54 protein-coding genes, 1 tRNA gene and 2 pseudogenes (2 of these 57 only partly in view) are annotated in these 56621 nt (G+C 72.4%); 34 read left to right on the forward strand and 23 right to left on the reverse strand.

Features of this window, described 5'->3' with window-relative positions; genetic code table 11:
* From F1615_RS07820 to F1615_RS07835, 4 genes are all read left to right on the forward strand, one after another.
* Positions 1–712, forward strand: partial view of a sensor histidine kinase gene (locus tag F1615_RS07820; RefSeq protein ID WP_244328667.1) — the 3' portion only. It extends 626 nt beyond the left edge of the window; only the last 712 of its 1338 coding nucleotides appear in the window; its start codon lies beyond the left edge, outside the window; the stop codon is at positions 710–712.
* Positions 709–1374 (forward strand): response regulator, encoded by a 666-nt coding sequence (locus tag F1615_RS07825; RefSeq protein WP_149548127.1) that lies wholly within the window; start codon positions 709–711, stop codon positions 1372–1374. The genes F1615_RS07820 and F1615_RS07825 overlap by 4 nt, the downstream gene beginning before the upstream one ends.
* Before the next feature lie 40 nt (positions 1375–1414).
* Complete coding sequence (locus F1615_RS07830) at positions 1415–2638, forward strand: cytochrome P450 (protein WP_149548128.1); 1224 nt, start codon at positions 1415–1417, stop codon at positions 2636–2638.
* An 87-nt stretch (positions 2639–2725) separates the two neighbouring features.
* Positions 2726–3319, forward strand: a complete 594-nt coding sequence (locus F1615_RS07835) for a Uma2 family endonuclease (RefSeq protein WP_149548129.1) — start codon at positions 2726–2728, stop codon at positions 3317–3319.
* 13 nt (positions 3320–3332) lie between these two features.
* Here F1615_RS07835 and F1615_RS07840 read toward each other — a convergent pair whose 3' ends face one another.
* Both F1615_RS07840 and F1615_RS07845 read right to left on the reverse strand, forming a co-directional pair.
* Positions 3333–4937 carry an ABC transporter permease gene (locus tag F1615_RS07840; RefSeq protein WP_149548130.1) on the reverse strand — a complete coding sequence of 535 codons (1605 nt, stop codon included), beginning with the start codon at positions 4935–4937 and terminating at the stop codon, positions 3333–3335.
* Positions 4934–5845, reverse strand: coding sequence for an ABC transporter ATP-binding protein (locus tag F1615_RS07845; RefSeq protein WP_149548131.1), 912 nt, complete (start codon positions 5843–5845; stop codon positions 4934–4936). Before F1615_RS07845 ends, F1615_RS07840 begins: the two co-directional genes overlap by 4 nt.
* A gap of 104 nt (positions 5846–5949) precedes the next feature.
* Here F1615_RS07845 and F1615_RS07850 point away from each other — a divergent pair, with 104 nt between their 5' ends.
* The gene (locus F1615_RS07850; RefSeq protein ID WP_149548132.1) at positions 5950–6447 is read left to right on the forward strand and encodes a GbsR/MarR family transcriptional regulator; all 498 of its coding nucleotides are present in this window, start codon (positions 5950–5952) and stop codon (positions 6445–6447) included.
* A 31-nt stretch (positions 6448–6478) separates the two neighbouring features.
* On the opposite strand, the gene F1615_RS07855 is transcribed toward F1615_RS07850, so the two are convergent.
* Complete coding sequence (locus tag F1615_RS07855; RefSeq protein WP_149548133.1) at positions 6479–7339, reverse strand: diacylglycerol kinase family protein; 861 nt, start codon at positions 7337–7339, stop codon at positions 6479–6481.
* Between the two features lie 185 nt (positions 7340–7524).
* On the opposite strand from F1615_RS07855, the gene F1615_RS07860 reads away from it, so the two are divergent.
* From F1615_RS07860 to F1615_RS07870, 3 genes are all read left to right on the forward strand, one after another.
* Positions 7525–8808, forward strand: a complete 1284-nt coding sequence (locus F1615_RS07860) for an adenylosuccinate synthase (RefSeq protein WP_149548134.1) — start codon at positions 7525–7527, stop codon at positions 8806–8808.
* 204 nt (positions 8809–9012) lie between these two features.
* The gene (locus tag F1615_RS07865) at positions 9013–9471 is read left to right on the forward strand and encodes an effector-associated constant component EACC1 (protein WP_149548135.1); all 459 of its coding nucleotides are present in this window, start codon (positions 9013–9015) and stop codon (positions 9469–9471) included.
* 4 nt (positions 9472–9475) lie between these two features.
* On the forward strand, positions 9476–14005 hold the full coding sequence (locus tag F1615_RS07870) for a caspase, EACC1-associated type (RefSeq protein WP_149548136.1): 4530 nt from the start codon (positions 9476–9478) through the stop codon (positions 14003–14005).
* Between the two features lie 10 nt (positions 14006–14015).
* Here the strand turns inward: F1615_RS07870 and F1615_RS07875 are convergent, their stop codons facing one another.
* From F1615_RS07875 to F1615_RS07885, 3 genes are all read right to left on the reverse strand, one after another.
* Positions 14016–14666, reverse strand: a complete 651-nt coding sequence (locus F1615_RS07875) for a hypothetical protein (protein WP_149548137.1) — start codon at positions 14664–14666, stop codon at positions 14016–14018.
* A gap of 45 nt (positions 14667–14711) precedes the next feature.
* Positions 14712–15485: a GntR family transcriptional regulator gene (locus tag F1615_RS07880; protein ID WP_149548138.1), complete on the reverse strand. Its 774-nt coding sequence runs from the start codon at positions 15483–15485 to the stop codon at positions 14712–14714.
* A 171-nt stretch (positions 15486–15656) separates the two neighbouring features.
* Entirely contained in the window at positions 15657–17012 is a 1356-nt protein-coding gene (locus F1615_RS07885) for an aspartate aminotransferase family protein (protein WP_149548139.1), read from the reverse strand.
* Positions 17013–17187: 175 nt separating this feature from the next.
* On the opposite strand from F1615_RS07885, the gene F1615_RS07890 reads away from it, so the two are divergent.
* The 4 genes from F1615_RS07890 to F1615_RS07905 all read left to right on the forward strand — a co-directional run bounded on the left by F1615_RS07890 (position 17188) and on the right by F1615_RS07905 (position 22368).
* Positions 17188–17793: a type 1 glutamine amidotransferase family protein gene (locus F1615_RS07890; protein ID WP_149548140.1), complete on the forward strand. Its 606-nt coding sequence runs from the start codon at positions 17188–17190 to the stop codon at positions 17791–17793.
* On the forward strand, positions 17790–18260 hold the full coding sequence (locus F1615_RS07895; protein ID WP_149548141.1) for a MarR family winged helix-turn-helix transcriptional regulator: 471 nt from the start codon (positions 17790–17792) through the stop codon (positions 18258–18260). The genes F1615_RS07890 and F1615_RS07895 overlap by 4 nt, the downstream gene beginning before the upstream one ends.
* Before the next feature lie 78 nt (positions 18261–18338).
* Positions 18339–20669: a serine/threonine-protein kinase gene (locus tag F1615_RS07900; protein ID WP_149548142.1), complete on the forward strand. Its 2331-nt coding sequence runs from the start codon at positions 18339–18341 to the stop codon at positions 20667–20669.
* A gap of 151 nt (positions 20670–20820) precedes the next feature.
* Positions 20821–22368, forward strand: a complete 1548-nt coding sequence (locus F1615_RS07905) for a substrate-binding domain-containing protein (protein WP_149548143.1) — start codon at positions 20821–20823, stop codon at positions 22366–22368.
* A gap of 9 nt (positions 22369–22377) precedes the next feature.
* Here F1615_RS07905 and F1615_RS07910 read toward each other — a convergent pair whose 3' ends face one another.
* Positions 22378–23121, reverse strand: a complete 744-nt coding sequence (locus tag F1615_RS07910; RefSeq protein WP_149548144.1) for an SLATT domain-containing protein — start codon at positions 23119–23121, stop codon at positions 22378–22380.
* Between the two features lie 304 nt (positions 23122–23425).
* Here F1615_RS07910 and F1615_RS07915 point away from each other — a divergent pair, with 304 nt between their 5' ends.
* The 3 genes from F1615_RS07915 to F1615_RS07925 all read left to right on the forward strand — a co-directional run bounded on the left by F1615_RS07915 (position 23426) and on the right by F1615_RS07925 (position 25087).
* Positions 23426–23767 (forward strand): YbaB/EbfC family nucleoid-associated protein, encoded by a 342-nt coding sequence (locus tag F1615_RS07915; protein ID WP_078903235.1) that lies wholly within the window; start codon positions 23426–23428, stop codon positions 23765–23767.
* 68 nt (positions 23768–23835) lie between these two features.
* Positions 23836–24435, forward strand: a complete 600-nt coding sequence (recR, locus tag F1615_RS07920) for a recombination mediator RecR (RefSeq protein WP_030863096.1) — start codon at positions 23836–23838, stop codon at positions 24433–24435.
* Entirely contained in the window at positions 24428–25087 is a 660-nt protein-coding gene (locus F1615_RS07925; RefSeq protein WP_149548145.1) for a DUF5063 domain-containing protein, read from the forward strand. The genes recR and F1615_RS07925 overlap by 8 nt, the downstream gene beginning before the upstream one ends.
* A gap of 6 nt (positions 25088–25093) precedes the next feature.
* Here the strand turns inward: F1615_RS07925 and F1615_RS07930 are convergent, their stop codons facing one another.
* Complete coding sequence (locus F1615_RS07930; protein ID WP_149548146.1) at positions 25094–25366, reverse strand: hypothetical protein; 273 nt, start codon at positions 25364–25366, stop codon at positions 25094–25096.
* A gap of 80 nt (positions 25367–25446) precedes the next feature.
* Entirely contained in the window at positions 25447–25920 is a 474-nt protein-coding gene (locus F1615_RS07935; protein WP_149548147.1) for a hypothetical protein, read from the reverse strand.
* A gap of 352 nt (positions 25921–26272) precedes the next feature.
* Here F1615_RS07935 and F1615_RS07940 point away from each other — a divergent pair, with 352 nt between their 5' ends.
* The 6 genes from F1615_RS07940 to F1615_RS07965 all read left to right on the forward strand — a co-directional run bounded on the left by F1615_RS07940 (position 26273) and on the right by F1615_RS07965 (position 32274).
* A complete protein-coding gene (locus tag F1615_RS07940; RefSeq protein WP_149548148.1) occupies positions 26273–27091 on the forward strand; it encodes a DUF5753 domain-containing protein in 819 nt (272 codons plus the stop codon).
* Positions 27088–27333, forward strand: a complete 246-nt coding sequence (locus F1615_RS07945; protein ID WP_149548149.1) for a DUF397 domain-containing protein — start codon at positions 27088–27090, stop codon at positions 27331–27333. The genes F1615_RS07940 and F1615_RS07945 overlap by 4 nt, the downstream gene beginning before the upstream one ends.
* A 296-nt stretch (positions 27334–27629) precedes the next feature.
* The gene (locus F1615_RS07950; RefSeq protein WP_149548150.1) at positions 27630–28907 is read left to right on the forward strand and encodes an aspartate kinase; all 1278 of its coding nucleotides are present in this window, start codon (positions 27630–27632) and stop codon (positions 28905–28907) included.
* Positions 28907–29980, forward strand: a complete 1074-nt coding sequence (locus F1615_RS07955) for an aspartate-semialdehyde dehydrogenase (RefSeq protein WP_149548151.1) — start codon at positions 28907–28909, stop codon at positions 29978–29980. Before F1615_RS07950 ends, F1615_RS07955 begins: the two co-directional genes overlap by 1 nt.
* Before the next feature lie 507 nt (positions 29981–30487).
* A complete protein-coding gene (locus F1615_RS07960; RefSeq protein WP_149548243.1) occupies positions 30488–31063 on the forward strand; it encodes a SigE family RNA polymerase sigma factor in 576 nt (191 codons plus the stop codon).
* Positions 31060–32274, forward strand: a complete 1215-nt coding sequence (locus tag F1615_RS07965) for a hypothetical protein (RefSeq protein WP_149548152.1) — start codon at positions 31060–31062, stop codon at positions 32272–32274. The genes F1615_RS07960 and F1615_RS07965 overlap by 4 nt, the downstream gene beginning before the upstream one ends.
* On the opposite strand, the gene F1615_RS07970 is transcribed toward F1615_RS07965, so the two are convergent.
* Positions 32241–33065 carry an SURF1 family protein gene (locus tag F1615_RS07970; protein ID WP_149548153.1) on the reverse strand — a complete coding sequence of 275 codons (825 nt, stop codon included), beginning with the start codon at positions 33063–33065 and terminating at the stop codon, positions 32241–32243. The genes F1615_RS07965 and F1615_RS07970 overlap by 34 nt on opposite strands.
* A 213-nt stretch (positions 33066–33278) precedes the next feature.
* Here F1615_RS07970 and F1615_RS07975 point away from each other — a divergent pair, with 213 nt between their 5' ends.
* On the forward strand, positions 33279–35126 hold the full coding sequence (locus F1615_RS07975; RefSeq protein WP_149548154.1) for a S9 family peptidase: 1848 nt from the start codon (positions 33279–33281) through the stop codon (positions 35124–35126).
* Positions 35127–35300: 174 nt separating this feature from the next.
* Here the strand turns inward: F1615_RS07975 and F1615_RS07980 are convergent, their stop codons facing one another.
* Complete coding sequence (locus tag F1615_RS07980) at positions 35301–37190, reverse strand: NAD-binding protein (RefSeq protein ID WP_149548244.1); 1890 nt, start codon at positions 37188–37190, stop codon at positions 35301–35303.
* Positions 37191–37380: 190 nt separating this feature from the next.
* Between F1615_RS07980 and F1615_RS07985 the strand changes: the two genes are divergently transcribed.
* Complete coding sequence (locus tag F1615_RS07985; protein ID WP_244328668.1) at positions 37381–38448, forward strand: permease; 1068 nt, start codon at positions 37381–37383, stop codon at positions 38446–38448.
* A complete protein-coding gene (locus F1615_RS07990; protein WP_149548155.1) occupies positions 38445–39164 on the forward strand; it encodes a TIGR03943 family putative permease subunit in 720 nt (239 codons plus the stop codon). Before F1615_RS07985 ends, F1615_RS07990 begins: the two co-directional genes overlap by 4 nt.
* 19 nt (positions 39165–39183) lie before the next feature.
* On the opposite strand, the gene F1615_RS07995 is transcribed toward F1615_RS07990, so the two are convergent.
* Positions 39184–39480: a zinc-ribbon domain-containing protein gene (locus F1615_RS07995; RefSeq protein ID WP_149548156.1), complete on the reverse strand. Its 297-nt coding sequence runs from the start codon at positions 39478–39480 to the stop codon at positions 39184–39186.
* 135 nt (positions 39481–39615) lie between these two features.
* Between F1615_RS07995 and F1615_RS08000 the strand changes: the two genes are divergently transcribed.
* Together F1615_RS08000 and F1615_RS08005 are read left to right on the forward strand one after the other, a co-directional pair.
* Complete coding sequence (locus tag F1615_RS08000; RefSeq protein WP_149548157.1) at positions 39616–40728, forward strand: hypothetical protein; 1113 nt, start codon at positions 39616–39618, stop codon at positions 40726–40728.
* 436 nt (positions 40729–41164) lie between these two features.
* On the forward strand, positions 41165–42376 hold the full coding sequence (locus F1615_RS08005) for a cation:proton antiporter (RefSeq protein WP_149548158.1): 1212 nt from the start codon (positions 41165–41167) through the stop codon (positions 42374–42376).
* Positions 42377–42389: 13 nt separating this feature from the next.
* Here the strand turns inward: F1615_RS08005 and F1615_RS08010 are convergent.
* Positions 42390–42536 (reverse strand): annotated as a pseudogene (locus F1615_RS08010) (potassium transporter TrkA); the annotation flags it as partial.
* Between the two features lie 126 nt (positions 42537–42662).
* Here F1615_RS08010 and F1615_RS08015 point away from each other — a divergent pair.
* The 5 genes from F1615_RS08015 (at position 42663) to F1615_RS08035 (ending at position 46960) form a co-directional block, all read left to right on the forward strand.
* A complete protein-coding gene (locus F1615_RS08015) occupies positions 42663–43577 on the forward strand; it encodes a LysR family transcriptional regulator (RefSeq protein ID WP_149548159.1) in 915 nt (304 codons plus the stop codon).
* A 69-nt stretch (positions 43578–43646) separates the two neighbouring features.
* Positions 43647–44048, forward strand: a complete 402-nt coding sequence (locus F1615_RS08020; protein ID WP_149548160.1) for a VOC family protein — start codon at positions 43647–43649, stop codon at positions 44046–44048.
* A 27-nt stretch (positions 44049–44075) separates the two neighbouring features.
* A complete protein-coding gene (locus tag F1615_RS08025) occupies positions 44076–44711 on the forward strand; it encodes a CatB-related O-acetyltransferase (RefSeq protein ID WP_149548161.1) in 636 nt (211 codons plus the stop codon).
* A gap of 226 nt (positions 44712–44937) precedes the next feature.
* Positions 44938–46278, forward strand: a complete 1341-nt coding sequence (locus F1615_RS08030; RefSeq protein WP_425385629.1) for a TrkH family potassium uptake protein — start codon at positions 44938–44940, stop codon at positions 46276–46278.
* Positions 46271–46960, forward strand: coding sequence for a potassium channel family protein (locus tag F1615_RS08035; protein ID WP_149548162.1), 690 nt, complete (start codon positions 46271–46273; stop codon positions 46958–46960). The genes F1615_RS08030 and F1615_RS08035 overlap by 8 nt, the downstream gene beginning before the upstream one ends.
* A gap of 58 nt (positions 46961–47018) precedes the next feature.
* On the opposite strand, the gene F1615_RS08040 is transcribed toward F1615_RS08035, so the two are convergent.
* The 5 genes from F1615_RS08040 to F1615_RS08060 form a co-directional block, all read right to left on the reverse strand.
* Entirely contained in the window at positions 47019–47912 is an 894-nt protein-coding gene (locus F1615_RS08040; protein ID WP_149548163.1) for a F510_1955 family glycosylhydrolase, read from the reverse strand.
* A 124-nt stretch (positions 47913–48036) separates the two neighbouring features.
* Positions 48037–48672 carry a DUF305 domain-containing protein gene (locus F1615_RS08045; RefSeq protein WP_149548164.1) on the reverse strand — a complete coding sequence of 212 codons (636 nt, stop codon included), beginning with the start codon at positions 48670–48672 and terminating at the stop codon, positions 48037–48039.
* A 118-nt stretch (positions 48673–48790) separates the two neighbouring features.
* Positions 48791–49198 (reverse strand): DUF6153 family protein, encoded by a 408-nt coding sequence (locus F1615_RS08050; RefSeq protein WP_341873418.1) that lies wholly within the window; start codon positions 49196–49198, stop codon positions 48791–48793.
* A 96-nt stretch (positions 49199–49294) separates the two neighbouring features.
* Complete coding sequence (locus F1615_RS08055; RefSeq protein ID WP_149548165.1) at positions 49295–49720, reverse strand: PIN domain-containing protein; 426 nt, start codon at positions 49718–49720, stop codon at positions 49295–49297.
* Positions 49717–49995 (reverse strand): CopG family transcriptional regulator, encoded by a 279-nt coding sequence (locus F1615_RS08060; RefSeq protein ID WP_149548166.1) that lies wholly within the window; start codon positions 49993–49995, stop codon positions 49717–49719. Before F1615_RS08060 ends, F1615_RS08055 begins: the two co-directional genes overlap by 4 nt.
* Positions 49996–50067: 72 nt before the next feature.
* On the opposite strand from F1615_RS08060, the pseudogene F1615_RS36150 reads away from it, so the two are divergent.
* Positions 50068–50281: pseudogene (locus F1615_RS36150) on the forward strand (hypothetical protein); the annotation flags it as partial.
* Between the two features lie 157 nt (positions 50282–50438).
* Here the strand turns inward: F1615_RS36150 and F1615_RS08070 are convergent.
* The 3 genes from F1615_RS08070 to F1615_RS08080 all read right to left on the reverse strand — a co-directional run bounded on the left by F1615_RS08070 (position 50439) and on the right by F1615_RS08080 (position 52328).
* A tRNA-Pro gene (locus F1615_RS08070) sits at positions 50439–50512 on the reverse strand.
* Between the two features lie 48 nt (positions 50513–50560).
* Positions 50561–51331, reverse strand: coding sequence for a Pr6Pr family membrane protein (locus tag F1615_RS08075; protein ID WP_149548167.1), 771 nt, complete (start codon positions 51329–51331; stop codon positions 50561–50563).
* 55 nt (positions 51332–51386) lie between these two features.
* Entirely contained in the window at positions 51387–52328 is a 942-nt protein-coding gene (locus tag F1615_RS08080) for a metallophosphoesterase (protein WP_149548168.1), read from the reverse strand.
* A gap of 144 nt (positions 52329–52472) precedes the next feature.
* Between F1615_RS08080 and F1615_RS08085 the strand changes: the two genes are divergently transcribed.
* Positions 52473–52937 (forward strand): GatB/YqeY domain-containing protein, encoded by a 465-nt coding sequence (locus F1615_RS08085; RefSeq protein WP_037933678.1) that lies wholly within the window; start codon positions 52473–52475, stop codon positions 52935–52937.
* Positions 52938–53015: 78 nt separating this feature from the next.
* Here F1615_RS08085 and F1615_RS08090 read toward each other — a convergent pair whose 3' ends face one another.
* Positions 53016–55301 (reverse strand): transglycosylase domain-containing protein, encoded by a 2286-nt coding sequence (locus F1615_RS08090; RefSeq protein ID WP_149548169.1) that lies wholly within the window; start codon positions 55299–55301, stop codon positions 53016–53018.
* A gap of 429 nt (positions 55302–55730) precedes the next feature.
* Here F1615_RS08090 and wblA point away from each other — a divergent pair, with 429 nt between their 5' ends.
* Complete coding sequence (gene wblA, locus F1615_RS08100; protein ID WP_208818272.1) at positions 55731–56069, forward strand: transcriptional regulator WblA; 339 nt, start codon at positions 55731–55733, stop codon at positions 56067–56069.
* Positions 56070–56113: 44 nt separating this feature from the next.
* On the opposite strand, the gene F1615_RS08105 is transcribed toward wblA, so the two are convergent.
* Positions 56114–56621, reverse strand: the end of a protein-coding gene (locus F1615_RS08105) for an ArsA family ATPase (RefSeq protein WP_149548170.1). The gene runs 905 nt beyond the window's last position; only the last 508 of its 1413 coding nucleotides appear in the window; its start codon lies beyond the right edge, outside the window — the gene reads right to left on this strand; the stop codon is at positions 56114–56116.

Consider the following 56621-nt stretch of genomic DNA (forward strand, 5'->3'; position numbering starts at 1 on the left):
CCGGCACACCGCCCAGCAGGAGGTGACCGCCCAGCAGACGGTGACGGCGCGCGAACGGTCCCGGCGGACGCTGCTGGAGGAGCGCACCACCATCGCCCGCGAGCTGCACGACGTGGTCGCCCACCACATGTCCGTGGTCGCCATCCAGGCCGAGGCCGCGCCGTACCGGGTGGAGAACCCGCCGCCGGAGCTGGAGCGCGCCTTCGCCACCATCCGGGAGAACGCGGTGGCCGCCCTCACCGAGCTGCGCCGCATCCTCGGCGTGGTCCGCGCGGAGGACTACGAGGCCCCGGACGCCCCGCAGCCCACCCTCGGCGACCTGGACGCCCTGCTCGTCAACGTGCAGGGCGCCGGTCTGGAGGTGGAGAAGGTGGTGACCGGCGCGGTGCGGGAGCTGCCGCAGGGCGTGGAGCTGTCGGCGTACCGGATCGTGCAGGAGGCGCTGAGCAACAGCCTGCGGCACGCGCCCGGCGCGAGCGCCCGCGTCGAGATCGGGTACGTCCTGGGCGGCCTCGGCGTGCGCGTCGTCAACGGTCCGGCGCCCGAGCCCAGCCTGGTGAAGCCCTCGCCCGGAGCCGGTCACGGCATCACGGGCATGCGGGAACGGGTCTCCATGCTGGACGGCGAGATGACGGCCGGCCCCACCGACGACGGCGGTTACGAGGTCGCCGTGTTCCTGCCGGTCGCCACGGTGATCGAGGGTGACGCATGACCATTCGCGTCCTGATCGCGGACGACCAGATGATGGTGCGCGAGGGCTTCTCGGTCCTGCTGGGCGCGATGCCGGACATCGAGGTGGCCGGTGAGGCCGTCAACGGCCGGGAGGCGGTCGAGCGGGTCCGCGAGCTCGCCCCCGACGTCGTCCTCATGGACATCCGCATGCCCGAGCTGAACGGCATCGAGGCGACGCGGGAGATCGTCGCCGCCGACGGCGCGGCGAAGGTGCTGGTGCTGACCACGTTCGACCTCGACGAGTACGTGTACCAGGCGCTGCGCGCGGGTGCCTCCGGCTTCCTGCTGAAGGACGCCTCGGCCCGTCAGCTCGCGGACGGGGTGCGGGTCGTCGCGGCCGGGGAGGCGCTGCTCGCGCCGACGGTCACCAGGCGCCTGATCACCGAGTTCTCCAAGCTGTCCGAGGCGCCGCGGCTGATGCCGTCCGCGCAGGCGGCGTACGGCGACCTGACCGAGCGGGAGACGGAGGTGCTGGTGCTGATCGCGCAGGGCCTGTCGAACGCGGAGATCGCCGGGCGGCTGGTGGTCGCCGAGTCGACGATCAAGACGCACGTCAGCCGGATCCTGGTGAAACTGGGCCTGCGGGACCGCACCCAGGCGGCGGTGTTCGCGTACGAGGCGCGGCTGGTGACGCCCGGCTGACCCCCTGGTCAGGGGCCGGTTTCCGGGCTACCGTCCGTCCATGGCAGCCCTTGACGACCTCGCCTTCGACCCGTGGGACCCCGCGTTCGTCGCCGACCCCTACCCGGCCTACGCCGAGCTGCGGGAGCGGGGCCGGGTGCGGTACTTCGAGCCGACGGACCAGTGGCTGGTCGCGCACCACGCGGACGTCTCGGCGCTGCTGCGCGACCGGCGCCTGGGCCGGACGTATCTGCACCGCTTCACCCACGAGGAGTTCGGCCGCACGCCGCCCCCGCCGGAGCACGAGCCGTTCCACACCCTCAACGACCACGGCATGCTCGACCTCGAACCGCCGGACCACACCCGCATCCGCCGCCTGGTGTCGAAGGCGTTCACCCCGCGCACGGTGGAGCGCCTCGGGCCGTACGTGCGCGACCTCGCGGCGGACCTGGTGTCCGCGCTGGTCGAGGCGGGCGGCGGTGACCTGCTCAAGGACGTCGCCGAGCCGCTGCCGGTGGCGGTGATCGCCGAGATGCTGGGCATCCCGGAGGCGGACCGGGCGCCGCTGCGCCCCTGGTCGGCGGACATCTGCGGGATGTACGAGCTGAACCCGTCCGAGGAGGCGGCGGCGAGGGCGGTCCGGGCGTCGGCCGAGTTCTCGGACTACCTGCGCGACCTGATCGCCGAGCGCCGCGAGAACCCGGGCGACGACCTGATCTCGGGCCTGATCGCCGCCCACGACGAGGACGACGACCGGCTCACCGAGCAGGAGATGATCTCCACCTGCGTGCTGCTGCTGAACGCGGGCCACGAGGCGACGGTGAACTCCACGGTCAACGGCTGGTGGGCCCTGTTCCGCAACCCCGGCCAGCTGGCCGCCCTGCGCGCGGACCACACGCTGGTGCCCTCCGCCGTGGAGGAGCTGATGCGCTACGACACCCCGCTCCAGCTCTTCGAGCGCTGGGTGCTCGACGAGATCGAGATCGACGGCCAGGCGATCCCGAGGGGCGCGGAGATCGCGATGCTCTTCGGCTCCGCCAACCACGACCCGGCGGTCTTCGCCGACCCCTCCCGTCTGGACCTGACCCGCCGGGACAACCCCCACATCTCCTTCAGCGCCGGCATCCACTACTGCATCGGCGCGCCGCTGGCCCGCATCGAGCTGGCGGCCTCGATGCGGGCGCTGCTGGAGAAGGCGCCGACGCTGCGGCTCGCGGCGGAGCCGCAGCGGAAGCCGAACTTCGTGATCAGGGGCCTGGAAGGACTGGCCGTGGAGCTGGGGTGATCACCCGTTCGGCTGATCACCGGCCGATGTCCGGTGAGGGACGTGGATGGCTCGTCAAGCTGGTGTCCGCCTGCGGAGGGGGGCACCATGACGGTTATGGCAGAACGCGCGTCATCCCGGTTGTCGGTGGACATGTTCGAGCGGATCGCCGAGTTCGCCGAGCGTGAGGACGAGACCGTCAGTTTCGAGTTCATCAACGGACGGATCGGGCTCAGGAAAGTGACGAACGGCAATCACGGCGCGATCATCATGTGGCTGCTCCGTCAGTGCATGCAGGCCAGGCCCGAACTCGATCTCAGCCCTGTGCAAGGGCTGAAGGTGGAGTCCTACCGCAAGGGCAGGGCCCGGCCGGACGCGGTGCTCGCCCCCGTCGCCCACTTCGCGGGGCAGGGGGACTGGGCGGACACCAACGGCGTGCTGATGGCGGTGGAGGTCACCTCCTTCGACTCGGACACGCACAACCGCGACCGTGTGGAGAAACCTCAGGCCTACGCCGAAGCCGGAATCCCCGTCTACCTGCTGATCGACCGCGACCGTCGCTCGGTCCTCGTGCACAGCGACCCGGACCCAGAGGTCGGCTACCGGAACGTCCAGAAGCGTCAGCTGGGCAAGAGGGTCGTGCTTCCGGAGCCCGTCGGCATCGAGCTGGACACCGAGGAGCTCAAGCAGTACGTGGACTGACGGCCACCACCCGTCACGCGGTCATGTCCCTGCGCCGCAGCCCGGCCAGCCCCGCCGCCACCAGAGCCGCCGCGAGCGCCGTGAGCAGCAGCACCGGGGGCCACGCCATCTCCCCGCCCGGCAGCTTCGGCAGATGGCCGAAGGGCGACAGGTCCAGCACCGCCCGCGGTACGTCCAGCGCCGGGCCGACCCAGCCGATCAGCAGCACCGCACCGGCCACGCCCCACGCGCCCGTCGCCGCCCCGGGCGCCAGCCCGTACAGCAGCACCGCGACCCCGCCGATCACCCACACCGCCGGTACCTGCACCAGGCACGCCGCCAGCAGGGAACCCGCACCCTCGCCGTGGCCGAGGGCGAGCCCCGCCCCCGCGAGCAGCATCAGCAGCACCGTCCCGCCGAACGCCACCACCAGGTGCCCGGCGGCCCAGCGCAGCCGTCCGACCGCCCCCGCGAGGACCGGTTCGGCCCGCCCCGAGGTCTCCTCGCCGTGCAGCCGCAGCACCGACGCCACGACGTACAGGGCGGCCACCAGGCCGAGGATCCCGGTCATCGCCGCGAGGAACGCGTCGGTCAGCCCGGACTGCCCGCCCATCCGGCGGAAGACCTCCCGGGCGCCCTCGTTGTCGCCGACCAGATCGGCCGCCCCCTCGGCCATCCCGCCGTACACCAGCCCGGCGAGCAGGAACCCGACGCTCCAGCCGAGCACGCCGCCCCGCTGCAACCGCCAGGCCAGCGCCCCCGCGCCGCCCAGCCGCCCGGCGGCCGGTCCCGGACGGCTCGGCAGGAAGCTCATGCCGAGGTCCCGGCGGCCGGCGAGCGCGTACGCCACCGCCCCCTGGACCAGCGCCGCCCCCGCGAGCAGCCCCAGCACCCACCACCGTTCACCGGTGAACGCCCGCAGGTTCGTCAGCCAGCCCAGTGGTGACGCCCAGGTCAGCGGCGACGAGCCGTCGTCCGTCGCGGAGTCGCCCGCCGCCCGCAGGACGAACGCCGCCCCGAGCGCCGCCGCCGTCAGCCCCCGCGCGAGGCGCGCGCTCTCCGTCAGCTGGGCCACGATCGCCGCCGTCGTCGCGAACACCATGCCCACGCCCGCGATCCCGAGCCCGAACGCCAGGGCGCCCGCCGCGCCCTGCCCGGCCAGTCCGGCCGTCACCAGCAGCGCCAGCACCCCGTTCGCGACGGCCGCCGCGAGCAGCGCCGCCGTCAGCGAGGCCCTGCGCCCGACCATCCCGGACGCCACCAGCTCCTGACGCCCGCTCTCCTCCTCGTCCCGGGTGTGCCGTACGACGACCAGCAGTCCGACCACGGCGGCCAGCGCGCCCGCGTACACCCCGGTCCGCCAGGCGGTCAGCGCGCCGAGGGAGTCTCCGAAGACGGGGCCGACCATCGCGCGCAGCGAGGAGTTGGCCGCCATCCGGCCGACCAGGTCGGCGCGTTCGGCCGGTGTGCCGTACAGGCCCTTGAGCGTGTTCGGCATGGACAGCACCATGAGCGCGTTCACCCCGACCCAGACCGGGATCATCACCCGGTCCCGGCGCAGGGCGAAACGCACCAGGGTGCCCGTGCCCGCGAGCTGCCGTGAGCTCGCGGGCCGTACGGCGAAGGCCGGGGCGCTCATCGGACGGTCACCCCGCCCTCGGCGGCCTCGTCCTGGTAGTGCCGCAGGAACAGCTCCTCCAGCGTCGGCGGGGTGGACGTCAGCGACCGCACGCCCGACTCGCTCAGCGAGCGCAGCACCGCGTCGAGCTTGTCGGTGTCGACCTGGAGCCGCACCCGGTGCCCTTGTATGTCCAGGTCGTGCACGCCGGGCAGCCCGGCGAGCCCGCCCGGCGGCCCGGCGAGTTCGGCGCTCACGCTCGTGCGGGTCAGATGGCGCAGCTCGGCGAGCGAACCGCTCTCCACGGTCCGCCCCTTGCGGATGATGCTGACCCGGTCGCACAGCTCCTCCACCTCGCTGAGGATGTGCGAGGACAGCAGCACGGTCCGTCCGCGTTCCCGCTCCTCGGCGACACAGCGCTGGAAGACCTCCTCCATCAGCGGGTCGAGACCGGACGTCGGCTCGTCCAGGATCAGCAGGTCGACGTCCGAGGCGAACGCGGCGACCAGGGCGACCTTCTGCCGGTTGCCCTTGGAGTACGTACGGCCCTTCTTCGTCGGGTCCAGCTCGAACCGCTCGACCAGCTCGGCGCGGCGGCGCGGGTCCAGACCCCCGCGCAGCCTCCCGTACAGGTCGATGACCTCGCCCCCGGAGAGGCTGCGCCACAGTGTCACGTCACCGGGGACGTAGGCGATGCGGCGGTGGATCTCCACGGCGTCCGTCCACGGGTCCCGGCCCAGCACCTGGGCGGCTCCGGAGTCGGCGCGCAGCAGGCCGAGCAGGACGCGGATGGTGGTCGACTTGCCGGAGCCGTTGGGTCCGAGGAAGCCGTGGACCTCGCCGGTGCCGACACTCAGGTCGAGTCCGTCCAGGGCGTGCGTCCGGCCGAAGGACTTGTGCAGCCCGGACACGGTGATGGCCTTCGTCATGGTTCGCAACGTACGCGAGCTTCAGAAAGTTGTGAAGTTAAGGAAGTGTATAAATCGCGGGCTAGACTGATCCATGGCGCCTGAGCAGGGGAGATGATCGGACCATGGCGGAACCGCGCGGGACGGCCCGGGACCCGGAGGCGGTCTCCCGGTTCGTGGAGCACTTCGCGGCACAGCTGGTGGAGGCCGGCCTGCCGCGCATGCCCGCCCGCGTGTTCGCGGCCCTGCTCGCGTCCGACACCGGCCTCCTGACCTCCGCCGAGCTGGGCGGACAGCTCAGGATCTCCCCGGCCGCGGTCTCCGGCGCGGTGCGCTATCTGGCGCAGCAGCACATGGTGTCCCGGGAGCGCGAGCCCGGATCGCGCCGGGAGCGGTACCGGGTCCACGGCGACCAGTGGTACGAGGCCCTCACCAACCGCGAGGCCGTCATCCGCCGCTGGGAGGACGCGCTCCGGGAGGGCGTCACCAGCCTGGGGGAACAGACGCCGGCGGGCCGCCGGCTGGCGGAGACGCTGGCCTTCCTCGAGTTCGTGGAGAAGGAGGTCGAGGCGATGATGGAGCGCTGGCGGGCCCACCGGGAGGAGCGGTTCGGGCGGGGGTGACGGGCGCGGGCCCGCGGACCCGGCGCACCCGCTACTCCGCCGGCAGGACCAGCCCCCACGCCGCGTCCCGCACCACCCACGTCCGCGTCCGCACCGGCCCCGACACCACCGCGTCCGCCCGGTAGCGGAAGTGCGCGCCCGACACGGTCACCGTGCGGCCCTCGGCCGACAGCGGGGTCGCCTCGGCGCCCACCGACACCGGTCGCACCTCGACCCGGGCCGACCCGGAGGCTGAGGGGACGACCGAGACGCCCTCCACCGGCTGCCGCAGGTCCACGAGCGTCTCCCCGTCGACCTCCACCCGCAGCCGCGCCGGCCCCGCCGCGGGTGCGGAGACGGCCCCCGGCGGCCTGGCCGGCACCAGGGTCCGCACGAGGCCGCGCAACCAGGGACGGCCCGCGCCGGACGCCTCCCGCATCCGGGTGAGGCCCCCGACCGGCGGGATCCGCAGCGCGCCGAGCACCACCCCGTCGCTGTCGTCCACCAGGAGGTCCATCCGCTGCTCGGCCCCGTCCAGCACCGCCCGGGCCGCCGCCACCGTTCCCGTGGGCACCCCCAGCGACCGGGCGAGGGAGACCGCGCCGCCCACCGGCACCAGCGACAGCGCGCATCCGGCCAGCTCCCGCCGCCGGTGCAGCAGCGACACCGTCCGCACCAGGGCCCGGTCGTCGCCGACCACCACCGGCCGCCGCGCCCCGCGCCGTGCCAGCGCCCGGGCGAACTCCTCCGGGCCGTCCGGCAGACACACCTTCGTGCCCGCCGCACCCGCGCTCAGCACGTCTTTCGCGATCCGGACGGACTCGCCGTCCGCCCGTCGGGCGACCGGATCGATGACCACCAGGAGCTGATCGGACGTCGCGGAAAAGGTCCTGGAAGTCGCCACCTCGGCCATGCCTCGCTTCCTCGGGTAGCATCTTTGTGCAAGAGCCCCTTGCGCTATTGCGCCAGGGGCTTCGTCTATTCCGGGGCATCCGGTCCGACGGTTGGCGGCCAACGGTGGTCGCGGTGCACGCGGCGGTGATCCTCCGTGTGCGCCCCTGACCTTGGACATGCCCCGCCCGGAAGGGGTGTACGCGCGTGCCCGCACTTGTGCTGCTCGGTGCTCAGTGGGGTGACGAAGGCAAGGGAAAGGCGACGGACCTGCTCGGTGGTTCCGTCGACTATGTGGTGCGCTACCAGGGCGGCAACAACGCCGGCCACACGGTAGTCGTGGGTGACCAGAAGTACGCCCTCCACCTGCTCCCTTCCGGAATCCTGTCTCCCGGCTGCACGCCGGTCATCGGTAACGGCGTCGTCGTCGACCCGTCGGTCCTGCTCTCCGAGCTGAGCGGTCTGAACGAGCGCGGCGTCGACACGTCCAAGCTCCTGATCAGCGGAAACGCGCACATCATCACGCCGTACAACGTGACGGTGGACAAGGTGACCGAGCGCTTCCTCGGCAAGCGCAAGATCGGGACCACGGGCCGGGGTATCGGCCCGACCTACGCCGACAAGATCAACCGCGTCGGCATCCGGGTCCAGGACCTGTACGACGAGTCGATCCTGACCCAGAAGGTGGAGGCGGCCCTCGACGTCAAGAACCAGATGCTCACCAAGCTCTACAACCGGCGCGCGATCGCCGTGGAGCAGGTGGTCGAGGAGCTGCTGGTCTACGCGGACAAGCTCGCCCCGTACGTCGCCGACACGGTGCTGGTGCTGAACCAGGCGCTGGAGCAGGACAAGGTGGTCCTCTTCGAGGGCGGCCAGGGCACGCTCCTCGACATCGACCACGGCACGTACCCCTTCGTCACCTCGTCCAACCCGACCGCGGGCGGCGCCTGCACGGGCGCGGGCGTGGGCCCGACGAAGATCAGCCGTGTCATCGGCATCCTCAAGGCGTACACGACCCGCGTCGGCGCCGGCCCGTTCCCGACCGAGCTCTTCGACGAGGACGGCGAGGCCCTGCGCCGTATCGGCGGCGAGCGCGGCGTCACCACCGGCCGCGACCGCCGCTGCGGCTGGTTCGACGCGGTGATCGCCCGCTACGCCACCCGCGTCAACGGCCTCACCGACTTCTTCCTCACCAAGCTCGACGTCCTCACCGGCTGGGAGCAGATCCCGGTCTGCGTGGCGTACGAGATCGACGGCAAGCGCGTCGAGGAGCTGCCGTACTCGCAGACCGACTTCCACCACGCGAAGCCGGTCTACGAGATGCTGCCGGGCTGGAGCGAGGACATCAGCAAGGCGAAGTCCTTCTCCGACCTGCCGAAGAACGCCCAGGCCTACGTCAAGGCCCTGGAGGAGATGTCCGGCGCCCCGATCTCCGCGATCGGCGTGGGTCCGGGCCGCGACGAGACGATCGAGATCAACTCGTTCCTCTGAGTTCTCCTTCCCCGGGATCCGGAGGTCCGGACGTCGGAAGCGGGACGGCCGGCCGGTGCACCGCACCGGCCGGCCGTCCCGCTTCCGCAGGCCCGGGGCACTCCTGAACATGTCCGCAAGTTCTCTACTCCCGGCGGACGTCGGCTTGTTAGCGTCGGGTGGCCGAGTGGCGATCGGGTGCGGCCGTTTTTCAGGAGGAGCAAGGTGCGAGTCACTCTGTCCGTGGACGTGGGGGCCGGGGAACGGGCCGTGGGTGCCGGCGACGGGCTGTACGAGTGGCTGCGGCAGGATCCGCGGCTGCGCGGGCTGGTCCGGCGCGAGACGCCGGTGAGTCCTCCGGCGGGGGCGATGGGCGCGTGGAGCGAGCTGGTGACGCTGTTGCTCGCGCCGGGCGGTCCGACGGCGGCCGTGGGGGCGGCCGTCGTGGTGTGGCTGCAGAACCGGCGCGGCAACCAGACCGTCACCGTCAACCTGCCGGACGGCACCCAGGTCGTCGTCGCGTCGGAGAAGGTGCGAGGACTGGACTCCGCGGGCAGCTCCGAGGTGGCCGAGCGGATCGCCCGTGCCCTCCAGCAGCCCGACGGGACGGGCGGAGCCGCCGGCACGAACGGTGGCGGCACCGGCGCCGGCGGGGCGGACGCCGCCGGCGGGGCGAGCCGCTGACGCCGTGGCGCCACGGCCTCCCGGACTGACCGGCGCCGGCGCTCACGCCGTCGTCGTCGGCGTCGGCACCCACCCCGGCGACCTGCTGCACGACCTGCCCTCCGCGGTCCGTTCCGCCCGCGCCCTGGCCGAGGCCCTGCGTACCGAGTGCGGGATGGGCGACCGGGTGCGGCTGCTGACGGACCCTGCTTCCCCGAGCGAGGTGCTGCAGGCGCTGACCGAGGCCGCCGACCGGGCCGCCCCGAACGAGGAGCGGTACGACGCCGGTGTCGTGCTGTTCGTCCACGTCGGCCACGGGCTGCGCGGCCCGGGCGGGCGGCTGTATCTGGCGACGGCGGCCACCAAGTCGCTCACGGACACCGCGCACAGCGTGCCGTACTCCGAGGTCGAGCGGTATCTCGGCGACGCCGCCGCGGACCCGGTGGTGATCCTCGACTGCTGCTTCGCCGGCAACGCGCGGGAACCGGGGCGTCCGCCCGCGTCCGACCCGTTCGCCGGCGCCCGTCCCGACGGCAGTTACCTGCTGGGGTCCGCGCTGCCCGGCACGGTGGCCTACGCCCCCGAGGACGCGGAGTACACCCTCTTCTCCGGCCTGCTGCTGGAGCTGCTGCGCGAGGGTGACGCGGGCGGGCCGCGGTGGCTGACCACGGGCAGCGTGTACCGGCTCCTGGACCAGCGGCTCCAGGGCGTCGCCGCCCGCCCCCACGGTGGCGGCACCGCGCGCATGGCGGAACTCGTCCTCACCGCGAACCGCCGCTACGCCCCCGCCACGGGGGAGGACGAACCCGCGCCCGCCGACCCGGACGCGGTGTGCCCGTACCCGGGGATCCTGCCGTTCCTGCCCGAGCAGCACCACCTGTTCTTCGGCCGTGACGAGGTGACCCGGCGGCTGCTGGACCGGGTGCGCGGAACCCGGCCCGGTGAGCCGCTGCTGGTCATCGGCACCTCCGGGGTGGGCAAGTCCTCGCTGCTGCGGGCCGGGCTGACCGCCGCGGCGGAGGAGGCGGGGCCGGGGCCGGTGCGGATCGTGCCCGCGCCGGGCACGCGGCCGCTCGACGCGGTGGCCGAGGCCTGGTCGGCCGCCGTGGGACGGCCGCCGGCGGACGTATTACGGGACCTCGAGCGGGGTAGCTTCGGCCCGCCGGGGACCCGTCCGGCTCCCGGCGTCCTGGTCGTCGACCAGCTGGAGGAGTGCGTCACCCACGCCACCGGCGCGGACGAGCGCCGCCGCCTCGCCGCGGTGCTCGCCGCCACCGACGGCCCCCGGATCGTGCTGGCGCTGCGCGCCGACTACCTCGACGACGTCCTCAAGGACCCCCACCTGGCCCCGTTCGCGGAGCGGGGCCACTTCACCGTGCCCGCGATGGGCGACGGCGAGATCGAGGCGGCGATCACCGAACCGGCCCGGTACGCGGGGCTGACCTGGGAGGAGGGCGTCCCGCGGATCCTGCGGCGGGAGGTCAACGAGGAGCGGGGGGCGGGGGCGGGCGACGCGGCGGCGCTGCCGTACCTCGCCCACGTGCTGCGGGAGATCTGGCTGCGCCGGCGCGGTGCGACCCTCACCTACGCCGCGTACCAGCAGGCGGGTGGCATCCGGGAGGCCGTCGCCCGCACCGCCGACGAGATCCACGACGGGCTCGACGCGGCGGGCCGGACCCGGCTGCGGGCCCTGATGCTGTCGATGGTGCACGTCGCCGATGGCGAGGGCAGGCTGGTCCGGCGCCGGGTGCCCCGCGAGGAGCTGACCGGCGCGGGCGATCTGCTGCGGCGGCTGTCCGACGCCCGGCTGGTCGTCGTGGACGAGCACGGCGGGGCCCGCCTGGGGCACGACTCGCTGCTGCACGCCTGGAAGCCGCTGACCGCGTGGATCGACGAGGCGCGGGACGATCTGCTGAGGCTGCGCCGGCTCACCGCCGCGGCGGAGGGCTGGGACGAGACGGGGCGCCGGGCGAGCGGGCTGTACGCGGGTGACGCCCTGGAACGGGCACGGGAGCTGACGGACCGGGCGGCGGGCCCCGCGCCGGTCCCGGTCCCCGTGGTGGTCCGGGACTTCGTGGCCGCCGGTGAGCGGGCGCGACGGCGCCGGCGGGCCGTCACGCGTGCCTGGACCGCGGGTCTGTCGGCGCTGGCGCTGGTGGCGACGACCCTCGCCGGATGGGCGCTGTACGAGAACGGGCAGGCGGCGAGCCGGGAGGAACGGCTGATCGCCCGTGAGATCGCCGCCCGCGCCGCCGCCGTACGCGCACACGACCCGCAGACGGCGCTGCGGCTCAGCCTGGCCGCGTACCGCACGGCGGAAACCCCGGAGACGCGCGCCGCCCTGTACGAGTCCGCCATGACCTTCGCCCCGGTCCATCTCACTCCGGAGGAAACGCACCGCGAGCCCGTCCTCAATGTCGCCTGGCGGGCCGACGGCGAGGTCCTGGCCGCGAGCCACCGCGGCGGCCGGGTGCAGTTGTGGGACACCACCGAACCGGCTGTTCCCGTCAAGGCGGACCGCATCGCGGCGGGAGGCACGGTGGCCGTGGCCGCGCATCCCGAACGGCCCCTGCTGGCCGCTCAGTCGGCGGAGCGGCTGACGGTGTGGGACATCGCGGACCCGCGCGAACCCAAGCGGCTGGCCGACGTGCCGGTCACCGGCGGAACGACGTACTCCGTGGCGTTCAGCGAGGACGGCAGGACCCTCGCCGCGGGCAGCGCGGAGGGCCGCTTGCGGCTGTGGGACATGAGCGACCCGGACCGCCCCGCGCTGCGCGCCGAGCGGACGGTGGTCGACGCGGACCTGGTCTCCGTGGCGTTCACCCGCGACGGACACCACCTGATCACCGGGAACGGCCACGGTGAGGGCTCGAGTGCCGCGCCCGCGCAGGTGCGGCTGTGGGACGTCGCGGACCCGGCGCGTCCCGTGCTGCGGGACACGGAGAGGGCGAAGACCCTCATCACGGTCGGCACGCACCCACGGCGCGATCTGGTGGTGGCGGTCGGCGGCGGTTCGACCGTCGCCTGGTGGCGGCTGTCGGACGACGGACGGGAACTGCGGCGGGTCCCGATGGACGACTTGGCGGACTCCTGGGGCACGGCGGACGATGTCCGCTCGCTGAGCTTCAGCAGAGACGGCCGTTTCATGGCGGGAGCCGTCCAGGGAAGCGGCGTCATCAGGATGCGGACGGACGCGAAGACGTCGGTCCTGGCGAACGACCCGCCGATGTTCCCCCGCCACCCGGCCGGGGAATCCGTCCAGTCGGTCGCCTACCGCCCCGACGGCGACTGGCTGGCGGCGGGGGAGACGGACGGCGAGGTGCGGCTGTGGACCCGGAGCGCCTGGGCGCCCTCATTCCCGGGCTCCGTGCCCCGGGGGCATCCGGCCGGGGCGTCGGCGTTCAGCGCGGACGGCACCCTGGTGCTGACGGAGACCGAGAACGCCGACGGCGACTCGATCACCCAGGTGTGGGACATCGGCGATCCCCTCAGGCCCAGGCTCCGGTACACCCTCCCCGAGGAATGGGAGGCCCGGTACTTCCTGACCAGTGGCGAGCGTCCCGTCCTGCTGGCACACCGGTGGACGGGCGGACAGGACCATGTCTTCCAGCTCTGGGAGTTCGGCGAGACCGGGCCGCCGAAGAGGGGCGGCAGTGTGCCGCTCACCGCCCAAGCCCCCCGTGCCGTCGTCAGCCCCGACGGCCGTCTGCTGGCCGTCGGCTCCCAGCAGGAGCCCGAGGTCGCCCTGTGGGACGTGACGGACCCGGCGGAACCGTCGCGCAGGGGCGCCGTCGCGGCCGAGATGGGTGGTGGCCTGGGCTCGTCCGGGGACCTCTGGTTCGCGGGGCCGCACTCGCTGGTGACCGTCGAGAAGGGTGAGGACCTGAGGTTCTGGAACGTCTCCGACCCGGATGACCCCCGCAAGGGCGGGAAGATCGAGGGAGCGGCGCTCGAGGAGGGCGCGGGGTACGTCACCGACTCGCAGTTGCTCATCACGGAGGACACGACGGACGAGATCCGGCTCTGGGACCTCTCCCGGCCCGCGGCCCCTCGGGAGGCCGGGCGGCTTCCCGCCGCTCCCGGCGGCTACTTCCCCACCGGGAAGGACGAACTGGCGACCGCGCTCAGCAACGGCACCCTCGACTTCTGGGACGTCTCCGACCCCGACGACCCCCTGCGGAAGGACGGCGGTGTCCGTCTCGACCGAGCCGTCACCTCACTGAACCTGACCTCGGACGGGCGCCATGCCGTGACCAGCCCCCCGTACCGCCTCTGGAACCTGGGACCGGAGGGCCGCTGGACGACCCCGGAGTTCGTGACCCTGGAGGAAGCCAAGGACGTCCTCGTACCGCCCACCGGCGCGCGGTGGATGGCCGTCGTGCGGGAGGGCGACGATGTCTACAACTCCCTGCGCGACCGCACCACCTTCGTCCTCGACCTCGACACCGGCCGTCTCCACGACCAGATGTGCGGAAAGTTCCCGCTGAGCGTCCCCGAGGACCAGTGGGAGGCCCTGTTCCCGCACCTGGAGCACCGGCGCTCCTGCGACGGGTGATCCACCGGTCTCAGCTGAACACGATCATCGAGCCCTGTGCCAGGCTCCGGGTCGCCGCCGCGTGCAGGCCCAGCCAGACGTGGCGTTCGCGGGCGAAGGGGCTGGGGTCGTACGGGGCCGGGACGGCCGGCTCCTCCAGTTCCGTCGGCCCGCGCGGGGGCTCGGGAGGCGCCGGAGGGTTCGCCGGGTCGATGCCGATGGACGGGGCGACGAGTTCCAGTTCGCGCAGCAGGGCGTGGGAGGAACCCAGCGGGCCGCCGCCGGCGAGGAGTTCGTCGCTGGAGAGGGGGTGCGGGAAGTCGACGGGGACGTACGCGCCCGCGTGGTCGTAGTGCCACACGAGGTGGGACTGCTGCGCCGTCGTCTCGAACATCTCCAGCAACTGCTCGTAGTCGCCGCCCAGTTCGTCCACCGGAGTGACCGGCAGCCCGCACACCTGGAGCAGGTACACCCGGCGCAGGAAGTGCAGCGCGTCGTAGTCGAACCCCGCGACCGGGGCCACCTCGCCGGTCAGTCCCGGCATGTACTGGTACACCGGCACCGGTGGCAGCCCCGACTCGGCCAGCACCGCGTTGTACTGCGCGAGTTCCTCGGCGAACGGATTGTCGGGCGTGTGGCACAACACGTCGACGAGCGGTACCAGCCACAGGTCACAGGCCAAAGGAGGGCTCCTCGCATCGCGCGGTCGTCGGGGTGGTCACCCTGGTCAGGGAAGGGTATCGGCGCCCGGTGCGGGCGGCTCCTCCCGTGCGGACCGTTGTGCAGGTCCCTTACCCATCCCACCGGCCGTCAGCCCTTCGACGAGGGACAACGAGTGCGCGTTGTACGCCTCGACGATCGCGCGGGCGCAAGCGGTGTCACGGCGCGCCAGCGCATCGACCAGACCGGTGTGTTCGGACCACAGCCGCCCGCGCAGATCGGGCAGCCGCCGCAGATGCTGCACCGCGTACACCCACCCCTGGACGCGGAGCCGGTGCAGGAAGTCGGTGAGGTAGGGATTGCCGAACACGGACACGAGTTCGCGCCAGAAGCGCAGGTCGTAGCCGATGAGCACGGTGACGTCGCCGGCGAGGGCCGCGCGCTGGGCCTCCTCGCCGCGCCTGCGCACCCCGGCGAGGGCGACGGCGACCCGGGGCTCCTCCGGCCGGAGCTGGGCCAGGTGCCCCTCGTCCAGCGCGTGGAACATCCCGTCGATCACCAGGCTGCGGGCCTCGATCATGCCGCGGAAGTCGTCGCCGGTGTACTCGTGCACGCGGAAACCCCGGTGCTGGTCGGCGTCGAGCAGCCCCTGCGCCGACAGGTCGACCAGCGCCTCCCGCACGGGGGTCGCGGACACGCCGTACTGCTCGGCGATCTCCTTGACGGTGAACTCCTGCCCCGGCTGGAGCCGCCCGGCCAGCACCTCGTCACGGAGCGCGTCGGCGATCTGCTGCCGCAGGGTGCTGCGGGTCACTGCCACATGGCCGCTGCTGCCGGGCATGGTCGGGGCGTCTCCCTCATCGCGTTCGAGTGACGTGCACGCAAATGTCCACGGGCACGCCACCTTACGCGGTCGGGTGCGGCGCGAGGCGTTCGAACGGGCGCGGGGGAGAGCCCGCCCCGCGCCCGTTCCGCGCCCGCTCCGGCCGGTCACCCCGGCCGCCCCGCTCGGTTACTCCGTGTAGCCGTCCGCCACCGTGAGGGCGGCGTCCAGCGCCGCCAGTCCTTCCTTCAGCTCCGCCTCGCTCGCGTTGAGGGGCGGCACCACGTGGGTGCGGTTCATGTTCACGAAGGGCCAGATGCCGCTCTCCTTCGCGGCGGCGGCGAAGGCGGCCATCGGCGCGTTCGCCTCACCGGCCGCGTTGTACGGCACCAGCGGCTCCCGGGTCCGCCGGTCGCGCACCAGCTCCAGCGCCCAGAACATCCCGACGCCGCGCACCTCGCCGACGGACGGATGCCGCTCGGCGAGCGCCCGCAGCTCCGGCCCGACGAGGGAGGCGCCCAGCCGGGCCGCGTTCTCGACGACGCCTTCCTCGGCCATGACGTTGATCGTCGCCACCGCGGCCGCGCACGCCAGCGGGTGCCCGGAGTACGTCAGGCCGCCGGGGTAGGGCCGCTTGCCGAACGTCTCCGCCATGGCGCCGGAGATCGCGACGCCACCCAGCGGCACGTACCCGCTGTTCACGCCCTTCGCGAAGGTCAGCAGGTCGGGCGTGACGTCGAACAGGTCCGCCGCGAACCACTCACCGGTCCGCCCGAAGCCGGCCATGACCTCGTCCAGGACGAAGACGATCCCGTACTTGTCGCACAGCTCGCGCACGCCGGCGAGGTAGCCGGGCGGCGGGACCATGATCCCCGCCGTGCCCGGGACGGTCTCCAGGATGATCGCCGCGACGGTCGAGGGTCCCTCGAAGGCGATCGTCGTCTCCAGGTGCTCCAGCGCCCGCGCGCACTCCTGCTCCTCCGTCTCGGCGTAGAAGCGCGAGCGGTACAGGAACGGCGCCCAGAAGCGCACCACCCCGGCCGTGCCGCTGTCCGAGGCCCAGCGGCGGGGGTCACCGGTGACGTTCACGGCCTGCTGAGTGCCGCCGTGGTACGAGCGGTAGGCGGAGAGCACCTTGGGGCGCCCGGTGTGCAGGCGCGCCATGCGCAGGGCGTGCTCGACGGCGTCTGCGCCGCCGTTGGTGAAGAAGATCTTGTCCAGGTCGCCCGGGGTCCGCTCGGCGATCAGCCGGGCCGCCTCCGACCGCGCCTCGACGGCGAACGCGGGCGCGAACGTCGTCATCCGGGCGGCCTGCTCCTGGATCGCGGCGACGACCTTCGGGTGCTGGTAGCCGATGTTCGTGTAGACGAGTCCGCTGGCGAAGTCGAGATAGCGCCGGCCGTCGTAGTCCCAGAAGTACGACCCCTCCGCCCCGGCGACGGCGAGCGGGTCGATGAGCTCCTGGGCGGACCAGGAGTGGAACACATGGGCACGGTCGGCGGCCTTGACGGCGGCGCCGGCCTCGGGGTTCGGCTGAGGGGTCATGGCGCCGAGGGTAAGCCGGGGCCGAGGGGCGGCGACATCGGCGGCCTGTCTGCGGTCGGGGGCTTTCCGCGACAGGTTGTCGACAGCGGCCCGGGGATGCATTGACAGTGTTCTGTCGTCATGACAGACTGCTGTCATCGCAGGATGGTCCCGACACCCACCCAAGGGAGCGGTCATGACCCGCAAGCCCGTGCACCTCGCCCTCTACGACACCTTCGCCGACTGGGAGACCGGTCACGCCACCGCCCATCTCGCGCTCGCCGGCTACGAGGTGCGGACCGTCACCCCGTCCGGAGAGCCGGTCACCGGCATCGGCGGACTCCGGGTGCTGTCCGACCTCGCACTCGACGAGCTGCGCCCCGAGGACAGCTCGCTGCTGATCCTCACCGGCGCCGCCCGCTGGGACGAGGGCGACGACCTCGCCCCCTTCGCCCGTACCGCCCGCGCCTTCCTCGACGCCGGTGTGCCCGTCGCCGCGATCTGCGGCGCCACCGCCGGGCTCGCCCGGGAAGGGCTGCTCGACGACCGGGCGCACACCAGCGGCGCCGCCCCCTACCTCGCCATGACCGGATACGCGGGCGCCGGGCGGTACGTCGAGGCCGACGCCGTCACCGACCGCGGACTCGTCACCGCCGGGCCGACGGAGCCCGTCGCCTTCGCCCGCGAGATCTTCCGGCTGCTCGGCGCCTACGACGAGAAGGTGACCGACGCCTGGTACCGGCTGTTCCACGACTCCGACCCGGAGGCGTACGCCGCGTACGAGGAGGCGCTGAGCCGGTGAGCCGCGAACGGCAGGACCTCCTCAGCCGGGGCGCGCTCGGTACCTTCCGGCTGAACGGCCAGTTCCTCGCGGTCGCCGAGGAACTGGCCCGCCCCGCCGGGATCACCGCGGCCTGGTGGCAGGTGCTCGGCGCGGTCCTCGGCGAACCGCTGCCGGTCTCCGGGATCGCCAGGGCCATGGGCATCACCCGGCAGAGCGTGCAGCGCATCGCCGACCTGCTGGTGGAGCGCCAACTCGCCGAGTACCGGCCCAACCCCGCCCACCGCCGCGCCAAACTCCTCGCCCCGACCGACGAGGGCCGCGCCGCGATCGCCCGCATCGACCCCGGTCACGCCGCCTTCGCGGAGCGGCTGGCGAAGGCGTACGAGGAGGCGCACGGCGAGGGGGAACTCGCCCGCGCGGTACAGGCGCTCGAGCGCCTGTCCGAGGTGCTCGACACCCTCGGTCCGCCTGTTACGGAACCGTAGACGGCACCCGGCCCGCCCGGCACCGGCCCCGCACTATCCTCGATCCGTTGCTCACTGCAGGGGGAAGGCGGCGCAGCGATGGACAAGCTGGGGGCCGGGGATCCGCGGAGAATCGGGGCGTACCGGCTGCTGGCGCGGCTCGGTGCGGGTGGCATGGGGCAGGTCTATCTCGCCCGCTCCGACCGGGGGCGCACGGTCGCCGTGAAGCTGGTCCGCGAGGAGCTGGCCCGGCAGGAGGAGTTCCGGGCGCGCTTCCGCCAGGAGGTGAGGGCCGCCCGGCAGGTCGGCGGCGACTGGACGGCGCCGGTGCTGGACGCGGACACCGAGGCGCCCGTGCCCTGGGTCGCCACCGGGTACGTCGCGGGCCCCAGCCTCCAGCAGGTGGTCGGGCACGATCACGGGGCGCTGCCCGAGCGGTCGGTGCGCATCCTCGCCGCCGGTCTCGCGCACGCGCTGAAGGACATCCACGCCGCCGGGATCGTCCACCGCGACCTCAAGCCGTCCAACGTGCTCGTCACCATCGACGGTCCGCGGGTCATCGACTTCGGGATCGCGCGGGCGCTGGAGACGGTGACCGACGGGGGGCTCACCCGCACCGGCGCGCTCGTCGGCTCGCCCGGCTTCATGGCACCCGAGCAGGTGCGCGGCGACCGCGTCACGCCGGCCTGCGACGTGTTCTGCCTCGGCTCGGTGCTCGCCTACGCCGCGACCGGGGCCCTCCCCTTCGGCACCGCCAACAGCGGGGTGCACGCCCTGATGTTCCGCATCGCCCAGGAGGAACCCGACCTGGAGCGGGTGCCCGAGGGGCTCGCCGACCTCGTGCGCGACTGTCTGCGCAAGGACCCGGCCGCGCGGCCCACGCTCGACCGGGTGCTGGAACGCACCGGCGCGGAGGACACCGTCGTCGACGGCCGCTCCCGCGACCCGTGGCTGCCGAGCGCCCTGGTCGCCCAGCTCGGCCGGCACGCGGTGCGGCTGCTCGACGCGGAGGACCCGGAGACCCCCGGCCACCCGCCGGCACCGGCGGGCCGAGGACCGGCAGCCGGCCCACCGGCCTGGCCCGCCGCACCGCCGCCGGTCGTGCCCGGCCCGTCCTCCCCTGGCGCTCCGCGGGCGGGCGAGCCCGGAGCGGCCGCTTCCGGCGCTTCCGCGGCCGGGTCGGTCCCCGCTGCGCCGGGCGCGGGGCAGCCGGGTGTGCCCGGGGCGGGCGCCCCCGGCGCGGGGCACGGGGCTCCTCCCGGGCCGCCGTACGGCGCCGCGTCCGGGCCGCGGCAGCCGCTGCCCCCCGGACCGGCCGGGCCCGGAGCCGGTCAGCCGCAGACCCCCGGCACCGGTCAGCCGCAGGCCCCCGCCCCCGGCGCCGGTCAGCCGGAGGCTCCCGGCACCGGTCAGCCGCAGGCCCCCGCCTCCGGCGCCGGTCAGCCGGAGGCTCCCGGTGCCGGTCAGCCGCACCTGGCCGGGCCGGGCGCGGGGCGGCAGGAGCCGCCGGGGCCGGGCCGTTCCGCCGGGGCGGACGGGCGGGCGGCGCCCACCGCGGGGCCGCCGGGCGCCACCCCCGAGCACGCGCGTGCCGCCGACGACTCCGCCGCGCCGCCGCCGCCGGGGCAGCCGGGTGTGGACCACCTCCCCACCCTGGTCGCCGGCCGGAACACCCCGACCCCGCCCCCCGGCCCGGCCCCGGGCGGTGCGTACGGACATGCCCAGCAGCACCCCCAGCCCCCCGCGTACGGCTACCCGTACAACGGCTACGGCGCGGGTCGGACCCCGCCGTACGGGCCGCCGCCGTTCGGGCAGGCCCCGCCGCCGTACGGGCCGGCGTCCGAGCCGCGCAGGGACGGCCGGTCCACCGCGCTCCTCGTGCTGATCGCGCTGGTCGTCGCGCTCGGCGCGGGCGGCACCGTGTACGCGCTGATGAGCGGCGGCGACGGCGAGCACCGCGCCGTCGGCGAACCGTCGGCGTCCTCGTCGCCGGGCGGCGCGTCGCAGAGCACGGGTCCGAGCACGCCCGGCACCGACCAGCCGGCCGGCACACAGCAGCCGAGCACCTCCGCGCCGGCGGACGGGACGATCCCGGCGGAGTTCCTGGGGAGCTGGTCCACCACCATCGACAACGCGAGCGGGCAGCACAGCCGCCGGCTGACCGTCCAGCAGGGCGAGGCCGGCGACACGGTGATGTCCCTCGTCGCCGACGGACCCACCGGTAGCGGCACCTACCACTGCGTCTTCGAGGCCCGGCTCACCGCGAGCTCCGGCGGCCGGCTGGACATCGGCCCGTCCTCCGTCACGGTCGGCCGGCCGCGCAGCGCCTGCACCCCGGGTGCGGCCAGCGAGATCACCCTGCTCCCCGACGGCTCCCTGAAGCGCGTGAACACCGGCAACGGCGAACAGCTCACCTACACCCGGGACTGACGGACGCGCGGCACCAAGTCCCCGCCCGCCCAAGGTGGTTGAACGTTCGGCGAACGCCGGTGAACTTCACCGGACGTGAGCCGCCCCCGCTCGTGCACGGCCGTACGGTGGCCACCCGGTCGGACGAGCGGGCAGTGGCGGGGGCGGCACGATGGACTGGCTGAGCGCGGAGAACCTGGTGGCCGTGGCGACGGCGGTCCTCGGTGTCGTCGCCTCCGCCGTCATGGTCTGGTACGAGCGACGGGTGCCGCGCCGCAAGAGGATCGGGTACCGCGTCCAGCTGGACGTCCCGATCGGCGACGACCAGCGCTCGGGCCGCCGCGTCAACCGGCGGGTCGGCTGGTTCGACACGGCGGCGGGGATGACCGACGCCAGCATGGTGCTGCTGCGCATCGAGAACGACGGCTCCCAGGCCATCGGCCGCGACGACTACCAGAGCCCGGGGGACCACGGCCTGACCGTGGAGTTCGGTGACCGCACCATCCTCGGTGTCTCGGTCACCCAGCCCTCGCCGACCAGCCACCTCATCGAGCACTTCACCCCGGAACGGGGGTTCGGCGCCCAGGGCGGCACACTGCACGTCCCGCGGGTCCCGCTGAACCGGGGCGCCTACTTCAAGCTGCTGGTGCTGCTCTCCGGCGGAGCCGTGGGCGACGAGATCGAACTGCGCGGCGACCTGAGCGAGGGCGAGGTGCACCGCAACCGCAGCGCCACCCCGGACGAGAAGGCCCCGCTGTTCAGCCGCGCGGCGCGGCTGATCACCATCACGCTCACGCTGTGCGTGGTGGCGCTTGCGGTGATCGTCGTGGCCCAGGACGACAGCCCGCCGCCCATCGGCTGCGAGGGCGGCACGCTGAGGCTCACCGGCTCGACGGCGTTCGCCCCCGTGCTGCGGGAGGTCGCGGAGAAGTACGAACGGGACTGCGAGGAGGACGACCCGCACATCGAGGTGGACGCGCACGGGTCGACGGCCGGCCTACGGGCCCTGGCGGCGGCGGGCGCCGAGGCGGAGCACGGTTCGCCGGCGGTGGTCGCCCTGTCGGACGGACCCAAGCCGGGCGGACTGCCCGAACTGCGGGAGAACCGGATCGCGGTGTCGGTGTTCGCGCTGGTGGTCAACGACGACGTGCGGCTGCGGAACCTGTCGACGACGGACGTACGGCGGCTGTACCGGGGCGAGATCGCGAACTGGAGCGAACTCGGCGGCGCCGACCTGCCCGTCCACCTGGTCAGCCGGGACGCGGGCTCCGGCACGCGGCAGGTGTTCCAGCACCGCGTGCTGGGCCGGGGCGAGATCGCCCACTCCTCCGTCGACTGCGTGCACAAGGACGACCCGTCCGCCCCTGTGGTCCGCTGCGAACTCGACTCCACCGACCAGGTGCTGGACACCGTCGCCGCCCTGCCCGGCGCGATCGGCTACAGCGAACTCAACCACGTCATCGGCACGAAGGGGCTGCACCGGCTGCGTCTCGACGGCGACCCGCCGTCCGTCGACGCCATCGAGCACGGGACGAGCTCCTACCCGTACCGGGAGATCGAGTACGCCTACACCTACGGGCGGCCCCCGGCGGACTCCCTGGCGTCCAGCTTCCTGACGTATCTCGCGCGCGGCAACGGCCAGGACGTGATCCGCACCCACGGCCATCTGCCCTGCTGGACCCCGGAGGGGCTGGAGCTGTGCGCGCGGGACACACCGTGACGGCGGGGTTCAGCGCGGCTCGGGCGGACGCTGCCGCGGCATGTTCGGACGCGCCGGGCCCGGCGCGGACGGGAAGCGGCCGTGCGGGACGGAGCCCTCCGGGCGCCCCCCGCCGGCCACCGCCGTCCGGACGCCCAGCGGCGCGCCGCCGCTGCGGAACTCCACCATCCAGTCGGCCGTCTCGACGCGCACCAGCTCCGTCACGTCCTCCGAGAACCGCCGCAGCACCGACAGGCACCGCTCGGCCGCCTCGCTCGCCGTGCCCTCCGCCGGGCCGAGCACCTCGCGGACGCACTCCGACGCCCAGTCGAACTGGAACGCCTGCAGCCGCCGCTGCAGGGCCTGCGCCGTCGCCACGTCCCGCATCCAGCCGGACGTCATCCCGAAGTACCGGTCCCCGGCGACACACGCCACCGCGAGCAGCAGCGCCAGGTACCCCCAGGGCGCGGTCCCCTCGGCCACCCCGGTCAGCTCGAGCAGCGGCAGCGCCGCCCCGGTCAGCGCGCCCGCCGCGGTCCCGGTCCGCAGCGCCCACGCGCACCGCCGCTTCCACGCCCGGTCCTCGAGATACCAGGCGGCCGTGTCCAGCGCCCCCCGCTCCACCCACCGGTACAGCTCGTCCAGCCGGGCCGCCGGCTCGCCCCAGTCCCCGAGCGGGAACCGCCGTCCGGCCGGATCGCCCGGCCGCGCTCCGGCCGCCCCCTCGCCCCGCCGGTCCGGCCGACCTTCGGGCTGCATCTCCGGCTGACCCACCCGGTATCTCCCTACTGAACTGACCCTGCCGACCCCTGCTGATCCCTGCCGACCCCGCGTACCGTCCGTGCGTGATGTGTGACGCCAGGTGCTCGCGCGACCGACCCTTCCTACCGCCCAATGGGTGGCGGCGTCGGGGGTTCGCGCTCTTTTACGCCCGGAAGAAGGCCGTGATCAGGTATAGGGCCACCAGCGGGACTCACTCGAAAGAGTGCTGGGGCGACGGCTGTCCCGACCACGTAGGCTCGTGCCGTACGGCAAAACCGTGACATGCGGACCGACGGACCGACCAAGGAGCTGAATCGTGATCCCCGGTGGTGGCCAGCCCAACATGCAGCAACTGCTCCAGCAGGCCCAGAAGATGCAGCAGGACCTGGCCAGGGCGCAGGAGGAACTGGCGCGTACGGAGGTCGACGGCCAGGCGGGCGGCGGCCTGGTGAAGGCCACCGTCACCGGTTCCGGCGAACTGCGGGCGCTGAAGATCGACCCGAAGGCGGTGGACCCGGAGGACACCGAGACCCTCGCGGACCTGGTCGTGGCGGCCGTCCAGGCGGCCAACGAGAACGCCCAGGCGCTGCAGCAGCAGAAGCTCGGCCCGCTGGCCCAGGGCCTGGGCGGGGGCGGCATCCCGGGTCTGCCCTTCTGACCATTCCAAGACGGCCCCCGGGCCTCTACCGTACGTACTGAAGGAACACCAGGAAGGACGGCAGTCCGTTGTACGAAGGCGTGGTCCAGGACCTCATCGACGAGCTGGGGCGGCTCCCCGGCGTCGGTCCCAAGAGCGCGCAGCGGATCGCCTTCCACATCCTCCAGGCGGAACCGACGGACGTACGGCGTCTCGCGCACGCGCTGATGGAAGTCAAGGCGAAGGTCCGCTTCTGCGCGACCTGCGGGAACGTCGCGCAGGAGGAGCAGTGCAACATCTGCCGCGACACCCGCCGCGACCCCGCGGTCATCTGTGTCGTGGAGGAGCCCAAGGACGTCGTGGCCATCGAGCGCACCCGTGAGTTCCGGGGCCGCTACCACGTGCTGGGCGGCGCGATCAGCCCGATCGACGGGGTGGGCCCCGACGATCTGCGCATACGGGAACTCCTGGCCCGGCTGGCCGACGGCACGGTCACGGAACTCATCCTGGCCACGGACCCGAATCTCGAGGGCGAGGCCACGGCGACGTACCTCGCCCGCATGATCAAGCCCATGGGCCTGAAGGTCACCCGCCTGGCCAGCGGCCTCCCGGTGGGCGGCGACCTGGAATACGCGGACGAGGTGACCCTCGGCCGCGCCTTCGAGGGGAGACGACTCCTAGATGTCTGACGCCACGCTGCACGCGACGCACCAGAACCCGGACGACTTCGCGGTCCAGATCGCCGACCAGATCGAGAGCTTCCTGGTCGCCGTCACGGAGGTCGCGAAGGGCGACGAGCCGGACTCGGCGGTCCCCTTCCTCCTCCTGGAGGTCTCCCAGCTCCTCCTGGCCGGCGGGCGCCTGGGCGCCCACGAGGACATCGTCCCCGACGAGCGCTACGAGCCCGACCCGGGGCCCGAGGCCGACGTGGACCAGCTCCGCGAGAACCTCGCCCGGCTCCTCGAGCCGATCGACGTCTACTCCGAGGTCTTCGACCCGTACGAGCCCCGCAAGGCGCCCGTCCCGGCCCGTATCTCCGACGACCTCACCGACGTCATCACCGACCTCCGCCACGGCATGGTCCACTACCGCGCCGGCCGCACGTCGGAGGCCCTGTGGTGGTGGCAGTTCTCCTACTTCTCCAACTGGGGCTCCACGGCGTCCGCCACCCTGCGCGCCCTGCAGTCCGTGGTCGCCCACGTCCGCCTCAACCAGCCCCTCGCCGAGCTCGACGGCCTGGACACCGACCAGGGCATGGGCGACGACACCCTGGAGTTCGAGGCGGGCAAGGTCATGGCCGAGGAGATCGGCGCACCCCTGGGCCTCCGTCCGGCCCGGTAGGACGGCTCAGGACCAGGGGAATCCCTCGTTGATGCCGAACAGCACGGTCATCAGCGCCAGCAGTGCCAGCGGGATGACGACGAACGCCGCTTCGGGACGTTCGCGCCGGAGCGCCTGCCAGACGAGGGCGACGGCGGGGCCGGACAGCCCCCCGGCCATCAGCGTCCAGCCCGCGTCACCGCTGCCGACGACGTTGAACGCGACGAACGCCGCCAGGACGAACAGCGCGGGGGAGGCCCACAGGTGCCTCAGCGCCCGCGGGGCTTCGGAGTTGGCCATCGGTGTGTTCCCTTCCGCGGCACGGGGCGGTGCGCCGGCCCGGCGCCGGCGCACCACCACGCGTGACGAGTCCCGGTCCCTCAGACGAGGCTGCGGATGTACGTGTACAGCTGGTACTGGGCCTCGGCGCCGGCCGCGACCCAGGCGATGCGGACCGGGTGGTACCAGGGCAGGCCGTCCATGTACGAACGGAACTTGCCCCAGTTGTCCTTGGCGGCCTTGACCGCGCCGTTGTAGACCTTGCCGCCGTGCTTCTTCAGCAGGTTGAACAGGGCCTTGGCGGCGCCGCCGACGGCACCTCGCGCCTGGACGTCGGTGGCCGTGCCGTTGGCCACGGCACGCAGCGACGTGGTGTCCCGCGCCTTCAGCTCGGCCGACAGGGCCGGGTCGGCGAGGAGGGCGCGGGCCTGGGCCGCGGTCAGCGTCACCTGCGAGGAGGCCGCCGGGCGGGCCGGCGCGGTGGTCTCGGACGCCTGCGCCAGGCCGGCGCCGGCCCCGATGGAGACGGCCGCCACGGCCGAAACGGCGGCCAGACGCAGTGTGTTGCGGGTCATGTACGATCTCCCTTGTGTTCAATCACAAGGGGAGGAAGCCCAAAAGGGCGACCTGGACTGGCGTGGAAACCGAAATGGTCCCCCCGCGGACTTCTTCCCCCGATTAATTCCTGCGCCTCAACTGGGCTGGTCAGGCCCGGTGTTCGACGCGGCAGGAACATAACACGGTGCATGATCATTTCGCCACTGGCCATTTTCGTTCGCCCGCTCGCGACGCCCACTTAATTCGATTTTGAATTCAACGACTCCGGTTCCGGGAGTTCGCACGGAGCGGTGAATCGCCCTCGTCACGGTCACACGGTGGTGTCCGACGGTCTACGCTCGGTGGCCGATCAAGCCGGAGGTGGGCATCGTGCCGGTCCCGAACAGCAACGACAACTCCCGGCCGCCCGCGGCCTGGTGCTACAGCGGCAACCAGCTCAAGCGCTGGCGCACCCTCGCCAACATCAGCCGCGAGGCGCTGGCCGCCGCCGCCAACTACGCCCCGGAGACCATCGCGTCCATGGAGCGCGGCGTGCGGATGCCGACGCCCAGGGTGCTCGACGTGGCGGACGAACTGTGCGGTGCGCAGGGGATGCTGAGCGCGGCGAAGGAGTACGTGCGCAGGGAGCGCTACTCCGCGCGTGCGGTGGACTTCATCGAGTGGGAGCGGGAGGCGACGAGCCTCTGGACGTACGAAGTCGCGCTGGTACCAGGCCTGGTGCAGACCCCTGCGTACGCGCGCACGCTCATCGACAACCGGATCCCGCCGCTGGACGAGGAGACGGTGGAGGAGCGGGTGGCGGCCCGGATGGAGCGGCAGGCACTCCTCGCGCAGCGCAAGCCACCGGTCGGGCTGAGCTTCGTCCTCTACGAAGCTGTGCTGCGCAGCCCGCTGGTGGACGCGGAGCAGCTCCAGCGGTTGCTGGAGGTGTCCCGGCTGCGCAACGTCGTCTTGCAGGTGCTGCCATTCGAGCGGGCGTTCGGGAACGCGCTGGAGGGCCCCATGGTGCTGATGGAGGGGCAGGACCACGAGCGATTCGCCTTCATGGAGGGCGCGTTCGCCAGCGAGCTTTCGGCTGAACCAGGTGTTGTCAGCCGTGTGACCGAGCGGCTAAGCATGATTCGTACGCGGGCCCTCGACCCCGACGAGTCGGCCCGTCTCATCGAGCGGATGGTGAATCAGCCGTGAGCGACCAGCTGAAGTGGTTCAAGTCGACGTACAGCGACAACGAGGGCGGTGCCTGCGTCGAGGTCGCCCTCGCGTGGTTCAGGTCGAGCTACAGCGACAGTGAGGGCGGGAACTGCGTCGAGGTCGCCCACTGCGGTGCCGTCCACGTCCGTGACTCCAAGACCGCCCCCTCGGGCCCCGAACTCCGTGTCGCCGCCCCCGCGTGGGCGGCGTTCGTTTCCGCGGTTCAGCCCGGAGCTTGAGCCTCGGGCTTCGAGCGCTTCCTCTTGAGTCTGCTGGTGTGGTTGAAATGCCAACCAACATCACCCCCGACACCGAGCCCCTCAAGGACCTCGCAGACTGAGCCCGCGTGTGACCCGGGGCACTTTTCCGAGTGGTCCGCGTCGGGATGGGCAGGAGCCCACCTGCGAGAGCGCCGGGGAGTCTCACCATGCGGTATCCCGGGGGGATTTTTCGGACGCTCGATAGACTGAACCGACCGCGGCGCACACATATGTGTGCGAACTGCGGAAAACGACGGACTGAGCGAGGAGCGCACGTGGGCCTTGTCGTGCAGAAGTACGGAGGCTCCTCCGTAGCCGATGCCGAGGGCATCAAGCGCGTCGCCAAGCGGATCGTGGAAGCCAAGAAGAACGGCCACCAGGTGGTCGCCGTGGTTTCCGCGATGGGCGACACGACGGACGAGCTGATCGATCTCGCCGAGCAGGTTTCCCCGATCCCTGCCGGACGCGAGCTCGACATGCTGCTGACCGCCGGAGAGCGGATCTCCATGGCCCTGCTGGCCATGGCGATCAAGAACCTGGGTCACAACGCCCAGAGCTTCACCGGCAGCCAGGCAGGTGTCATCACCGACTCGGTCCACAACAAAGCCCGCATCATCGATGTCACGCCGGGCCGGATCAAGGCCTCGGTGGACGAGGGCAACATCGCCATCGTCGCCGGTTTCCAGGGCGTAAGCCAGGACACCAAGGACATCACCACGCTCGGCCGCGGCGGTTCCGACACCACCGCCGTCGCCCTCGCCGCGGCGCTCGACGCCGAGGTGTGCGAGATCTACACGGACGTCGACGGTGTGTTCACCGCCGACCCGCGCGTGGTGAAGAAGGCCCGGAAGATCGACTGGATCGCGTTCGAGGACATGCTCGAGCTCGCGGCCTCCGGGTCCAAGGTGCTCCTCCACCGCTGTGTGGAGTACGCCCGCCGGTACAACATCCCGATCCACGTCCGCTCGTCCTTCAGCGGACTGCAGGGCACGTGGGTCAGCAGCGAGCCGATGAAGCAAGGGGACAAGCAGGTGGAGCAGGCTCTCATCTCCGGTGTCGCACACGACACCTCCGAGGCCAAGGTCACGGTCGTCGGTGTGCCCGACAAGCCCGGCGAGGCCGCCTCGATCTTCCGTACGATCGCCGATGCCGAGATCAACATCGACATGGTCGTGCAGAACGTGTCCGCCGCCTCCACGGGCCTGACGGACATCTCCTTCACCCTGCCGAAGACCGAGGGCCGCAAGGCCATCGACGCCCTGGAGAAGAACAAGGGCGCCATCGGCTTCGACTCCCTGCGCTACGACGACCAGATCGGCAAGATCTCCCTGGTCGGCGCCGGTATGAAGACCAACCCGGGCGTCACCGCCGACTTCTTCACCGCGCTCAGCGACGCCGGCGTGAACATCGAGCTGATCTCGACCTCCGAGATCCGCATCTCGGTCGTGACGCGCAAGGACGACGTGCCCGAGGCCGTGCGCGCCGTGCACTCCGCCTTCGGCCTGGACTCCGACAGCGACGAGGCCGTGGTCTACGGAGGCACCGGCCGCTGATGACCGGGACCGCAGGACCCGGGCGCTCCGGGCGGCCGACGCTCGCGGTCGTGGGGGCGACCGGGGCCGTCGGCACGGTCATGCTCCAGATCCTGTCCCAGCGGGCGGACGTCTGGGGCGAGATCAGGCTCATCGCCTCCCCGCGCTCGGCCGGCCGCAAGCTGGCCGTGCGCGGAGAGGAGGTCGAGGTCGTCGCGCTCACCGAGGAGGCGTTCGACGGGGTCGACGTCGCGATGTTCGACGTGCCCGACGAGGTCGCCGAGCGGTGGGCGCCCCTCGCCGCCGCGCGGGGCGCGGTGGTGGTGGACAACTCCGGCGCGTTCCGGATGGACCCGGACGTGCCGCTCGTCGTGCCCGAGGTCAACGCGCACGCCGTGCGCAGGCGCCCGCGCGGGATCGTCGCGAACCCGAACTGCACCACCCTGTCGATGATCGTCGCGCTGGGCGCGCTGCACGCCGAGTTCGGCCTGCGCGAGCTGGTCGTCTCGTCGTACCAGGCGGTCAGCGGCGCCGGGCACGCGGGCGTGCGGACCCTGCGCGAGCAGCTGTCCCTGGTCGCCGGCACGGAGCTGGGCACCAGCCCCGGCGACGTGCGGCGGGCCGTGGGGGACAACACCGGTCCGTTCCCGGAGCCGGTCGCGCTGAACGTCGTACCGTGGGCCGGGTCGCTGCGCGAGGACGGCTGGTCCTCGGAGGAGATGAAGGTGCGGGACGAGACCCGCAAGATCCTCGGCCTGGCCTCCCTGCCCGTGGCGGTCACCTGCGTCCGCGTCCCCGTGGTCACCACGCACTCCCTCACCGTGCACGCCCGGTTCGAGGGCGAGGTCACCGTCGACAGGGCGCGCGAGATCCTCGCGACGGCACCCGGCGTCGTCCTGTTCGACAACCCGGCCGCCGGGGAGTTCCCCACCCCCGCCGATGTCGTCGGCACCGATCCGACCTGGGTCGGGCGGGTCCGGCGGGCCCTGGACGACCCCACGGCGCTGGAGCTCTTCGTGTGCGGGGACAACCTGCGCAAGGGAGCCGCGCTCAACACCGCGCAGATCGCCGAACTCGTGGTGGTTGAGCGGTAAAAAGTTCTGGATCACACAGGATTCGTTTGTAGGATCTGTGTAAGTCTTGTGAGCCGGGATTCTCGGTCTGGACCACTTGTAGCCGCACGTCCGGCGACCGAGGATTGCACGAGGATTGCACGAGGATTCATCTCCCCGCCCTCCGCAACCAAGCGGAGGGCGGGGAGCGTCTTTGCGGTCACCCTTTCCGGGGCGTGGGGACGCTGCGTTCCAGACGTGGGGACGTCTGGAACCGGGCGTGGGGACGCCCGTTCATATGGGATACAGGGGAAGAGCGGGACGCATGAGGGCATTTGATGTGCTGTCGGTGGTGCTGCCCGATGCGGGCGGGCGGCCGGTGGCACCCGCCGCCGCAAAAGTGACGCCCGGCGCGTACAACCCTTACGGGGGGAAGCGTGTCCAACTGGTGTGGCTGAGGTACTCGACTTCACAGCGCCGCGTGGCACGGCCCTCCGGCCGCCACGCCCGGCTCTCCGACCCCGCATGCCGGGCGCGTCCGGCGGCGGCATGCCGGTGATCGCGCCGATGCCCGCAGCGCGCCCCGCCCGCATACCGAGTCAGCGTGACGGCGCCGACGACGCCGTGGCGGCCGGCACCACCGTCGACCACCTCACCGAGACCTACCGCGCGCACTACCGCTCGCTGCTGGGCCTCGCGGCGCTCCTCCTCGACGACACCGCCTCCTGTGAGGACGTCGTCCAGGAGGCGTTCATCCGCGTCCACTCCGCACGCAAACGCGTCCGGGACCCGGAGAAGACCCTGGCCTATCTGCGTCAGACGGTCGTCAACCTGTCCCGTTCCGCGCTGCGCCGCCGCATCCTCGGCCTCAAGCTCCTCTCCAAGCCCATGCCCGACATGGCGAGCGCGGAGGAGGGCGCCTACGACCAGCTGGAGCGCGACTCCCTCATCAAGGCGATGAAGGGGCTCCAGCGCCGTCAGCGCGAGGTGCTGGTGCTGCGCTACTTCGCGGACATGACCGAGGCGCAGGTCGCCGAGACGCTCGGCATCTCGCTGGGCTCGGTGAAGGCGTACGGCTCGCGCGGTATCGCGGCACTGCGGCTGGCCATGGGGGCGCCGGCATGAGCGACGGCAAGGACGCGCGGCCCGGGGAGCGCGAGCCGGAGGGCTCGCACGCCCCCGGCACGGGGCGGGAGCCCGAGGGGGGCGCGCCCGCCGCCGAGGTCCCGCGCGAGGCCGGGACGCCGCACGAGCAAGAGCCGAAGCACACGCACGCTGGGAACGGAACTGTGAACGACGGCCGGGACGAACAGAGCCCCGAAGGGCTCGACTCGGACGAGCTGGAACTGCGCGCCCTGCTGCACCAGGCGGTGCGCGAGGTGGAGCCGGGCGACGGCACCCTGGACTACCTGCGCCGGGCCGTCCCCGCGCGCCGGGCGCGCAAACGCCAGGCCCTGGTCGGCATGGCCGCCGCCGCCCTCTTCATCGGCACCGCGGTCCCCGCGGCCGTGCACGTCTCGGGCAGCTCCGGCTCCGACGCCAACCCCTCCGCCGTCGGCCACGCCTCGCAGGATCAGGGCGGCACCGGCCAGGACGAGGACCCCGGCGGTGGCCAGAGCACCGCGGGCGGCTCCTCTGACCAGGTCGGGGGCACCGGCAAGGACGACAAGAAGGAGGAGGACGGGGACGGCGCGAGCACCGGCTCAGGCGCGGGTGCGACCGAGGGCGCCGACCCCTCGGCGGGCACCTCGGCCGAGGCGCCCGCCTGTACCGCCGCGCAGCTCGGACCGGCGGTCGCGAGCAGTGCCGCTCCCGACTCCACGGGCGCCGTCTACGGCTCGTTCCGGGTCGCCAACGTCTCCGTGGCCGGCTGCGCCGTCGACGGCCCCGGCGTGCTGAGCGTGACCCCGCAGGGCGCCGCATCCGCCGGCAAGGTGAGCTCGACGCGGCACGTGGCGGGGGACGCGGCGGCCGGACTGCCCGACCCCTCCCTCGAGGCCGCGCGGCTGGTGCTCGAGCCGGGTGCCGCCTACGAGGTGCGGTTCGCCTGGGTCCCCTCCGAGACCTGCCCCACCCCGGGCGAGACCGCGGGCGGCGGCACCGGCGGACCCTCGCCCGACCCGACACCCACCGGCGACCCGACGACCACGACCGGTGCCTCCGCGGGCACCGACACCGGCACGACCACTCAGCTGGTGACGGAGGACGGCGGGACGGACGGCAGCGTGGCGGTGACGTACACGGCGCCGACGGGCGTCGGCTCGGCCACCATGACGGTGAGCAACGCCTGCGCGGGCACGGTCTACTGGACGGGGCTGCTGACGCCCGCCGGCTGACGGGGGGCGTCGTCGGCGTCGTCCCCGTCCTCGTCCGTGGCCAGGCCCAGTTCCGCGTCCCGGGCGAGCTCCAGCTCGCGGCGCAGCAGACGGAACCACATGAAGATCACGAAGCCCACGAAGGCGAACCACTCGGCGGTGTAGCCCAGGTTCTGGAACGCCTTCAGGTCCAGTCCCGTGCCGCTCGGCGCGGACGCCGGCACCGGCTTCATCCCCGAGTCCCCGCGGTTGAGCGTCACCCAGGCGTCGTACACGTCGTACGGCACGAGGTTCACCAGCGAGGCCGCGCTGATCGCGGACGTCTGGCCCTCCGGCAGGCCGCCGCGGGCGCTGACGCCGTTGCTGCCGGGTGTCTCGGACGCCTGGAGCGCGCCGGTGACGGTGACCTCACCGGCCGGCACCGGGGGCACCTCGGCCGGATCGGGGTCGCCGGGCAGCCAGCCCCGTACGACGGGCAGCGCGCGGCCGGTGTCGGTGCGCAGCAGGGTCAGGACGTAGTAGCCGTCCCGGTCGTCCAGCTTGCGGTCGGGCACCAGCAACTGGGTGTCGTACCGGCCGCTCGCGGTGGTCTGCTTGCCGGAGGTGGCCTTGGTCACGGGCAGCAGGTCGTCCAGCGGCCTGGCCGCCTCCCGCTGGTCCGACGCGATCCGTTCCTCCGCGTCGCGGTGGCTGTCCACCCGGTCCTCGAACCTGCCCAGCTGCCAGGACCCCATGAAGACGCAGAAGGGGATGGCGAGCAGCAGGAAGACGTTGATCCCCCACCAGCGGGGCGTCAGCAGAAACCGGTACACGCCCTCAACGGTACGGGTCCGCGGGCGGTTCCCGTCCCGCGGGGTCGCCCCGCGGAGGGGTCGCGGCCTGGGCCTGCCGTGGCGTGTCGCGGGCCGGGCCGGATGCCCGGTCGGGGGTCCGGGCCGGGGGGCCGGTGAAAGATCCGGGGGGAGTTGTCCACAGGCTGGGGACCTGGGCCGCGCGATGCCCCCCGGGACGGGCAGTATGGGGTCATGACTGAGAGCAACGGGTCCGACGCGCCGGACCGGGCGGACCACCAGACCGAGCGAGTGGAACAGGGTGCGGGCATGCCCGACTGGGAGAAGCGCTTCCGGGCGCCCCGGGTGTCCCTGCCCGACTGGGCCGAGGACGCCCCCGACCGCTCCCTGTTCGTGTCGAACGCGACGGGGACGTACGAGCTGTACGCCTGGGACCGGGCGACCGGTGAGCAGCGCCAGGTGACGGACCGGCCCAACGGCACGACGGACGGGGTGCTCTCGCCGGACGGCGAGTGGATCTGGTGGTTCGACGACAAGGACGGCGACGAGTTCGGCGTCTGGCGGCGCCAGCGGTTCTCGGGCGGCGAGGACGAACTCGCGGCCCCGGGCCTGGACCCCTCGTACCCCGCCGGTCTGGCGCTGGGCAGGGACGGCCGTACGGCGGTCGTGGGGCGCTCCACGGACGAGGACGGTACGACGATCCACCTCGCCCGCACCGGTGAGGCGCCGGTGGAGCTGTACCGGCACCGTGAGTCGGCGGGCGTCGGCGACCTCTCCTACGACGGTTCGCTGATCGCCGTGGAGCACACCGAGCACGGTGACGCGATGCACTCCGCGCTGCGGGTGATGCGCCCCGACGGCACGACGGTCGCGGAGCTCGACGACACCCGGGGCGGCACCGAGGAACTGGGCCTGGAGGTGCTGGGCTTCGCCCCGGTCGAGGGCGACACCCGGCTGCTCATCGGGCACCAGCGGCGCGGACGCTGGGAGCCCCTGGTGTGGGACGTGGTGACGGGGGAGGAGACGGACCTCGCGCTGGACCTGCCCGGCGACGTGAGCGCCGAGTGGTACCCGGACGGCACGGGGCTGCTCATCGCGCACGGCTTCGAGGCCCGCGGCGAGCTGTTCCGCTACGACCTGACCGAGCGCCGGCTGGTGAAGATCCCCACCCCGCGCGGCGCGGTCTCCGGTGCGACGGTCCGGCCCGACGGCAGCGTGGAGTACCTGTGGTCGTCGGCGGCCGAGCCGCCGGCGGTGCGCTCCACGGCGGGCGGAGTGGTCCTCGACCCGCCCGGGATGACGTCGCCCGGGTCGGTGCCCGTGGAGGACGTGTGGGTGGAGGGCCCCGGCGGCCGCATCCACGCGCTCGTGCAGAAGCCGGCCGGCGCCACGGGCCCGCTCCCGACGGTCTTCGACATCCACGGAGGCCCCACCTGGCACGACAGCGACTCCTTCGCGGCGGGCCCGGCGGCCTGGGTCGACCACGGCTACGCGGTGGTCCGCGTCAACTACCGGGGCTCCACCGGCTACGGGCGCGCCTGGACCGACGCGCTGAAGCACCGGGTGGGCCTGATCGAGCTGGAGGACATCGCGGCGGTCCGCGAGTGGGCGATCACCTCCGGCCTGGCGGACCCCGCCCGGCTGATCCTCACCGGCGGCTCCTGGGGCGGCTACCTCACCCTGCTGGGCCTCGGCACGCAGCCGGACGCGTGGGCGATGGGCATCGCGGCGGTTCCGGTCGCCGACTACGTCACGGCGTACCACGACGAGATGGAGGCGCTGAAGGCGATGGACCGCACGCTGCTCGGCGGCACCCCGGAAGAGGTCCCCGAGCGCTTCGAGGCCTCGTCCCCGATCACCTACGTCGACCGGGTCAAGGCCCCGGTTTACATCTCGGCCGGGGTCAACGACCCCCGCTGTCCCATCCAGCAGATCGAGAACTACGTCAAACGCCTCGAGTCCCGCGAGGCGGTCCACGAGGTCTACCGCTACGACGCCGGCCACGGCTCCCTGGTGGTGGACGAACGCATCAAGCAGATCCGCCTGGAACTCGACTTCGCAGCACGACACCTCCCGGCGTAACCCCAGCCACGGGCAGTCATGCCGCCCCGGCTGCGGCCCCTCGTGCCGCCCCCAGTGCCTTGAAGGCCTGGGAGGTACCCCCAGGGCGGTACGGGTGGGCGGTGGGGGAGGCACCCCGCAAGCGCGGGTAGGTGAAGCCCACCCCCGCCCAGCCCAGGCGCCGGGGCGGCCGGGTCAGCGTCCCGCCGCCCCGGCCCCCCGGTGCCGCCCCAGCAACTCCGCCAGCCCCCGCCGGGTGGCGGCCAGCACCACCCGGTCCTCGGCACGCAGCACGTACGTGTCGGGGAGGTCCCACACAAGCCCGGAGCCCGGCGCTCCCTCCCTACCGGAGGCGGACCCCGCCGTGTCCAGCGCCAGCACCCGCCAGGCCCCCGCCCGAAACGCCTCCCCCACCGTCCGCCCCTCCAACTGCGCGTACCCGCCCACGACGACCGCCGCGAACAGCAGCACCCGCCGCTCCACCGGTATCGCCCCGAGGATCTGCCGTCCCATCATCGCCCCGGCGAACGCCGGCGCCGCCAGGTGCGACACGCTCCGGCTCCGCGTCAGCGCACCGGGGTGCGCCGTCCGCAGTGTCCGGTACACCGCCTTCGCGAAGTCGTCGTCGTACAGCCGCAGCACCGCCCGCAGATCCTGCCGCACGGACCGCGCGTACAGCACCGCCTCCAGATTCGTCGTATCGGCGCTGGTCAGCGCGAGCAGCACATCCGCGCGATGGATCTTCGCGGACTCCAGCACACCCTCCTGCGTGACGTCCCCGACGACCACCGGCACGCGTAACCGCCGCGCCACGGCCACCCCTCGCGCCTCCGGGTCCGCCTCCACGCACACCACCGGAATGTGCAGCTCCCGCAGCCGCGTCAGCACCCGCGTCCCGATCTTGCCCAGCCCCAGCAGCACCACGTGCCCGCTCAGCCCGCGCGGCGGCTTCCGCAGCGCCGACGCCGTACGGAACGTCCCCAGTGCTTCCAGCACCGCCGCCAGCAGCACCGGCAGCAGCAGCAACCCGACCAGCATCGACAGCAGTTGCAGCACCTGCCGCCCGGTGGACTGGTGGTGGGCGGGCTCGTTGATCGCGAAGAGATCCAGCAGCGTGACGTACGTGGCGTGCAGCGGGTTGTCCCGGGTCACCACCGTCAGCGCGACGGCGAGCGCGACGACCGCGGCCACCAGCCCCGCCAGCGACCACCGCAGCCGCCGCGAGAACAGCGAGGCGAACGGCGGCCCGCCCCGCCGTGCGGGCAGCGGCGGTCCGGAGTAGGAGACCTGCTCCAGCACCACCGTCCCGCGCCCGGTCGCCGCCGCCACCGCCTCAGCGTCGGGCAGCAGTCGCGGCCCCTGCTCGCCGCTGTCCTCCGAACCCTCGGCACCCGCCGGGTCGCTGCTCGTCGCGGACAGCAGCGCCAGCGTGCACAGCCCCGGGTCGGCCACTTCCCCCGGCCCCGGAGGCCGACGCTCCACCGCCCGCAGCAGCAGTCCTTCCGCGTCGACGACCTTGCTCGTGCCGACGAGCGCGCCGGCGACCAGCGCGGGCGCGGCCGTGTCGGCGTCGGACAGCACGGTCGTGGCGATGTCGGCACCCACACCCACACCCCCGCGCCCGGGAGCCGCGCCGCCGGCCAACTCGGCCGCCTGGTCGAGCAGTTCCTCGATGTGCTGCCCCAGCCGCCGGTTGTACAGCCGCAGGACGAGCCGCAGCCTGGGGTTGAGCCGGCGGGCGTTCAGCGCGGCACGGATGTTGGTCTCGTCGTCGTCGTACACCAACGCCAGCGCGGCGGCCCGCTCCACGCCCGCCTCGGCGAGCACGGCCTCGGTCGGCTCGGCGGCCTCCACCACCCGTGCACCGGGGGCGGCGGTGTCGTCGGAGACGCCGTTGCCCCGGTTGTTGACGGCGGTCACGACCCGGTCGAGCAGGGCCGCGGAGGCCGCACGGGCCCGCCCCACCATCGGCTGCCGCACGCTGCTTCCGGCGGGCGGCACGACGAGGGTCACCTGCTCGCGGTACACACCCCTAAGTTCGGCGGCGAGCCGGTGCGCCAGCCCGTCGTCACCGCACACCACCATGGGGGCGGACGGATCGCTGGGCGGGGCGGGGTTGGGAAGCAGGCTCACCACAGGGGAAGAGACTGCCTCATCGTCACGCGTGGTTCCAGGCGGCACCTGAACACCCCGGCCCGTCCCTCCGTACAAAGGAGCAGGGGCCTCGAGCGGCCCCGCTCTCTCGCGCGCGCATCCTGGGAGGTGCACCCGGCCCGTGGCCATCACCCCACCACCCCCGCGCGGAACGAGCCGGCCCCGACCCGGCCCTCCACCCGCCGGGACCGACCACGGGACACCCCCCGGCGGCTCCCGCGAGGCGTCCCCCGACGAGCCCCGCCACCTCACCTCCCCCCTCCTCCTCACCCTGGTCCTGCTCACGGCCGTGATGTTCCAGGGCCCGGTCCGCGGCGCCCTGGCCGCCCCGGTGATGCAGAGCTGGATGACGGTGTTCGTGGCCGTGGTCGTCCAGGCCCTCCCCTTCCTGGTGCTCGGCGTCCTGCTGTCGGCGGCGATCGCGGTGTTCGTCCCGCCGTCGTTCTTCGCCCGCGCCCTGCCGGCACGTCCGGCGCTGGCCGTACCGGTCGCGGGCGCGGCGGGCGCGGTGCTTCCCGGCTGCGAGTGCGCGTCCGTGCCGGTGGCGGGCGCGCTGGTGCGCCGTGGGGTGGCCCCCGCGGCGGCCCTGGCGTTCCTGCTGTCCGCCCCCGCGATCAACCCGATCGTGCTGACGGCGACGGCGGTCGCCTTCCCGGGCAACCCCGAGATGGTCCTCGCCCGCTTCGTCGCGAGCCTGCTGGTGGCGTGCCTGATGGGCTGGCTGTGGCAGCGCCTCGGCCGTACGGACTGGCTGCGCCCGCCCGCCCGTTCGTCCCACGAGGGGCGGAGCGGGGGAGCGGCCTTCTGGGGCTCGGTGCGGCACGACGTGACGCACGCGGGGGGCTATCTGGTGGTCGGCGCGATGGCGGCGGCGACGCTGAAGGCGGTGGTCCCGGCGGAGTGGCTGCGCGTGGCGGCCGGCCACCCGGTGCTGTCGGTACTGGCGCTGGCGGTCCTGGCCGTGCTGCTGTCGATCTGCTCGGAGGCGGACGCCTTCGTGGCGGCGTCGCTGACCCAGTTCTCGCTGACGGCGCGGCTCACCTTCCTGGTCGTGGGACCGGTGATCGACCTGAAGCTCTTCGCCCTGCAGGCGGGCACGTTCGGCCGTGCCTTCGCCCTGCGCTTCGCCCCCGCGACCTTCGCCCTGGCGGTGGCCGTGTCGGTCCTGACGGGAGCGGTACTGCTGTGACAACCCGGCTCAACGGCCAGGCCCAGGCGGCCCTGCTGTTCCTCCTCGGCGCGACCGTGCTGCACGCCGGCCTGACGGACCTGCACCTGCGTTACGTCAAGGCCGGACTGCGCCCGCTGCTCCTGCTGTCCGGCGCGGTACTGATCGTGACGGCGGCGGCGACGGTCTGGTACGAGTGGCGGCGCCCGCCGCACCCGGGGGAGCCGCACCGGGAACCCCGCGTCTCCTGGCTCCTCGCCCTCCCCCTCTTCGCCCTGATCCTGGTCGCCCCGCCGGCCCTCGGCTCCTACAGCGCCACCCACACCGGTACGGCCCTGCAGAAACCCCTGGGCTTCCCCGGCCTCCCCGCCCGGGGCCCCCTGCGTCTCGGGGTGGGGGAGTACGCGGCGCGCGCCGTCTACGACGACGGCCGCCACCTCCGCGACCGCCCCATCAACATCACCGGCTTCGTGGCGATGAGCGGCACGGGTGCGCCGTACCTGGTCCGCATGGGTCTCAACTGCTGTGCCGCGGACGCCCAGCCGGTCAAGATCGCCCTGACCGGCGAGATCCCCCCGGTCCTGCGACCGGACACCTGGCTGGAGGTCACCGGCACCTACACCCCGCGCCGCACGAAGGACCCGGTCAACGACGGACCGGTCCCGTACTTCGAGGTCACCCGCGCCACACCGGTCCCGGCCCCGAGCGACCCGTACGACGGAGCGTGGGGCGGCTAGGGACTGGGGACCGGGGCGGCTACGACTGGTAGGGCTGCTGCTGGTGGGGCTGCCCGTACCCCTGCCCGCCCTGTCCGCCACCGGCGGCCTGCGCCTGGAGCTGCTCGGCCTGCTCCGCGGTGACCTTCTGCTCGGCACCGCAGAACGTGCACTGCGTCGTGTACTTCGTCGACACCGGGAACAGCGGCACGAAGAACAGGGTGAACTTCGTGACCCGCTTCCTGAGCGTGTGCGCGGCGGGATTGCCGCACTGCGCGCACACCAGCGTCAGTATCGCGAGCTGGTACAGATACCCCTTGGTACCAAAAATGATCATGTCGTCGTTCCTTCCCGGGCCACGGCCCCCCGAACCACCACACCAGACGATGACCGCAGTCGGCAACGTGACCGCCCCCCACACTGCCGCACCCGGCACAAGCGCGGACCGAGCCGCCGTTGACAGTCTTCCCGCATGACCGACGCACGGAAAGCGATCCGCCGTCCCCGGTGGGCGGTCGTCCTGTGGGCCCTGGCGTGCGCACTGCTGCTGGCGGGCGCGGGCCTGGCCGTGTCGGCGGTGCCGGGCGCCGGTGCGCGCGAGCGGGAGTGGCGGTCCGCCGCCCCCTGCGCGCCCGGGACGCCGGCGGAGGAAGGCGGCGACTGCCTCGGCACCGTCACCGCCGTGATCGGACGTACGGATGCCCGCCGCCCCAAAAAGACCAGCTGGCTGTACTTCACCGACGGCCGCCCGATGCGACGGCTGGCGGTGTCGTCGGAAGCGGCCGAGGAGTTCCGCGCCGGCGACCGCGTCCGGCTGACGGTGTGGCGCGGCGTGGTCAGGGAAGTCGCCGGTGACCGCTATGTGTGGCGCCACCACACCCCCGGCGCCGGGGACTTCGCGATGGTCGCGGCCGGCCTGACCCTCGCCGCGGGCTACCCGGCCGCCCGGACACTGCTCCTCGTACGCGGCCGGCGACGCCCCGACGACGAGGTCCTGCCGTCGGCCCTCCCCTTCGGGGCGGCACTCGTCGTCACGGCGCTGTGGCTCCTGCCCCTGTGCTACCTGCACCCCACGGCACCGTTCGCGACGCCCGCCACGACGGCCTGGACGTCGCTGGGCACGCTGACCACGCTCACCTTGCTGATCGGGGCGTGGCGGGCCACCCGCATCCGCCCGCCCGGGGAGTCCGGGACACCTTCCGCGGAGCCGGCGGGCGGCGAGGTCTTCCTGCCGGCCCGCTTCCTGGAGGCCACCGACTACAACCCGCACCACTTCGGCACCCACGTCGTCGTGGGCGGTGACGGTCCGCCCGCCGTGGTCCCGCACCCGGGCCCCGGCCGCTTCGCGGCGCGCCCGATCCCGGTCTCCCGTCTCACCGTCCTGCGGGTCCGCCGTCCCCGCGGCAGCGACTCCGGCCTGGTCCCGAGCGGCTGGCACGTGGCCGAACTGGACGACTCCGGCACTCCGGTCCACCTCGCCGCCGCTCCCGCCGACCTGACCCGCATCCTGTGCGAACTGCCACCCCGGAGCCGGCGCGGCGCGCACCCCGCCCGCCGGGACACGGGGACAAGTGCCGGTATGTGAGAGAGATGCATTTTGTCGTGCGGTAAACTTCTTTACCGAGTCTTGGCGCTCCGACGAGCGGTTGAACGCCCGGTGCGCGAGGAGCGGACCACGCATGCGACGGGGGGAACGTGACATGGAACGACGTGACATGAACCGGCCCATGCGCATCGACAACACCGCTCGCGACAGCGTCCCTGAACCGGGCACCGCCGTTCCCGGCGCCTGATCTCCCGGTCCGCACCCGACGCCCGCACCGGGTGCCCCCTGCCCGAACACGGTGGGGCTGCCCGACCGCCACGCCGTTTCCCCGCCCGGCCGCCGACGCCCGGCACCCACCGCTCTCACCGCTCACCGCACCGGTGACGCCTGCCCGCCCGCTGCCGCCGCCTCGCCGCTGCCCCTCGCCACCCGAAGGCACTGACGCCGCCGTCACCGAACCGGAGGACCGACGCCCGTGCACCACACCACCGTCCTGCTCATCGAACTCGGCGCGGTCATCCTCGCCCTGGGACTGCTGGGCCGCCTCGCCGGACGGGTGGGCTTCTCACCCATCCCCCTCTACCTGCTGGCCGGGCTGGCCTTCGGCCACGGCGGCATCCTGTCCCTGCAGGCCAGCGAGGAGTTCATCGCCACCGGTGCCGAGATCGGCGTCATCCTGCTGCTGCTCCTGCTGGGCCTGGAGTACAGCGCCTCCGAACTGGTCACGAACCTCAGGACCCAGTACCCGTCCGGGGCGGTCGACCTCGTCCTCAACGCGGTGCCCGGCGCCGTGGCGGCGCTGATCCTCGGGTGGGGCCCGGTGGCCGCCGTCGCGCTGGCCGGCGTCACCTGGATCTCCTCCTCCGGCGTCATCGCCAAGGTCCTCGGCGACCTGCGCCGGCTCGGCAACCGCGAAACCCCCGTGGTACTCGGCGTCCTCGTCATCGAGGACCTCGCCATGGCCCTCTACCTGCCGATCCTCACCACCCTCCTGGCCGGGGTGAGCCTGGCCGGAGGAGCCGTCACCCTGCTGATCTCCCTGGGCACCGTCGGCGCCGTCCTGTACGTCGCACTGCGCCACGGCCGGCTGATCAGCCGCGCGGTCTCCTCCGACAACGCCGAGATGCTGCTGCTGGTCGTCCTCGGCCTGACCCTCCTCGTCGCCGGTCTCGCCCAGGAACTCCAGGTCTCGGCGGCCGTCGGCGCCTTCCTGGTCGGCATCGCCCTGTCCGGCGAGGTCGCCGAGGGGGCGAGCGTCCTCCTCACCCCGCTGCGGGACCTGTTCGCCGCCGTCTTCTTCGTGTTCTTCGGGCTGTCCACCGACCCGGCCGACATCCCGCCCGTGCTGGTGACGGCGCTGCTCCTCGCCGTGGTCACCGCGCTCACGAAGGTCGCCACCGGCTGGTACGCCGCACACCGGGCGGGCATCCGGGGCGCGGGCCGCTGGCGTGCGGGCGGCACACTCGTGGCGCGGGGCGAGTTCTCCATCGTCATCGCGGGCCTCGCCGTCGGCGTCGAGCCCCGCATCGGCCCCCTGGCCACGGCGTACGTCCTGATCCTGGTCGTGATCGGCCCGCTCACCGCCCGCTACACGGAGCCCCTGGCCCGCCGCCTCACCCGCCGCCCGGCCCCGCCCGCGCCGCCCGGCGCCACGGAACACCCCCAACCCGCACCCGCCAGCGCCTGACGCCCGCCCGGGATCACTCCCGGCCGAGGATCCCGGCGGCGACCCCGACACCCTCACGCGTGCCGATCACGATCAGGGTGTCACCGCCGGCCGACCGGAAGTCCGGCCCCGGAGAGGGGACCGCCCCGGTCCCGCCCAGTACGGCCACGATCGGCACGCCCCGCGCCGGGCCGAGTCCACCGCCCGGCGCCGCACACCGGCATAGTGTCCTGGACGGCGGATCGGACCGGCAACGGGCATGCGACCGGACGGAGTTCGCGAACAGTGACGTATGAGGGAGGGCAGGGTGGAGCTGCGGGACATCGAGATCTTCCTCGCGCTGGCCGAGGAACTGCACTTCGGCCGTACCGCCGAGCGACTGCACATCTCCCAGGCACGGGTGAGCCAGGCCATAGCCAAGCAGGAACGCCGTATCGGCGCCGCCCTGTTCGAACGAACGAGCCGACGGGTGGTCCTCACCCCGATCGGTGCCCGTCTGCGCGAAGACCTCGAGGCCGGATACTCACGCATCCGGGAGGGCCTGGAAACCGCGGCCACCGCGGCACGCGGCACTCACGGCATCCTCACCCTCGGCACCATGGGCGCGCTCGCACACGACATCGCCGACGTCACCGCTCGTTTCACGTCCCGCTACCCGTCCTGTGAACTGCGGTTCCGCGAGACGCGGATAGGCGATCCCTTCCGGCAGTTGCGATCAGGGGAAGTCGACCTGGCACTCATCTGGCTCCCGGTCCGCGAACCCGACCTCACCGTGGGGCCGGTGCTGCGCGCCCGGCCGCTGGTCCTGCTGGTCGGCGCCTGCCATCCGCTCGCCCGGCGCTCCTCGGTGCGCATGGAGGACCTGGGTGACTGCACCGTGCTGATGCCGTCGGGCCCGGTGCCGGACTACTGGTACGAGGCCCTCGTCCCCACCCGCACCCCCGGTGGGCGCCCTGTCCCGCGGGGCCCGCGGGTGGCCACCTGGCAGGAGGGCCTGGCGGCGGTCGCGAGGGGCCAGTTCGTCACGCCCGTGCAGGCGGAGGCCGCGCTCTATTACCGCTGGCCGGATCTCGTCTACCTGCCCATCCAGGACGCTCCGCTCGGCGAGTGGGCCCTGGTGTGGCGGACCGCCGGCGAAACCGCCCTGCTGCGCGCCTTCGTCCAGTCGGCCCAGGACACACTCGACGAACAGGCCGCCGCGAGCGCATCCGGTGCGTCATAAGCACCGAGTTATGGACCGATCCGAAGAATGCGGTTGATCACGACGCGGGCAACGGGAAGCGTGTGGCGCATGACCTCACCGGCAAGGATCACCGCGTCCACCCTCTCGCTCACCGTCGACGACGTCGCCGCCTCGCACGCCTTCTTCACCACACATCTCGGTTACAGGGAAGTGATGGCGGCCGACGGGTTCGCCTCGCTGGAGCGGGACGACGAAGCCCTCTCCGTCGTGCTGCTGCGACGCGGCTCGGAGGTGTTGCCCGAGGGATTCCGTGACCAGCACGCGGCCGGACTGATCGTCGCCCTCACCGTCGACGACCTCGCCTCGGAGCACGACCGGCTTCGGTCCGAGGGCGTCGTGGTCACCATGCCGCCGCGTGAGGAGCCGTGGGGGGAGAAGCTCTTCCAGGTGACCGACCCCAACGGGGTCGTCATCCAGTTCGTCGAATGGACCACCCAGGAAACGGCCTGAGGGCCGTGCTGTTGAGGAGCCGCACCCATGACACCCGACCCCTCCGTGATCCATCCGCTGCCCGAACACGAGCGGGTGGTGCTGCTGAAGCCCCTGGTCACCGATCCGCGTATCCAGGTGGGTGAGTTCACGTACTACGACGACCCCGACGGGGCCACCGAGTTCGAGCACCGCAACGTCCTGTACGCCTACGGTCCCGAACGCCTGGTGATCGGCAAGTTCTGCGCGATCGCCACCGGCACGCGCTTCCTGATGGCCGGCGCCGAGCACCCCACCGTGGGCGTCTCCACCTTCCCCTTCACGATGTTCGGCGGCACCTGGGCCGACCGCACCCTCGACATCATCACCGCACTGCCCGGCCGCGGTGACACGATCGTGGGCAACGACGTGTGGTTCGGCCGTGGAGTCACCGTCATGCCGGGAGTGACGATCGGAGACGGAGCGATCATCGCGACCGGTGCCGTGGTCACCTCGGACGTGGCTCCCTACACCGTCGTCGGTGGCAACCCGGCACGACACATCAAGAGCCGGTACGACGACGAGGACGTCGCCCGTCTGCTGCGCGCGGCCTGGTGGGACTGGCCCGTCGACCTGATCACCGAGCATGTCCGCACCCTCATGCACGGCACCCCCGCCGACATCGCGGCCGTCGCCGGAGCATAGCCCGGCGGCCGCGGGCGACGAGACCCCTGCGTGGCCGTGGCAGGGGCATGCGGCAGAGCCGGACGGGACAGTGGCCCCCGCCGAAGGAGCAGCCTCCCTTCCTGTCCGGCCGCGTCTCGGCGAGACACGGAACAGAGCCTGCCGTCGAGAACGGTGGGGGTGTTGTCTATCGTCTCCCAGTGCGAAGAAACGTGGTGCCCGTCCGCGGAGCGGAGGGCTCGGGGTGGTGACGCGGCGATGGCCGCGTCTGCGGCATCCGGCGCAGGTCGTCGTGGCGGGCTTCGCCACGGCCATCGCGGCCGGCACCGGCCTGCTGATGCTGCCGGTGGCGAAGGCCGGGCCGGGCGGCGCGAGTGTGCTGGAGGCGCTGTTCACCTCCACCTCCGCGGTGTGCGTGACCGGCCTGATCGTGGTGGACACCCCCGTCCACTGGAGCGGATTCGGGCAGGCGGTGATCCTGGGGCTCATCCAGGTGGGTGGCTTCGGCATCATGACCTTCGCCTCCCTGCTGGTCCTGCTGGTGTCCCACCGCATCGGCCTGAAGGCGCGGCTGACGGCCGCCGCGGAGACCAAGACCCTGGGACTGGGGGACGTCCGCTCCGTCGTGACCGGTGTGGTCAAGGTCAGCCTGCTGCTGGAGGCGGTCACCGCGCTGGTGCTGACCCTGCGGTTCGCCACCGCCTACGACGAGTCCTGGCCGCGGGCGGTGTGGCTGGGCGTCTTCCACTCCGTCTCCGCGTTCAACAACGCCGGCTTCGCCCTGTACTCCGACAGCCTCATGGGTTTCGCCACCGATCCGTGGATCTGTCTGCCCATCGCGCTGGCGGTCATCGCCGGCGGACTGGGTTTCCCGGTCCTGTTCGAGCTGCGCCGCCGCTGGCACCGGCCGCGGTCCTGGTCCCTGCACACCAAGATCGTGATGTGGGCCTCCGGGGTCTTCCTGATCGGCGGCAGCGCCTTCGTCACCGCGATCGAATGGTCCAACCCGGCCACCCTGGGCCCCCTGGACGCCCCCGGGAAGCTGCTGGCCGGCTTCTTCCAGGGCGTCATGCCGCGCACCGCCGGGTTCAACAGCCTCGACACCTCCCAGATGAATCCGGCGAGCTGGCTGGGCACGGACGTGCTGATGTTCATCGGCGGCGCCAGCGCCGGCACCGCGGGTGGTATCAAGGTCACCACCTTCGCCGTGCTGTTCTTCGTCATATACGCCGAGATCCGTGGCGAGGGCGCGGTCAACATCTTCCACCGCCGCCTGCACGGTGACCTTCAGCGTCAGGCGCTGACCGTGGTGCTGCTGTCCGTGGCCGCGGTCGCCGTCTCCACGCTGGCCTTCGTGGTCTTCGCCGATTACAGCCTGGACCAGTCGCTGTTCGAGGTCACCTCCGCCTTCGCCACCGTGGGCCTGTCCACCGGCATCACCGCGGGGCTGCCCTCCGGTCTCCAACTGATGCTGATCGTGCTGATGTTCATCGGCCGGCTCGGCCCCATCACCGTCGCCTCCGCGCTCGCCCTGCGCAGCCGCGTCCGCCTGTACGACCTCCCCGAGGAGCGACCTGTCATTGGCTAGGAAATCCCGCCTCAAGCAGCGGCGCGGCGGCCCGCAGGGCTCCGTCGCGGTGATCGGCCTGGGCCGCTTCGGCCGTGCCCTGGCCCTGGAACTCGTCGATGAGGACACCGAAGTCCTCGGCATCGACGAGAGCGCCGAAGTCGTCCAGGCCCTCTCCGGATCCCTCACCCACGTCGTGCGGGCCGACTCCACCAAGGAGGACGCCCTGCGCCAGCTCGGCGTCCACGAGTTCGAGCGCGCCGTCGTCGCCATCGGCAGCGACCTGGAAGCCAGCATCCTCACCGCCTCACTGCTGATCTCCTTCGGCATCGAGAACGTGTGGGCCAAGGCCACCAGCGAAGCCCACGGCCGCATCCTCACCCAGCTCGGTGTCCACCACGTCGTCTACCCCGAGCACGACATGGGCCAGCGCGTCGCCCACCTCGTGCGGGGCCGGATGCTGGACTACATCGAGTTCGAGGACGACTTCGCCATGGTCAAGACCAGGCCGCCGGCCGACATCATCGGCCTTCCCCTGTCCAACAGCGCCGTCCGCACCCGCTACGGCATCACCGTCGTCGCCATCAAGCGACTCGGCGAAGGCTTCACGTATGCCACCGCCGACACCGTCGTGGAGGCGGACGACACCATCATCGTGGCCGGACGCACCCGGGCGACGGAACGCTTCAGCGAACTCCAGTAGCACGCCGTCCGCCGGCCGCGGGGGAGGAGGCCGAGCGAGGGCGGGGAGGCGTCCGCGCTCAGTGCCCTTCGGCGGAGGACACGGGCAGGCGCAGGGTGAAGGTCCTGCCGCCGTCGCGGGATTCGTACACGCCTTCCTCCGTGGCGGCCAGGACATGCTCGGCGTCGACGGCGGTCAGGGCCTGGGGCCGACCGCCCGGAACGGTTCCGGTCTTCCTCCAGGTGGTGCCGCCGTCGGTGCTGCGCCGCAGGCCGCCGGTGAGGTCGGCCCCGTACAGGGCATCGGCCTCTGGCCAGGACAGGAAGGCGAGGACCTGGCCGGAGCCGGTGTCGAAGGTCCGGCCGCCGTCGGTGCTCGCGGCGACGCCGTCCTCCGTGGTGGCCAGCACGAGATCCCGGTCCTTCGGGCTGACGGCGATGTCGAGGGCGGCGAGCCGGGCGCGGCTGTCCCAGGTGGTCCGGTCGGCGCTGACGCGCAGCAGGCCGTGGGTGCTGTCGTAGCCGTAGACGGTGTTGTGCGCGAACTCGAGGGAGTGGAAGTCGCTGGTGCCGCCCAGCGAGAGGGACTTCCAGGTCCTGCCGGAGTCGGTGGACTGGATCAGGCCGCGGTTGCCGTGGCCGCCGCTGCCTTCGGCCGGGTGGCCGCTGCCGAGGAACGTCTTCGGGCCGATGACGGCGAAGCCCATGTAGTCGGCCGCGTCACCGACCCGCTGGGCGGTGCCGTCCTCGGCCACGGCGATCACGCCTTCGTGGGTGGCGACGTACAGGCGTCCGTCGGCCGGGTCGATGCCCATGCCGTGCACATGGCTGACGGTGAGGCCGCCGGAGCCGCCGGCCGACGCCGTGCCGGACGAGGCGTCGGCGTCGGAGTCCGAGCCGGACGAGCAGGCGGCCAGTGCGGTCGCGAGGACGGTAGCGGCGATGGCGGTGGCCGCGCGGGAACGGATCTTCATGCTGAGGAACCCTCTGTGGGACGTGGGGTGGAGTGGCGAGCGGGGCCGGGGGACCGGTGCGGGACGCGCCCGCACCGGGGCCGGGCCACGAGGAAACGGGCCCGAGCCCCCGGTACGGGTGTCGTCAGCTCGTGCCGAGGAGCTTGTTCATCTCCTCGATCTCGGCGTTCTGCGCGGTGATGATGTCGCCGGCCAGCTTCTTCGCAGGCCCGTACCGGCCCTTCTCCGTCTCCGTGGTGGCCATCTCCACGGCGCCCTCGTGATGCTCGACCATCATGGTCAGGAACATGGTGTCGAAGCCCCTCCCGGAGGCCGCCATCAGCTCGTCCATGTCCTCGGTGTCCATCATCCCGGGCATGTCGGAGCCGTCGGAGTGACCACCGTGGTCCATGCCCGGCATGGAGGAGGGCACGTCCTCGCCCCAGGACTCCAGCCAGCCGGACATCGTCTCGATCTCCGGGGCCTGGGCCTTCTCGATACGCGCCGCCAGGTCCCTGACCTCGGCCGAGGACGCCTGACTGCCGGCCATCCTCGACATCCGGATGGCCTGCTGGTGGTGGGGGATCATGTCCTGCGCGAAGGACACGTCCTGGTCGTTGTGTGCGCCGGCGGCGTCCTCGGCGCTCGCCGAGGCAGGTGTCCGCGTGCCGGAGCCGGTGTCGGAGCCGTTTTCGCTGCCACAGGCGGCGAGGACGAGGGCCGCGGCCACGGCCGTGGTGCCGAGAGCGGCTCGATGGATGAGGGAACGGGTGCTGTTCACGGTGGTACTCCTGCGGTCTGCGACGGATGCCGCGCCGAGCGGCGCGGGACACGGCTGAGTGCCGTACAGCCGCCCGCCACGCACAGGTGGCGTGGACGGGTACGGCTCCGGCCTCGTCCTAGATCCGCAGAAGTTGCAGTTCGGCCAGTGTGGGCGGCGCTCGGCCGCCGTCGGGAGCGGTGGCGAAGACCCCGCGGACACTGTCGGCGGGCGGGAGCGTGCCGACGGCGTCGGACAACGGCGCGGAAAGGACCGGTCCCGCGCCGACGGCACCGGCCGCACACGTGGCATCGGCATGCTCGGCATGCCCGTGACCGCTGTCGCCGTGGCAGACGTACTCGTCGCTCCCCGTCGCCGCCACGGCATGAGCGGAGGCGAAGGAGGAATGGTGGGCGTCGGCTGCGACAACCCCGCCCGGGCTGAGAGCGTGCATGCCGAGAAGGCCGGCCAGCAGCCCGAGCACCAGCAGCACCCGCATCCGCCCACCGGGCGATCGCGCAGGCTGGAGCTGTGCACGGACTGTCACAACCCCCATGCTACGGAAACCGCGCGGGCCCGCGCGGGCACTCGGCCAGGTCCTCCCACACAGGGGCGCCGGGCAAGGCCCGCCGCAGCCGTCGGGTCACACCTTCTTGACGACGATCGTGTCCGGGACCAGCTTCTCCAGGTCGTCGACGTCCGAGGTGAAGACGGTGACCTGTCCCCTCTGCTGTCGCGCGATGACGGCGAGCACGGCGTCGATGGCGTACTTGTGGCCGTGCAACGTGGCGTCGGCCAGGAGTCGACGCGCCTGGCGGGCCTCGTCCTTCCCGATGTCGACGACCTGGAGCCGGGACAGTACCCAGTCCCAGCGCTGCTCGGTCGTTCTGCCGTCGTACGCCTCGACCAGTGTCATCGGTGACGTCACCACCTCGGCTTCCCCGCGTGCGGCGAGGTCGAGCCAGGCGATCATCTTCCGGTCGCCGCGCACCGCGAGGGACAGGGCTTCACAGTCCAGTACGAAGACGCGGAGGGGCCGCTGTCCGTGCTCACCGGCTCGCCTCTTCACGCAGCCTCTCCGGCGTCGTGCTTTCCGGTGGTTCGGCGCCGCTCGTGTTCGGCGTCGAGTCCGTCCAGCTCGTCGAGGGCTGCCGCATGTTCGTCCTCGGTGACGGAACCGTGTTCTTCCTGCAGCCAGTCGACCAGTTCGCGGAGCCGGTCCCGGTCACGCTTGAAGCGCAGCGCCTCGGCGACGTACGCCGACAGGCCCCGCTCTGCCGCGTCCGCGCGGATCTCGTCCAGGAGATCCTCGGGAATCGTCACGGTCACCTTCTTCGTCGCCATACAAGTGACCATACTCCTGGTATCGCACTCCTTACCAGCGCCGGCGCCCCGCTCGGCACCCGCTTCGCCGATCTCAACTCCGGTCTTGCCGATGTCGTCACGGTCGGCGCCGCAGCACTGGCCAACCCCTACCTGCCCCACCGCATCCGCACGTGCGCCCCTCAACGAGCCCGACCCGGCCACCTCCTACGGCGGCGACCACCGCGGCTACACCGACTACCCGGCCCTGACCACCACCGCTGCGAGGAGATCTCCCGTCTCGTCGGCCACTCCGGTACGGCTGTGACTGAGGAGGTCCACCGGAAGCAGATCCGGCCCGAGATCCAGACCGGCGCGGTGATCATGGACGGCATCTTCACGCGGGATCCAGAGCGGTAGTCACGCAGAAAGCAGATCAGCCAGGCTACTCACATGAGTAGACTGGCTGATCTGCTGTTTCTCTGTCGGGGTGGCGGGATTTGAACCCACGACCTCTTCGTCCCGAACGAAGCGCGCTGCCAAGCTGCGCTACACCCCGATCGTCGCTGCTGTCGCGGCGACGACGTTTACTTTAGCCCACTGGTGGCTAGAGACGAAATCCGGTTTTCGGGCGGTGGCGTACCGGGTTCGGGCGGATGTGGTCCAGGGCCACGATCAGGACGGCCAGGGCGTAGAAGGAGAGGCCCAGGAGGAGGGCGTTGGCGAGGACGCTCCGGTAGCCGTGCCGGGCGACGTCGAGGAAGGGGTAGAGGTAGCGGGCGGGGGAGCCGGGGAGGAGTTCACCGCGGGTGAGGGAGAAGGCCAGGTAGGCCAGGGGGTAGAGCAGCCAGGTCACGGCCTGGCGGAGGTGCGTGCGGGCGGGTGGGGAGAGCAGGAGCCAGTCCAGGAGCGCGGCGATGGGGAGCACCGTGTGCAGGGTGTGGGCCGCGAGGGGCTCCAGCCAGGTGGGTCCGGCGGATCCCTCCGCCATGGAGAAGCGCGGGGTGGTGTCCGCCAGGAGCAGGTGGTGGACCAGGGCGGCCATGCACACGTAGAGGAGGGTCGCTGCCGTGAGGGCGCCCGGCAGGGGGTGGCGGGCGAGCCAGGCGCGGCGGGCCGAGGCGAGCATGACCGCGGCCAGCAGGACCGCGCTCTGGATCGCGAAGTAGCCCAGCACCCGGCCCGGGCTGCCGAGAAGGGTCTCGACCAGCACCGCGCCGGCCGCGAGCAGCGCCAGGACCAGGCGGTACGCCGCTGCCACCGGCCGCCGTGCCAGCGGGACGACGGCCCGGGCGGGGACGGCGGACGGCAGCAGGTGGGATGACGTGCGGGGCAGGGCGGGGAGGTCCGGGATGTCCCTGGGTATCGGGGCGGTCATGCACCCCAGCGTGAGCGGATGTCCGCTTGGGGGCGATGCGGGTGGGCCGGACGGGCTACCGGGCGGTGCCCTGGTCGCGGTCCACCAGGGTGAGCAGCGTCGCCTCCGGGGGGCAGGCGAAGCGGACCGGGGTGTAGCGGTTCGTGCCGCAGCCCGCCGACACGTGGAGGTAGGACGTACGGCCCTCGGACGTGTGCGTGGACAGGCCCTTCACGCGGTCCGTGTCCAGGTCGCAGTTGGTGACCAGGGCGCCGTAGAAGGGGATGCAGAGCTGCCCGCCGTGGGTGTGGCCGGCCAGCACCAGGGGGTAGCCGTCGGCCGTGAAGGAGTCCAGGACGCGCAGGTAGGGAGCGTGGACGACGCCCATGGAGAAGTCCGCCACGTCCGAGGGACCGCCCGCCACCTCCGGGTAGCGGTCGCGCTTGATGTGCGGGTCGTCCAGGCCGGTCAGCTCGATCGACGCGCCCTCGATCTTCAGGGTGCCCCTGGTGTTCGTCAGGTTCAGCCAGCCGGCCGAGTCGAAGGCGTCCCGCAGGTCCTCCCACGGGTTGTGGACCGCGCCGACCGCGGGGGCGTTGCCGTTCAGCCCGTGGCGGCCCTGGGCCTTCTCGATCAGGTAGCGGGCGGGATTGCGCAGCTTGGGGCCGTAGTAGTCGTTGGAGCCGAAGACGTAGGCGCCCGGATACTCCATCAGGGGGCCGAGCGCGTCGAGGACCTCCGGTACGCCATCGGGGTCGGACAGGTTGTCCCCCGTGTTGATCACGAAGTCGGGGCGCAGGCCCGCCAGGGAGCGCAGCCAGCGCTGCTTCTTGCGCTGGCCGCCCACCATGTGGATGTCGGAGACCTGCAGCACGCGCAGCGGGCGCATCCCGGACGGGAGGACGGGGACGGTCACCCGCCGCAGGCGGAAGGAGCGGGCCTCGAAGCCCGCCGCGTACAGCAGCCCGGCGGCGCCGGCCGCCGTGATTCCCAGGGGGATTCCGTATCGCGCGCGCATGTGTCCATCGTGTCAGACCGCGGGCGGTCCGCCGAACGCCTGTGGATACACGGCGAGCGCCTGTGGATACATCCGAACGCCTGTGGAAACAGGGGGCCTTAAATCAGCAGGCGTCCTTGCTCCCGCACCTGCGACAATCAAGCCATGACCACGCTCAAGTCGAAGCTGCAGGATGACCTCAACGCCGCGATCAAGGAGCGCGACGAGCTCCGCTCCTCGACGCTCCGGCTGACGCTCGCCGCGATCACCAAGGAGGAGGTCGCGGGGAAGGAGAAGCGTGAGCTCTCCGACGACGAGGTGCAGAAGGTGATCACCCGCGAGGCGAAGAAGCGCCGCGAGGCGGCGGACGCCTTCGCGCAGGGCGGCCGCCCCGAGCAGTCCGAGCGGGAGAAGGCGGAGGGTGAGGTGCTGGCCGCCTACCTCCCGAAGCAGCTGTCCGACGAGGAGCTGAACGCGATCGTCTCCCAGGCCGTGGAGGAGGCGAAGGCGGCGGGTGCGGAAGGGCCGCGGGCCATGGGTGCCGTGATGAAGATCGTGAACCCGAAGGTGGCCGGGCAGGCGGAGGGCGGCCGGGTGGCCGCCGCCGTGAAGAAGCTCCTGGCCGGCTGAGCCGACTGCGACAGAACGAACGGCCCCTCCCCGGCACGGGGAGGGGCCGTTCGTTCTGTCCGGGCCGCGTCCGGCCGTTCAGTCGCGTCCGCCGGGGCCGTTGCCCGGGCCCTGGAGGAAGCCCTCCGGGATGGAGAAGGTCGGGTCCGGCTCGGTGCCGCCACCGCCGTTCCCGCCGTTCCCGTTCCCGCCGTTCCCGTCGCCGCCGCCGATCAGGCCGCCGATGAGACCGCCGTCGCCGTTGTTGCCGTCGTCGTCACGGTCGCCGTCCTCGTCGCCGCGGCCGGGCTTCTCGGCGTCCGGGATGTTGACGAGGTTGAACGGCGGGGCCTCCTTGCCCGCCAGGGCGCCGGTCATGGCGTCCTTCCAGATGGGGCCCGGGACCGCGCCACCGAAGACGAGCGCGTGGGGGACCCCGCCGATCGTGATGTTCTTCATCTCGACCTTCTGGCTGGCGCTGCCCACCCACACCGCGCCCGACATGTTCGGCGTGTAACCGACGAACCAGGCGTTCTTGCGCTCGTCCGTCGTACCCGTCTTGCCCGCGTTGGCACGGTCGCTGAGGCCGGCCGCCTGACCCGTACCGGAGTCGACCACGCCCTGCAGCAGGGTGTTCACCGTGTCCGCGGTGTTCTCGCTCATCGCGCGCGAGCACGTCGACTTCGGCACTTCGAGCGACTTCTGCTTGTCGCCGATCTTCTGGGTGATCGACTCGATGGCGACCGGCGTGCAGTACATGCCGCGGGAGGCGAAGGCGGCGTACGCGCTCGCCATCGTGAGGGGCGACAGGCCGGTGGAGCCGAGGGTCATCGAGGACGGGACCTGGGGGATCTTCTCCCCGTTGCCCTGGACCACGCCGAGCTTGTCGGTCATGGTCACCACGGGGCACATGCCGATGTCCTCGATCATCTGCACGAAGTAGGTGTTGACCGACTTGGCCATCGCCTCCTTGAGTGCGTACGGGCCCACCTCGGACTCGTTCTCGTTCTCGAGCTTGTAGCCGCCGTCGTTCACCCAGGGCTTGTCACAGCCGCGCACGGTCGCCGGGTACGGCATCGAGTACGGGGCGGAGTACGTCTGGGTCGGCGGCCTGCCCTCCTCGATGGCCGCGGCGGCCACGAACGGCTTGTACGTCGAACCCGTCGGGAAGCCGAAGTTCGAGCCGCCCATGGCCTTGTCGACCGAGAAGTTGATCTCCGTCTCGTTCTTGCCGTAGCCGAACGGCTTCGACTGGCCCATCGCGACGATCTTGCCGGTGCCGGGCTCGACCAGCGTGCTCGCCGCGGCGACCGGGTCGGACTGGTAGACGTGGTCCTTGAGCGACTGCTGCACCGACTCCTGTGCCTGCGGGTCGAGCGTCGTGCGGATGGTCAGGCCGCCCTGGTTCCAGATCTTCGCGCGGGCCTCCCTGGTCTTGCCGAAGACCGGGTCGCTGAGGAAGACCTTCTCGACGTACCTGCAGAAGAAGCCCGCGCCCTTGACCGCCGTGATGCAGCCGTTCTTCGGCTTGCTGACGTTCAGGCCCAGCGGGGACCTCGCGGCCTCGGCGGCCTCCTCCGGGGAGACGTCGCCGACCTCGGCCATCCGCTGGAGGACGACATTGCGCCGCTTCTTCGCCTCGGCCTCGTCGTTGACCGGGTCGTAGCGGCTCGGTGACTGGACGATACCGGCGAGGAGGGCGGACTCCTGGAGGTTGAGGTCCTTGGCGTGCTTGGAGAAGTAGCGCTGGGCGGCGGCCTCGACGCCGTAGGCCTGCTGGCCGAAGAAGGTGATGTTCAGGTAGTTCTCGAGGATCTTCTTCTTGCCCAGCTCCTCCTCGACCTGGATCGCGTACTTCAGTTCCGCGATCTTGCGGCCGAGGGTCTGCTGGGTGGCCTGCGCGACCTTCGTCGGGTCGTCCCCCGCCTCCTCGACGAAGACGTTCTTCACGTACTGCTGCGTGAGCGTGGAGGCGCCCTCGGAGACCTCACCGCTGCGCGCGTTCTTGTTGAGGGCGCGCAGGACGCCCTTCAGGTCGACCGCGCCGTGCTGGTAGAAGCGCGAGTCCTCGATCGCGACGATCGCCTTCTGCAGGTAGGGCGAGATGTCCTTGAGGTCGACCACCGTGCGGTCGCGCGAGTAGACGGTGGCGATCTGGCCGCCGTCGGCGTCGAGGATGGTGGTGCGCTGGCTCAGCGGCGGGGTCTTGAGGTTGGCCGGGAGCTCGTCGAAACTCTCGACCGATCCCTTGGCCGCCAGGCCCAGCGCGCCCACTGCGGGCAGCGCGATGCCGGCCATGACGGCTCCCGCGAGGACACTGACACCGAGGAACTTGGCGGCCTGCTGCGTGGAGGACAGACCACCACCCGAGCGCTTCTTTGGCATGGGAGCAGCCTACGTTCTCATTCGCCGGACAAGCGTATATGCCTTGGCCTAAGCTGCACTCAACTGTCACAGCGGTGAGGCCACGTATCAATACGTCCGGCGACCCCGAATCGTTCCGGATCCCTTCGACTTTTTTCATATGAGTTCTGTCGTGGGGTGTTGAGTGCGTGTCCGGATCCGCCTCGTGTGTCACACGGTGCCCGTTGTGGCGCAACGGAACTGACCCCATATGCCTGCTTTGCCGCGCATGTCGCCCCCTCACTCCCCCGGGTGATCTGCCGCTTACCCATAGTCCGTTCGGACCATTCAAGATTGGGCCCGCTGGGGGTGTTGCGCTGTGCCCACCTTCCGTAACGTCCTCAACTGGCGGCGGTGAATATGCCGCTGCCGCCGTGGGGGAGCCTCGATTCGGGAGAGGACGGCGCCGGTATGGGCTGGGTTACCGACTGGAGTGCGCAGGCTGCCTGCCGCACTACCGATCCGGATGAACTGTTCGTTCAGGGAGCAGCGCAGAACAGGGCCAAGGCGGTGTGCACCGGGTGTCCGGTGCGAACGGAGTGCCTGGCCGACGCGCTCGACAACCGCGTGGAGTTCGGCGTGTGGGGAGGCATGACGGAGCGTGAGCGCCGCGCGCTGCTGCGCCGGCGGCCGACCGTGACCTCCTGGCGCAGGCTGCTGGAGACCGCGCGCTCGGAGTACGAGCGGGGGACGGGTGTCGTGCCGCTCAACGACGACGAGGTGTACGAGAACTACGCCGCGGTGAGCTGAGGGCGCCGGGCGGCTCGGTCACGTCCGGCCCGCGGTATCGCTCCTCAGGTGTGCCAGGACGTTTCGGGCAGCTCCGGCCGGTCGGCCGCGAGCCGTTCGCCGATGTCCCGCAGCCCTGTGAGGTCGTGCACATCACCGGGCAGTGCGGCCACCTCGGTCACCGCCACCTCGGGGTGGAGCGCGGTGAAGCGGTCACGGGTGCGCTGCTCGCGGGAGAGCAACTGCATCCGCTCGGCGTGCAGTCTCAGCAGGGCCGCGGTGAGGCGGTCCACGGACCGCTCCGGGTCCTCGGCTGCCTCCGTGCCGTCGGCGGTGGCGGGGGAGCCTGGGCCGGGGACGTCCTGGGCCGGTGTCCCGGCCTCCTGTGCCGGTGTCCCGGCCGTCGCGGATGCAGCGGGCGAGTCTGAACTGCCGTGCGTTTCGGGAGAGTTACGAAGTCCAGCTTTCCCGTCCTCCTGATCCACAATGCGGGGGTCCTCAAGATTTTCCGCGGCGGCGAGCGCCCGCTCGGCCGACAGCCGGTCGGCGCCGCTGCCATGGACCCGGTTGAGC

Origin of the sequence: Streptomyces marokkonensis, assembly GCF_008312835.1 — a bacterium.
Classification (GTDB): Bacteria; Actinomycetota; Actinomycetes; order Streptomycetales; family Streptomycetaceae; genus Streptomyces; species Streptomyces marokkonensis_A.

Coding starts and splice junctions, on each gene's coding strand:
- F1615_RS07880 (WP_149548138.1), bottom strand. CDS start 15,485: ATGCCCGGCAGCAGCGGCCATGTGGCAGTGACCCGCAGCACCCTGCGG.
- F1615_RS07935 (WP_149548147.1), bottom strand. CDS start 25,920: ATGACCCGCAACACACTGCGTCTGGCCGCCGTTTCGGCCGTGGCGGCC.
- F1615_RS07885 (WP_149548139.1), bottom strand. CDS start 17,012: ATGACCCCTCAGCCGAACCCCGAGGCCGGCGCCGCCGTCAAGGCCGCC.
- F1615_RS07845 (WP_149548131.1), bottom strand. CDS start 5,845: ATGACGAAGGCCATCACCGTGTCCGGGCTGCACAAGTCCTTCGGCCGG.
- F1615_RS08060 (WP_149548166.1), bottom strand. CDS start 49,995: ATGGCGACGAAGAAGGTGACCGTGACGATTCCCGAGGATCTCCTGGAC.
- F1615_RS08090 (WP_149548169.1), bottom strand. CDS start 55,301: ATGCCAAAGAAGCGCTCGGGTGGTGGTCTGTCCTCCACGCAGCAGGCC.
- F1615_RS07900 (WP_149548142.1), top strand. CDS start 18,339: ATGGACAAGCTGGGGGCCGGGGATCCGCGGAGAATCGGGGCGTACCGG.
- F1615_RS07925 (WP_149548145.1), top strand. CDS start 24,428: ATGTCTGACGCCACGCTGCACGCGACGCACCAGAACCCGGACGACTTC.
- F1615_RS07955 (WP_149548151.1), top strand. CDS start 28,907: ATGACCGGGACCGCAGGACCCGGGCGCTCCGGGCGGCCGACGCTCGCG.
- F1615_RS08075 (WP_149548167.1), bottom strand. CDS start 51,331: ATGACCGCCCCGATACCCAGGGACATCCCGGACCTCCCCGCCCTGCCC.
- F1615_RS07930 (WP_149548146.1), bottom strand. CDS start 25,366: ATGGCCAACTCCGAAGCCCCGCGGGCGCTGAGGCACCTGTGGGCCTCC.
- F1615_RS07890 (WP_149548140.1), top strand. CDS start 17,188: ATGACCCGCAAGCCCGTGCACCTCGCCCTCTACGACACCTTCGCCGAC.
- F1615_RS07835 (WP_149548129.1), top strand. CDS start 2,726: ATGACGGTTATGGCAGAACGCGCGTCATCCCGGTTGTCGGTGGACATG.
- F1615_RS07980 (WP_149548244.1), bottom strand. CDS start 37,190: ATGGTGGTGTGCGGTGACGACGGGCTGGCGCACCGGCTCGCCGCCGAA.
- F1615_RS08040 (WP_149548163.1), bottom strand. CDS start 47,912: ATGAAGATCCGTTCCCGCGCGGCCACCGCCATCGCCGCTACCGTCCTC.
- F1615_RS08000 (WP_149548157.1), top strand. CDS start 39,616: ATGACCGACGCACGGAAAGCGATCCGCCGTCCCCGGTGGGCGGTCGTC.
- F1615_RS07830 (WP_149548128.1), top strand. CDS start 1,415: ATGGCAGCCCTTGACGACCTCGCCTTCGACCCGTGGGACCCCGCGTTC.
- F1615_RS08080 (WP_149548168.1), bottom strand. CDS start 52,328: ATGCGCGCGCGATACGGAATCCCCCTGGGAATCACGGCGGCCGGCGCC.
- F1615_RS07960 (WP_149548243.1), top strand. CDS start 30,488: ATGCCGGTGATCGCGCCGATGCCCGCAGCGCGCCCCGCCCGCATACCG.
- F1615_RS07995 (WP_149548156.1), bottom strand. CDS start 39,480: ATGATCATTTTTGGTACCAAGGGGTATCTGTACCAGCTCGCGATACTG.
- F1615_RS07965 (WP_149548152.1), top strand. CDS start 31,060: ATGAGCGACGGCAAGGACGCGCGGCCCGGGGAGCGCGAGCCGGAGGGC.
- F1615_RS08085 (WP_037933678.1), top strand. CDS start 52,473: ATGACCACGCTCAAGTCGAAGCTGCAGGATGACCTCAACGCCGCGATC.
- F1615_RS07905 (WP_149548143.1), top strand. CDS start 20,821: ATGGACTGGCTGAGCGCGGAGAACCTGGTGGCCGTGGCGACGGCGGTC.
- F1615_RS08025 (WP_149548161.1), top strand. CDS start 44,076: ATGACACCCGACCCCTCCGTGATCCATCCGCTGCCCGAACACGAGCGG.
- F1615_RS07850 (WP_149548132.1), top strand. CDS start 5,950: ATGGCGGAACCGCGCGGGACGGCCCGGGACCCGGAGGCGGTCTCCCGG.
- F1615_RS07855 (WP_149548133.1), bottom strand. CDS start 7,339: ATGGCCGAGGTGGCGACTTCCAGGACCTTTTCCGCGACGTCCGATCAG.
- F1615_RS07975 (WP_149548154.1), top strand. CDS start 33,279: ATGACTGAGAGCAACGGGTCCGACGCGCCGGACCGGGCGGACCACCAG.
- F1615_RS07825 (WP_149548127.1), top strand. CDS start 709: ATGACCATTCGCGTCCTGATCGCGGACGACCAGATGATGGTGCGCGAG.
- wblA (WP_208818272.1), top strand. CDS start 55,731: ATGGGCTGGGTTACCGACTGGAGTGCGCAGGCTGCCTGCCGCACTACC.
- F1615_RS07840 (WP_149548130.1), bottom strand. CDS start 4,937: ATGAGCGCCCCGGCCTTCGCCGTACGGCCCGCGAGCTCACGGCAGCTC.
- F1615_RS08020 (WP_149548160.1), top strand. CDS start 43,647: ATGACCTCACCGGCAAGGATCACCGCGTCCACCCTCTCGCTCACCGTC.